Annotated in this window: 59 protein-coding genes, 1 tRNA gene and 1 pseudogene (1 of these 61 cut by a window edge); 42 read left to right on the top strand and 19 right to left on the bottom strand. The window is 65.0% G+C overall.

Translation table 11 applies throughout. The features are described from left to right. The 9 genes from ETX26_RS08325 to ETX26_RS08285 all read left to right on the top strand — a co-directional run. Positions 1-770: the end of a YdbH domain-containing protein gene (locus tag ETX26_RS08325; protein ID WP_129524258.1), read on the top strand. The gene continues 2,455 nt to the left of window position 1, outside the view; only the last 770 of its 3,225 coding nucleotides appear in the window; its start codon lies beyond the left edge, outside the window; its stop codon occupies positions 768-770. Positions 771-817: 47 nt separating this feature from the next. Next, positions 818-1,027: a YnbE family lipoprotein gene (locus tag ETX26_RS08320; protein WP_129524257.1), complete on the top strand. Its 210-nt coding sequence runs from the start codon at positions 818-820 to the stop codon at positions 1,025-1,027. Positions 1,028-1,053: 26 nt separating this feature from the next. Next, a complete protein-coding gene (locus tag ETX26_RS08315) occupies positions 1,054-1,452 on the top strand; it encodes a YdbL family protein (RefSeq protein ID WP_191984709.1) in 399 nt (132 codons plus the stop codon). Between the two features lie 141 nt (positions 1,453-1,593). Continuing rightward, the gene (locus tag ETX26_RS08310) at positions 1,594-1,929 is read left to right on the top strand and encodes an AtpZ/AtpI family protein (RefSeq protein WP_119511480.1); all 336 of its coding nucleotides are present in this window, start codon (positions 1,594-1,596) and stop codon (positions 1,927-1,929) included. A gap of 71 nt (positions 1,930-2,000) precedes the next feature. Beyond that, positions 2,001-2,759: a F0F1 ATP synthase subunit A gene (locus ETX26_RS08305; protein ID WP_129525298.1), complete on the top strand. Its 759-nt coding sequence runs from the start codon at positions 2,001-2,003 to the stop codon at positions 2,757-2,759. Positions 2,760-2,806: 47 nt separating this feature from the next. Further along, positions 2,807-3,034, top strand: coding sequence for a F0F1 ATP synthase subunit C (locus ETX26_RS08300; protein ID WP_047805836.1), 228 nt, complete (start codon positions 2,807-2,809; stop codon positions 3,032-3,034). A 91-nt stretch (positions 3,035-3,125) separates the two neighbouring features. After that, entirely contained in the window at positions 3,126-3,620 is a 495-nt protein-coding gene (locus tag ETX26_RS08295) for a F0F1 ATP synthase subunit B family protein (protein WP_129524256.1), read from the top strand. After that, on the top strand, positions 3,613-4,176 hold the full coding sequence (locus ETX26_RS08290; protein WP_129524255.1) for a F0F1 ATP synthase subunit B family protein: 564 nt from the start codon (positions 3,613-3,615) through the stop codon (positions 4,174-4,176). Before ETX26_RS08295 ends, ETX26_RS08290 begins: the two co-directional genes overlap by 8 nt. A gap of 67 nt (positions 4,177-4,243) precedes the next feature. Continuing rightward, the gene (locus ETX26_RS08285) at positions 4,244-4,852 is read left to right on the top strand and encodes a flavodoxin family protein (protein ID WP_129524254.1); all 609 of its coding nucleotides are present in this window, start codon (positions 4,244-4,246) and stop codon (positions 4,850-4,852) included. 40 nt (positions 4,853-4,892) lie between these two features. On the opposite strand, the gene gloB is transcribed toward ETX26_RS08285, so the two are convergent. The 5 genes from gloB to aroA form a co-directional block, all read right to left on the bottom strand. Further along, positions 4,893-5,648, bottom strand: a complete 756-nt coding sequence (gene gloB, locus ETX26_RS08280; protein WP_129524253.1) for a hydroxyacylglutathione hydrolase — start codon at positions 5,646-5,648, stop codon at positions 4,893-4,895. A 110-nt stretch (positions 5,649-5,758) separates the two neighbouring features. After that, on the bottom strand, positions 5,759-7,459 hold the full coding sequence (gene rpsA / locus ETX26_RS08275; RefSeq protein WP_129524252.1) for a 30S ribosomal protein S1: 1,701 nt from the start codon (positions 7,457-7,459) through the stop codon (positions 5,759-5,761). Positions 7,460-8,240: 781 nt separating this feature from the next. Beyond that, positions 8,241-8,867, bottom strand: a complete 627-nt coding sequence (locus tag ETX26_RS08270) for a (d)CMP kinase (RefSeq protein ID WP_129524251.1) — start codon at positions 8,865-8,867, stop codon at positions 8,241-8,243. A 301-nt stretch (positions 8,868-9,168) separates the two neighbouring features. Beyond that, the gene (locus ETX26_RS08265) at positions 9,169-9,444 is read right to left on the bottom strand and encodes a CBU_0592 family membrane protein (protein ID WP_129524250.1); all 276 of its coding nucleotides are present in this window, start codon (positions 9,442-9,444) and stop codon (positions 9,169-9,171) included. Between the two features lie 142 nt (positions 9,445-9,586). After that, positions 9,587-10,918 carry a 3-phosphoshikimate 1-carboxyvinyltransferase gene (gene aroA / locus ETX26_RS08260; RefSeq protein ID WP_225425663.1) on the bottom strand — a complete coding sequence of 444 codons (1,332 nt, stop codon included), beginning with the start codon at positions 10,916-10,918 and terminating at the stop codon, positions 9,587-9,589. 177 nt (positions 10,919-11,095) lie between these two features. Between aroA and ETX26_RS08255 the strand changes: the two genes are divergently transcribed. The 5 genes from ETX26_RS08255 (at position 11,096) to rimM (ending at position 14,673) form a co-directional block, all read left to right on the top strand. Continuing rightward, complete coding sequence (locus ETX26_RS08255) at positions 11,096-11,422, top strand: TIGR02300 family protein (RefSeq protein WP_129524248.1); 327 nt, start codon at positions 11,096-11,098, stop codon at positions 11,420-11,422. Positions 11,423-11,719: 297 nt separating this feature from the next. Next, positions 11,720-11,795: transfer RNA gene (locus ETX26_RS08250), tRNA-Ala, on the top strand. Between the two features lie 321 nt (positions 11,796-12,116). After that, entirely contained in the window at positions 12,117-13,544 is a 1,428-nt protein-coding gene (gene ffh, locus ETX26_RS08245) for a signal recognition particle protein (protein WP_129524247.1), read from the top strand. A gap of 38 nt (positions 13,545-13,582) precedes the next feature. Beyond that, a complete protein-coding gene (rpsP, locus tag ETX26_RS08240; protein ID WP_129524246.1) occupies positions 13,583-14,089 on the top strand; it encodes a 30S ribosomal protein S16 in 507 nt (168 codons plus the stop codon). Positions 14,090-14,148: 59 nt separating this feature from the next. Further along, on the top strand, positions 14,149-14,673 hold the full coding sequence (rimM, locus tag ETX26_RS08235; RefSeq protein WP_225425661.1) for a ribosome maturation factor RimM: 525 nt from the start codon (positions 14,149-14,151) through the stop codon (positions 14,671-14,673). Positions 14,674-14,679: 6 nt separating this feature from the next. Here rimM and ETX26_RS14285 read toward each other — a convergent pair whose 3' ends face one another. After that, on the bottom strand, positions 14,680-14,838 hold the full coding sequence (locus ETX26_RS14285; RefSeq protein WP_165271734.1) for a hypothetical protein: 159 nt from the start codon (positions 14,836-14,838) through the stop codon (positions 14,680-14,682). Positions 14,839-14,941: 103 nt separating this feature from the next. Between ETX26_RS14285 and ETX26_RS08230 the strand changes: the two genes are divergently transcribed. The 3 genes from ETX26_RS08230 (at position 14,942) to ETX26_RS08220 (ending at position 16,590) form a co-directional block, all read left to right on the top strand. Further along, complete coding sequence (locus ETX26_RS08230; RefSeq protein ID WP_129524244.1) at positions 14,942-15,859, top strand: LysR substrate-binding domain-containing protein; 918 nt, start codon at positions 14,942-14,944, stop codon at positions 15,857-15,859. Between the two features lie 78 nt (positions 15,860-15,937). Further along, entirely contained in the window at positions 15,938-16,207 is a 270-nt protein-coding gene (locus ETX26_RS08225) for an AbrB/MazE/SpoVT family DNA-binding domain-containing protein (RefSeq protein WP_129524243.1), read from the top strand. Beyond that, the gene (locus ETX26_RS08220) at positions 16,204-16,590 is read left to right on the top strand and encodes a type II toxin-antitoxin system VapC family toxin (RefSeq protein WP_129524242.1); all 387 of its coding nucleotides are present in this window, start codon (positions 16,204-16,206) and stop codon (positions 16,588-16,590) included. Before ETX26_RS08225 ends, ETX26_RS08220 begins: the two co-directional genes overlap by 4 nt. Before the next feature lie 17 nt (positions 16,591-16,607). Here the strand turns inward: ETX26_RS08220 and ETX26_RS08215 are convergent, their stop codons facing one another. After that, a complete protein-coding gene (locus ETX26_RS08215; RefSeq protein WP_225425659.1) occupies positions 16,608-17,516 on the bottom strand; it encodes an NAD(P)/FAD-dependent oxidoreductase in 909 nt (302 codons plus the stop codon). 40 nt (positions 17,517-17,556) lie between these two features. Here ETX26_RS08215 and trmD point away from each other — a divergent pair, with 40 nt between their 5' ends. From trmD to ETX26_RS08160, 11 genes are all read left to right on the top strand, one after another. Then, the gene (trmD, locus tag ETX26_RS08210; RefSeq protein ID WP_129524240.1) at positions 17,557-18,381 is read left to right on the top strand and encodes a tRNA (guanosine(37)-N1)-methyltransferase TrmD; all 825 of its coding nucleotides are present in this window, start codon (positions 17,557-17,559) and stop codon (positions 18,379-18,381) included. 11 nt (positions 18,382-18,392) lie between these two features. Then, on the top strand, positions 18,393-18,767 hold the full coding sequence (rplS, locus tag ETX26_RS08205; protein WP_129524239.1) for a 50S ribosomal protein L19: 375 nt from the start codon (positions 18,393-18,395) through the stop codon (positions 18,765-18,767). A gap of 147 nt (positions 18,768-18,914) precedes the next feature. Then, positions 18,915-19,940, top strand: coding sequence for an aspartate-semialdehyde dehydrogenase (locus tag ETX26_RS08200; protein ID WP_129524238.1), 1,026 nt, complete (start codon positions 18,915-18,917; stop codon positions 19,938-19,940). 31 nt (positions 19,941-19,971) lie between these two features. After that, positions 19,972-20,622, top strand: a complete 651-nt coding sequence (locus tag ETX26_RS08195) for a 2-hydroxychromene-2-carboxylate isomerase (RefSeq protein WP_129525297.1) — start codon at positions 19,972-19,974, stop codon at positions 20,620-20,622. Continuing rightward, complete coding sequence (locus ETX26_RS08190; protein ID WP_129524237.1) at positions 20,619-21,389, top strand: DUF4336 domain-containing protein; 771 nt, start codon at positions 20,619-20,621, stop codon at positions 21,387-21,389. The genes ETX26_RS08195 and ETX26_RS08190 overlap by 4 nt, the downstream gene beginning before the upstream one ends. A gap of 57 nt (positions 21,390-21,446) precedes the next feature. Next, positions 21,447-22,235, top strand: a complete 789-nt coding sequence (locus tag ETX26_RS08185) for an alpha/beta fold hydrolase (protein ID WP_129524236.1) — start codon at positions 21,447-21,449, stop codon at positions 22,233-22,235. A gap of 73 nt (positions 22,236-22,308) precedes the next feature. Continuing rightward, on the top strand, positions 22,309-24,159 hold the full coding sequence (locus tag ETX26_RS08180) for a M2 family metallopeptidase (RefSeq protein ID WP_129524235.1): 1,851 nt from the start codon (positions 22,309-22,311) through the stop codon (positions 24,157-24,159). A 250-nt stretch (positions 24,160-24,409) separates the two neighbouring features. Further along, on the top strand, positions 24,410-25,411 hold the full coding sequence (locus ETX26_RS08175; protein ID WP_129524234.1) for a beta-propeller fold lactonase family protein: 1,002 nt from the start codon (positions 24,410-24,412) through the stop codon (positions 25,409-25,411). Further along, positions 25,408-25,872: an ATP-dependent zinc protease family protein gene (locus ETX26_RS08170; protein ID WP_225425657.1), complete on the top strand. Its 465-nt coding sequence runs from the start codon at positions 25,408-25,410 to the stop codon at positions 25,870-25,872. Before ETX26_RS08175 ends, ETX26_RS08170 begins: the two co-directional genes overlap by 4 nt. Further along, positions 25,869-26,774: a 30S ribosomal protein S6--L-glutamate ligase gene (gene rimK, locus ETX26_RS08165; protein WP_129524233.1), complete on the top strand. Its 906-nt coding sequence runs from the start codon at positions 25,869-25,871 to the stop codon at positions 26,772-26,774. The genes ETX26_RS08170 and rimK overlap by 4 nt, the downstream gene beginning before the upstream one ends. 84 nt (positions 26,775-26,858) lie before the next feature. Further along, a complete protein-coding gene (locus ETX26_RS08160; protein ID WP_129524232.1) occupies positions 26,859-27,350 on the top strand; it encodes a YbjN domain-containing protein in 492 nt (163 codons plus the stop codon). 55 nt (positions 27,351-27,405) lie between these two features. Here ETX26_RS08160 and ETX26_RS08155 read toward each other — a convergent pair whose 3' ends face one another. The 5 genes from ETX26_RS08155 to rpsF form a co-directional block, all read right to left on the bottom strand. Beyond that, on the bottom strand, positions 27,406-27,930 hold the full coding sequence (locus ETX26_RS08155) for a GNAT family N-acetyltransferase (protein WP_129524231.1): 525 nt from the start codon (positions 27,928-27,930) through the stop codon (positions 27,406-27,408). After that, complete coding sequence (locus ETX26_RS08150; RefSeq protein ID WP_129524230.1) at positions 27,927-29,366, bottom strand: AMP nucleosidase; 1,440 nt, start codon at positions 29,364-29,366, stop codon at positions 27,927-27,929. Before ETX26_RS08150 ends, ETX26_RS08155 begins: the two co-directional genes overlap by 4 nt. Positions 29,367-29,555: 189 nt before the next feature. After that, positions 29,556-30,185, bottom strand: a complete 630-nt coding sequence (gene rplI, locus ETX26_RS08145) for a 50S ribosomal protein L9 (protein WP_129524229.1) — start codon at positions 30,183-30,185, stop codon at positions 29,556-29,558. A gap of 13 nt (positions 30,186-30,198) precedes the next feature. Next, positions 30,199-30,423: a 30S ribosomal protein S18 gene (gene rpsR, locus ETX26_RS08140; RefSeq protein ID WP_119511450.1), complete on the bottom strand. Its 225-nt coding sequence runs from the start codon at positions 30,421-30,423 to the stop codon at positions 30,199-30,201. Next, positions 30,423-30,788: a 30S ribosomal protein S6 gene (rpsF, locus tag ETX26_RS08135; RefSeq protein ID WP_129524228.1), complete on the bottom strand. Its 366-nt coding sequence runs from the start codon at positions 30,786-30,788 to the stop codon at positions 30,423-30,425. Before rpsF ends, rpsR begins: the two co-directional genes overlap by 1 nt. Before the next feature lie 203 nt (positions 30,789-30,991). Here rpsF and ETX26_RS08130 point away from each other — a divergent pair, with 203 nt between their 5' ends. Next, entirely contained in the window at positions 30,992-31,936 is a 945-nt protein-coding gene (locus ETX26_RS08130; RefSeq protein WP_129524227.1) for a DUF808 domain-containing protein, read from the top strand. 13 nt (positions 31,937-31,949) lie between these two features. Here ETX26_RS08130 and ETX26_RS08125 read toward each other — a convergent pair whose 3' ends face one another. Further along, on the bottom strand, positions 31,950-33,377 hold the full coding sequence (locus tag ETX26_RS08125) for a glutamate ligase domain-containing protein (RefSeq protein ID WP_129524226.1): 1,428 nt from the start codon (positions 33,375-33,377) through the stop codon (positions 31,950-31,952). A gap of 54 nt (positions 33,378-33,431) precedes the next feature. On the opposite strand from ETX26_RS08125, the gene ETX26_RS08120 reads away from it, so the two are divergent. From ETX26_RS08120 to dnaN, 4 genes are all read left to right on the top strand, one after another. Continuing rightward, a complete protein-coding gene (locus ETX26_RS08120; protein WP_129524225.1) occupies positions 33,432-34,277 on the top strand; it encodes an LD-carboxypeptidase in 846 nt (281 codons plus the stop codon). A 24-nt stretch (positions 34,278-34,301) separates the two neighbouring features. Further along, positions 34,302-35,240, top strand: a complete 939-nt coding sequence (fabD, locus tag ETX26_RS08115; RefSeq protein WP_129524224.1) for an ACP S-malonyltransferase — start codon at positions 34,302-34,304, stop codon at positions 35,238-35,240. After that, positions 35,240-35,992: a 3-oxoacyl-ACP reductase FabG gene (gene fabG / locus ETX26_RS08110; protein ID WP_129524223.1), complete on the top strand. Its 753-nt coding sequence runs from the start codon at positions 35,240-35,242 to the stop codon at positions 35,990-35,992. Before fabD ends, fabG begins: the two co-directional genes overlap by 1 nt. 265 nt (positions 35,993-36,257) lie before the next feature. Continuing rightward, positions 36,258-37,385, top strand: a complete 1,128-nt coding sequence (gene dnaN, locus ETX26_RS08105) for a DNA polymerase III subunit beta (protein ID WP_129524222.1) — start codon at positions 36,258-36,260, stop codon at positions 37,383-37,385. 407 nt (positions 37,386-37,792) lie between these two features. On the opposite strand, the gene ETX26_RS08100 is transcribed toward dnaN, so the two are convergent. The 6 genes from ETX26_RS08100 to ETX26_RS08075 all read right to left on the bottom strand — a co-directional run bounded on the left by ETX26_RS08100 (position 37,793) and on the right by ETX26_RS08075 (position 45,906). Further along, positions 37,793-38,185 carry a DUF4304 domain-containing protein gene (locus tag ETX26_RS08100; RefSeq protein WP_129524221.1) on the bottom strand — a complete coding sequence of 131 codons (393 nt, stop codon included), beginning with the start codon at positions 38,183-38,185 and terminating at the stop codon, positions 37,793-37,795. 514 nt (positions 38,186-38,699) lie between these two features. Next, positions 38,700-39,800, bottom strand: coding sequence for an RHS repeat-associated core domain-containing protein (locus tag ETX26_RS08095; RefSeq protein WP_191984708.1), 1,101 nt, complete (start codon positions 39,798-39,800; stop codon positions 38,700-38,702). Between the two features lie 163 nt (positions 39,801-39,963). Further along, the gene (locus ETX26_RS08090; RefSeq protein ID WP_165271732.1) at positions 39,964-40,452 is read right to left on the bottom strand and encodes an Imm26 family immunity protein; all 489 of its coding nucleotides are present in this window, start codon (positions 40,450-40,452) and stop codon (positions 39,964-39,966) included. After that, the gene (locus ETX26_RS08085; RefSeq protein ID WP_129524219.1) at positions 40,446-44,801 is read right to left on the bottom strand and encodes an RHS repeat-associated core domain-containing protein; all 4,356 of its coding nucleotides are present in this window, start codon (positions 44,799-44,801) and stop codon (positions 40,446-40,448) included. Before ETX26_RS08085 ends, ETX26_RS08090 begins: the two co-directional genes overlap by 7 nt. Positions 44,802-44,886: 85 nt before the next feature. Continuing rightward, positions 44,887-45,189 (bottom strand): Ig-like domain-containing protein, encoded by a 303-nt coding sequence (locus ETX26_RS14605; protein WP_450091343.1) that lies wholly within the window; start codon positions 45,187-45,189, stop codon positions 44,887-44,889. 357 nt (positions 45,190-45,546) lie between these two features. Next, positions 45,547-45,906 carry a TrbC/VirB2 family protein gene (locus tag ETX26_RS08075; RefSeq protein WP_129524218.1) on the bottom strand — a complete coding sequence of 120 codons (360 nt, stop codon included), beginning with the start codon at positions 45,904-45,906 and terminating at the stop codon, positions 45,547-45,549. Between the two features lie 193 nt (positions 45,907-46,099). On the opposite strand from ETX26_RS08075, the gene ETX26_RS08070 reads away from it, so the two are divergent. From ETX26_RS08070 to ETX26_RS08030, 9 genes and pseudogenes are all read left to right on the top strand, one after another. Beyond that, positions 46,100-46,387: a type IV secretion system protein VirB3 gene (locus ETX26_RS08070; protein WP_225425655.1), complete on the top strand. Its 288-nt coding sequence runs from the start codon at positions 46,100-46,102 to the stop codon at positions 46,385-46,387. Continuing rightward, complete coding sequence (locus ETX26_RS08065) at positions 46,366-48,741, top strand: VirB4 family type IV secretion/conjugal transfer ATPase (protein WP_129524217.1); 2,376 nt, start codon at positions 46,366-46,368, stop codon at positions 48,739-48,741. The genes ETX26_RS08070 and ETX26_RS08065 overlap by 22 nt, the downstream gene beginning before the upstream one ends. A gap of 3 nt (positions 48,742-48,744) precedes the next feature. Then, complete coding sequence (locus ETX26_RS08060; RefSeq protein ID WP_129524216.1) at positions 48,745-49,947, top strand: type IV secretion system protein; 1,203 nt, start codon at positions 48,745-48,747, stop codon at positions 49,945-49,947. Further along, on the top strand, positions 49,944-50,690 hold the full coding sequence (locus tag ETX26_RS08055; protein ID WP_225425647.1) for a virB8 family protein: 747 nt from the start codon (positions 49,944-49,946) through the stop codon (positions 50,688-50,690). Before ETX26_RS08060 ends, ETX26_RS08055 begins: the two co-directional genes overlap by 4 nt. Then, positions 50,687-51,400 carry a TrbG/VirB9 family P-type conjugative transfer protein gene (locus ETX26_RS08050; protein WP_129524214.1) on the top strand — a complete coding sequence of 238 codons (714 nt, stop codon included), beginning with the start codon at positions 50,687-50,689 and terminating at the stop codon, positions 51,398-51,400. The genes ETX26_RS08055 and ETX26_RS08050 overlap by 4 nt, the downstream gene beginning before the upstream one ends. After that, positions 51,390-52,451 carry a TrbI/VirB10 family protein gene (locus ETX26_RS08045; RefSeq protein ID WP_225425646.1) on the top strand — a complete coding sequence of 354 codons (1,062 nt, stop codon included), beginning with the start codon at positions 51,390-51,392 and terminating at the stop codon, positions 52,449-52,451. Before ETX26_RS08050 ends, ETX26_RS08045 begins: the two co-directional genes overlap by 11 nt. Before the next feature lie 3 nt (positions 52,452-52,454). After that, on the top strand, positions 52,455-53,423 hold the full coding sequence (virB11, locus tag ETX26_RS08040) for a P-type DNA transfer ATPase VirB11 (RefSeq protein ID WP_129524213.1): 969 nt from the start codon (positions 52,455-52,457) through the stop codon (positions 53,421-53,423). A gap of 62 nt (positions 53,424-53,485) precedes the next feature. Then, on the top strand, positions 53,486-53,740 hold the full coding sequence (locus ETX26_RS08035) for a hypothetical protein (RefSeq protein WP_129524212.1): 255 nt from the start codon (positions 53,486-53,488) through the stop codon (positions 53,738-53,740). 85 nt (positions 53,741-53,825) lie between these two features. Then, positions 53,826-55,876: pseudogene (locus tag ETX26_RS08030) on the top strand (hypothetical protein); the annotation flags it as partial.

Genomic DNA, 55,876 nt, shown 5'->3' with positions numbered 1-55,876 from the left:
CGGTCAATCCTGGCATCGAGGTGCTGGACGGCGAGGTCGAGTTCGCCTTGCGCGAGGGACAGTTCCTCTCGGTCGTCGGCGGCACCTGGCCCTTCATGGGCGGCACGCTGACCTTGCGCCCGGTCGACCTCAACCTCGGCGCGAGCGAGCAGCGGTCCTACATTTTCGAGATCACGGGGCTGGATGCGGCGACCTTCATCCAGCAGCTCGAGCTCGGCAATATCAGCGCCACCGGCACGTTCGATGGCGAAGTGCCGATCGTGTTCGACAAGCAGGGCAACGGCAGGATCGAAGGCGGCCGCCTGATCTCGCGTCCACCGGGCGGGAACCTGTCATATGTCGGCGAACTGACCTACGAAGACCTGTCGCCGATCGCCAACTTCGCCTTCGACGCGCTGCGCTCGCTCGACTATCGCCGGATGACGATCGACATGAACGGCAACCTGTCGGGCGAGATCATCACCGAAGTGCGCTTCGAAGGGGTGAGCCAGGGCGAGGGCGCGAGCGAGAACTTCGTCACCCGCCAGATTGCCGGGCTGCCGCTCGAGTTCCGAGTCAATATCCGCGCGGCTTTCGCGCAGCTCCTCACCAACCTGCGCTCGCTCTACGATCCCGCCTTCGTGCGCGATCCGCGCGAGCTGGGCCTGCTCTCCGACGACGGCACGCGCCTGCAGCCGCAGGTGCGCCCGCCGCCGGAAGCGATCAGGCCCGAAGACCTGATCCCAGACGAACCGCCCGTTCAGACCCACGAAAGCGAGACCATGCCATGACGTCAGCCGAATTGACTGCGCGCCGCCCGGCTGCGAGAACCCTGCCCATGCAGGGGGATGCGACAGGGCCGAAGCGGGCGATCCGTTCGCTGCCGCTGGTGGTGGCGGGTTTGGTGACGCTGGCTGGGTGCATTTCCGTGGAAGCGCCCGACAAGCCGATCGTCATCGAACTCAACATCAACATCCGGCAGGAAGTGATCTACCGGCTCGCGGAAGACGCGGGCAATACGATCGAGGAAAACGCGGAAATCTTCTGATGGGAAGCGTTGTGAAGGGATCTGGCATGAACAGGGATTTGGTTCGCAAGATGGCGCTCGCCGCCGCCGGCTTCGCGCTTGCCGCGGGCGGACTGGCAGGAACGGCTCATGCGCAGCGCGACCCGGCCTACGAGGCCGCGCGCGAAAGCGGCAAGGTGGGTGAGAAGATGGACGGCTATCTGGGCATCGTCGGCGCTTCGACGCCCGAGCTGCAGCGCATGGTCAACGACATCAACATCAAGCGGCGCGCGGTCTACGCGCAGAAGGCGCAAGCGGCCAACGCGACGCTCGAGGAATACGCGCTGACCGCCGGCTGCATCGCGATCGCGCGGACCAAGCCGGGCGAAAAGTATCAGGCACCGGACGGTTCGTGGCAGACGCGCACCAGCGCGCCGCCGCAGCGCGACAGCCGCTGCCCGGCCTAGGTGCGAACCTCGGGCGGCGAAAACTTCTTCCGCAATGCAGCGACCCGCCGATTGACTCGGTCATAGGTGCCGCCTAAGGGGGCGGCGCCCTCGGCGGGCAGTAGTTGCCCGTGCCTCGCCTTCCCGTTCAAGGAGCATGGCATGAGCGACGACAAGCCCGCACGAGAACCTATCGCCGAGGATGCGCGGATCGATGCGCTCGAAGAGCGGCTCAAAGCCGCACGCGAGCGCGAAGATCAGCGCAACCGGCCGCAGGCGACCGGGGCCGATGCGAACTATCGCAGCGGCAACCGGGTGCTCGCGGATCTGCTCGGCGGTATTCTCGGCGGTCTCGTGCTCGGCTGGTTGGTCGATACCTTCGCCGGCACGTCGCCCTGGGGTCTGTTGGTCGGCCTGTTCCTCGGAATAGCGGTGGCCTTCAGGAACATTTTCAGGATGGCGAACACGCGCTCCGACGACTCCTCTCCCGAGGGGTAGCCGCGAGCGCGGATGTTCATGAGGTAGGGACTTAGACAGCCGTGGCAGCCGAACCGGCCAAGGTCGACCCGATGTACCAGTTCACGATCGAGCCGCTGTTCGGCTCGGAGAACTGGGAAATTGCGGGCTTCAACATCGCCTTCACCAACAGCGCGATGTGGATGCTGATCACCACTGTGGTGCTGGGCATCTTCGTGTGGGGCGGGATGAAGCGCGAGCTCGTCCCCGGCCGCTGGCAGATGGCGGTCGAGACCTTCACCGGCTTCGTCGAGAACATGCTGGAAGCGAACATCGGCGAGGCGGGGCGCAAGTACGTGCCTTACGTGTTCTCGCTGTTCATGTTCATCCTCTTCGCCAATCTTCTCGGTCTGCTGCCGCTCGGCATCGTCGGGCTTCACCCGTTCACCTTCACCAGTCACTTCACCGTGACCGGCATTCTCGCCGCGATCAGCTTCTCCATCGTGCTGATCGTCGGTTTCTGGAAGCACGGCTTCCACTTCTTCAGCCTGTTCGTGCCGCACGGCACGCCGCTGCCGATGATCCCGGCAATCTTCCTGATCGAACTGGTCAGCTTCGCCGTGCGGCCCTTCAGCCTTGCGCTGCGGCTGTTCGTCGCCATGATGGCCGGCCACGTGCTGCTCGAAGTGCTGTCGAGCTTCGTGATCGACGGCACCAACGCCGGCGCGCACTTCGGCCTGCTGGTCGGCCTTCCCAGCTTCCTGCTGATGATCGGCATCTGCGCGCTGGAGATCCTGGTCGCGGGCATCCAGGCATATGTTTTCGCTCTTCTGACGTCGCTCTACATCAACGACGCGGAAAACCTCCACTGAGCTTTACCAACCCGAATTAACGAATTCGATCCAAAGGAGTTTTTGACATGGACGTAGAAGCTGCAAAGCTGGTTGGCGCTGGTCTCGCCGCGATCGGTGCGGGCATGGCCGCGATCGGCGTGGGCAACGTGTTCGGCTCGTTCCTCGAGAGCGCGCTGCGCAACCCGGGCGCTGCCGACGGCCAGCAGGGCCGCCTGTTCATCGGCTTCGCCGCTGCCGAGCTTCTCGGCCTGCTGGCGTTCGTCGTGGCGATGATCCTGATCTTCGTCGCCTGATCGACCGACTATCCGTCGTCGGCCGGGTTTCGCCCGGCCGGCACGCTTTCTTCCGCCTGACTTCGGCGCCTGACTTCCGGGACGTGCTTCGATGCCCCAGATAGCCCAGCTCGCAGAAACCTTCTCCAGCCAGATATTCTGGCTGCTGGTGTTCTTCGGGATCGTGTTCTTCGTCGTCGGCCGGGGCATGGTCCCCAAGGTGATGGGGACCGTGGCCCAGCGCGACAGCCAGATCGGCAGCGATCTCGCCGCCGCCGAAGCCGCGCGTGCGCAGGCGGATGAGGAAGAGGAAGCCTGGCGCAAGCGCGAGAATGAAAATCGCGCCGCCGCCCAGGCGCTCGTTGCCAAGGCGAAGGCCGATGCCGCCGCGAGCAGCGAGAAGAAGCTCGCGGCCGCGCAGAAGCGGCTCGACAAGAAGCTGGCCGATGCGGAAGCTGCGGTTGCCGCCGCGCGTACGTCGGCGCTGGCCGAGATCGAAGGCGTGGCGGCCGAAGCCGCGCAGGACATCGTCCAGCGGCTGGCCGGCGTCAGCGTCACCGCCGCCAGTGCGAAGAAGGCCGTCAAGGAGGCCATGAGCAATGGCTAACACACCTGAAGTCTTCGCCACCGACGCCGCCCAGACCGAGACAGTGGTCGAACACGGTTCGGTGGAGCACGTCGAGCCCGAGCTGTTCGGCCTTGCCCCGTTCCAGGTCGTCGCCGTGGCGATGACGGTGCTGATTCTGATCGCGATCTGGAAGAAGGTCCCCGGCATGATCGTCGGCGGGCTCGACAACAAGATCGCGGCGATCAAGCGTCAGCTAGACGAAGCCAAGACGCTGCGCGCCGAAGCCGAGGCGCTGCGCGACGAATATCGCCGCAAGGTCGCCGGGGCCGAGAAGGACGCGGAAGCCATGCTCGCCAACGCCCAGCGCGAGGCGGACGCGATTCTCGCCAAGGCGGAAGAGGACAGCAAGGCGATGGTCGAGCGCCGCAAGCGCATGGCCGAGGACAAGATCGCCGCTGCCGAGCGCGAGGCGGTCGAGAGCGTGCGTGCCCATGCGGCGAGCGCCGCGGCCGCCGCCGCGGGCAAGCTGATCGCCGAGAAGCATGACGCCGATGCCGACCGCAAGCTGGCGGACGACCTGATCGCAGGTATCTGAGCGCTTTCCACCGCTGTGGAACGATAGAGAGGGGCCGTGCGCTTTCTCCTGTAAACAGGAGAAGCGCATGGTCCTTTCCGCAATAGCGATAAACTGCACGCTCAAGTCTTCGGGTGACGAGGCAAGCTCCACCGATGCGATGATCGGCGTTCTCGCGCAAAAGTTCGCCGAGCGCGGTGTTGCGCTTTCCGAGACGCTGCGCATCGCCGACTACAATGTCCTGCCCGGCGTCACATCGGATGAAGGTGAGGGCGACGACTGGCCCGAACTGCGGGCGAAGATCCTCGCGCACGATATCCTCGTCTTCGGCGGGCCGATCTGGCTTGGCCAGATAAGCTCGCTCGCCAAGCGGGTGCTGGAGCGGATGGATGCCTTCCTTAGTGAGACCGACGACAAGGGGCGGATGCCGAGCTACTCCAAAGTGGCCGTTGCCGCGATCGTCGGCAACGAGGACGGGGCGCACTGGTCGACCTCGCAACTGTTCCAGAGCCTCAACGATCTCGGCTGGACGATCCCCGCCGCCGCTGCCTGCTACTGGGTGGGCGAGGCGATGGGCTCGACCGACTTCAAGGATCTCGATCAGACGCCCGAGAAAGTGACGCAGACCGCCGGGATGGTCGCGGCGAATGCCGTGCATCTCGCCGGGCTGCTGAAGGAGAAACCGTACCCGGGGTGATCGGATATCTCCCCCTTCACTGAAGAGGAGGGGGCTTCTGTCAGAAGCTGTCCTTCGCTGCCCTGAGCGCCGCGAATGTTTCGTGCGGGGCGGTGCCGCCCCAGCGGCCGCGCAGGGCTTCGGTGTTGGCGCGCAGGAAGGGATTGGTCGCGAGCTCGCGCGACAACGGCATGGGAACGGTCGGCTCGCCCCGGGCGCGGCGTTCGTCGATCTCCCGGGCGTAGAGCTGGAGCTCGGCGTTGTCCGGGTCTGCGTGGAGCGCGAAGCGGGCGTTGGCCTGAGTGTACTCGTGCGCGCAGTAGAGCGTGGTCTCGCGGGGCAGGGCCTTGATCCGCTCGAGGCTGGCCCAGAACTGTTCGGGCGTCCCCTCGAACATCCGGCCGCAGCCGAGCGCGAAGACGCTGTCGCCGACGAAGGCCGTGCCGGCTTCCGGCAAGTGGTAGGCGACGTGCCCCTCGGTATGCCCGCCGACGTCGATCACCTGCGCTTCGAATCCACCGAGCGTCACCGTGTCGCCGTCGCCCACGATCCGGTCGACGGGTGCGATCTTCTCGACTTCTTGCGGGCCGGTCACGGTCGCGCCGGTGGCCTCGACGATCGCCTTGTTCCCGCCGGCGTGATCGGGGTGCCAGTGGGTGTTCCAGATCTGGGTGATGCGCCAGCCCTTTGCCTCTGCCTGGCGCAGGTATTCGGCGCCGTCGGGCGTGTCGATCGCGGCGGTCTCCCCGCTCTCCGGGTCGTGGAGCAGGTAGCCGTAGTTGTCACCGAGGCAGGGGAACTGATGGACTTCGAGCATGGCGCTCATCCTACGCGCCGGGGCTGATATAGGAAAGGCCCGCCTGCCGGGTGGGCAAGCGGGCCTTCCTTGTCTCCTCCAGCTTCCGCTGGGTGACGGCGCCGGTGGCGTCAGTCCTTCTTCTTCAGCGCTTCGCCGAGGATGTCGCCGAGCGAGGCGCCCGAGTCGGACGAACCGAACTGCGCAACGGCTTCCTTCTCTTCGGCGATCTGGCGCGCCTTGATCGAGAAGTTCGGCTTCTTCGAACGGTCGAAGCCGATGACCATCGCGTCGACCTTCTGGCCGACCTGGAAGCGGTCGGGGCGCTGCTCGTCGCGGTCGCGGCCGAGGTCGGAGCGCTTGATGAAGCCGGTCGCGCCGTCTTCGCCGACCTGCACCTCGAGCCCCCCGTCGCGCACTTCGAGCACGCTGACGGTGACGATCTCGTTCTTGCGCAGCGCGCCCGAAGCGCCCGCCTCGCTCGGCGCGCCCTTCTCGAGCTGCTTCATGCCGAGGCTGATGCGCTCCTTGTCGACGTCGACATCGAGCACGATGGCCTCGACCTCTTCACCCTTGCGGTGCAGCGCCAGCGCGTCCTCGCCCGAGATGCCCCAGGCGATGTCGGACATGTGGACCATGCCGTCCACGTCGCCGTCGAGGCCCACGAACAGGCCGAACTCGGTGGCGTTCTTGACTTCGCCGGTGACCTTCGAACCGATCGGGTGCTTCTCGGCGAACTCTTCCCACGGGTTGCGCTGGGCCTGCTTGAGGCCGAGCGAGATGCGGCGCTTCTCGCTGTCCACCTCGAGCACCATGACTTCGACTTCCTGCGAGGTCGAGACGATCTTGCCCGGGTGCACGTTCTTCTTGGTCCAGCTCATCTCGGAGACGTGGACCAGGCCTTCGATGCCCGGCTCCAGCTCCACGAAGGCGCCGTATTCGGTGATGTTGGTGACGGTGCCCGTCAGCTTCGCGCCGACCGGATACTTCGCACCGACGCCGTCCCACGGATCGCTCTCGAGCTGCTTCATGCCGAGGCTGATGCGCTGGGTTTCCTCGTTGATGCGGATGATCTGCACGGTGACGGTGTCGCCGATGTTGATCACCTCGCTCGGGTGGTTGACGCGCTTGTAGCTCATGTCGGTGACATGGAGCAGGCCGTCGATACCGCCGAGGTCGACGAAGGCGCCGTAATCGGTGATGTTCTTGACGACACCCTCGATCACCTGGCCTTCGGAGAGCTTGTCGATCAGCTCGCTGCGCTGTTCGGCGCGGGTTTCCTCGAGCACCGCGCGGCGGCTGACGACGATGTTGCCGCGGCGGCGATCCATCTTCAGGATCTGGAACGGCTGCGGCATGTCCATCAGCGGGGTCACGTCGCGGACCGGGCGGATGTCGACCTGCGAACCGGGCAGGAAGGCCACGGCGCCGTCGAGGTCGACGGTGAAGCCGCCCTTGACGCGGCCGAAGATGCGGCCCTCGACGCGCTTGCCTTCGCCGAACTCGCTTTCCAGCTTGTCCCACGCGGCTTCGCGGCGGGCGCGGTCGCGGCTGAGCATGGCTTCGCCGTCGGCGTTCTCGACACGGTCGACGAAGACTTCGACTTCGCTGCCGACCTGCAGGCCGTGCTCGTCGTCGACGCGCATGAATTCCTTGAGGTTGACGCGGCCTTCGCTCTTCAGGCCGACGTCGATCACGGCCATGCCGTTCTCGATCGCGGTGACGGTGCCCTTGACGACGCGGCCTTCGAAGCCTTCTTCGCCGGCGCCGCCGAGCTGTTCGTTGAGCAGCGCCTCGAAATCGGCGCGCGTGGGGTTGGCGGAAGTTGCCATGAGTTGCTGTTTCCTAGTTCACGTTTTTTCCGGCCAAGCGGTTGGGTCCGCTGGTCTTCTGGCCAGACTCTCCGCCGGGCCGGATGCCGTGGCGGAGGTTCTCCGAACGCGCGGGGGAGGGAGGGGCGGGAAATGCAGGCCGGGGCGGACGAACCGCCCGAATGCGACCGGCAATGCCAAAGGAAGCCTGCCTCCGACCGGACCCATGCGTCCGTCGAACGGGCGCGCGCCTAGGCGAAAGCGGGCGCAAAAGCAAGCGAAACCGCGCGGCGGCGTTGACGCTCCGCGGGGTTTTAACGCGGTGTCACCTTGCGCCCTCCACCCTCGGTGGAGAGGCCTTTTCGCGCGTGCCGGTGTGTGGACTTCGCGAGAGGGAAAGCCACACCCACTTGAGGGTGTCACCTTGCGCGGCGGGCGGGGCTGGAGGAGGCGAGTCGCGGTGCGCATGAGGAGGTGGTGGCACAGCGAAGGGCATGTAGGAAAATGGTTTCTTGCGAGGTGAGGTCGCGCGTTCACGGAGGCACGGAGGTTCGGTTTCGCGCCGAGTTCGTAGGGAACGCGGCGATAGTGCGCTTGCAGGGCGGATAACTCCCCCGCTTCGCCTGCCCTTGCGAGTCCCCGCCCTTCGGCTGGCTGGCAAGCCAGCCGCTCAGGGTAAACTGCCCAAAGGGCAGGCGGGGACCTCAGGCCGGCGGGTGGAGCGCCGGCGGCCCGAGACCCCCGCCTGCGCGGGGGATCGGAGAGGGGACGACGGCTGGCGCGCGCGCTCCGTACCGACCGGCTACCTTCTCCCCAGTGCCTCCTCGACCGCCCCGATCGCGGCCGCGATCGCTTCGTCCCGGCTCAGCGTGGAGGTATCCAGTACCCATGCGTCCGGTGCGGCGCGCAGGGGGGCGTCCTTGCGCTGGGTGTCGCGGGCGTCGCGGCGGCGGAGGTCTTCGGCGATGGCGGCCTGCGAGGCGGGGATGCCGCGCTCCCGCATCTCCCGCCAGCGGCGATGCGCGCGGGCCTCGACGCTGGCGGTGACGAACAACTTCACCTGCGCCTCGGGTGCGATCACGGTGCCGATGTCGCGCCCGTCGAGCACCGCGCCGCCGGGCCGGGTGGCGAACGTCCGCTGGCGCTCGAACAGGGCCTGGCGCACCGTGGGATGGATCGAGACGCGGCTGGCGAGCCCGCCGGTCTCCTCGCTGCGCAAGTGCGGATCGGCCAGCAGAGCTTCGGGAAAGCTCGTCGCCGCGAGGGCATCGACCGGGTCGTCCGGATTGCCGCCGTCGAGGAACACCTGCCTCCCGACCGCGCGGTAGAGCAGACCGGTGTCGAGATGCGGCAGCCGGTAGCGCTCGGCCAGCGCGCGGGCGATCGTGCCCTTGCCGCTGGCGGTGGGGCCGTCGACGGCGATGATCATGCGGTGGGCCTTTCGGCGGGTGTTGTCTCACGCGGAGACGCGGAGGCGCGGAGAAGGAAGCCTTTGCTTCCCCCACATGTCATCCCTGCGAACGCGGGGATCCCGGGCCCACCGGCCGATGATGGATTCCCGCGTTCGCGGGAATGACAAGCGAGAGGGTGGGGTGCTGCGACCTTATCGTCATCCCAGCGAAAGCTGGGACCGCTCTCTGCGAGGTCATACGGTGCGGACAGCGATCCCAGCTTTCGCTGGGATGACGGACACTTTTCGGTCCCTCCGCGTCTCCGCGTCTCCGCGTGAATCAACGCCCCGCTCCTTCGCGAGCCTTTGCGCGGCGTTCCCGCGCGGCCTTGACCAGGCCGTAGATCGCGATCGCGGCCCAGAAGCCTTCGAGCACCAGGCTCGGCCAGTTGGTGTGGACCAGCAGCGACACCGTCAGCAGCGCGGCGCCGAGGAGGTTGGTGCCGTGGAGGACGAACGGGTTGGGCGCCGGGTTCCAGGTCAGATAGGCATAGGCGGCAATGATGCAGAACATGCCGGCGAAGCCGACCATCGCCGCTGTGTCGAGGCCGGTCATGGCGCGATCTCCGCACACCCGCACCCGCACCCGTCACCCTGAACTTGTTTCAGGGTCCATTGCGCCATCCGCACCGCCTTCGCGTGCTGCGTGATGGATGCTGAAACGAGTTCAGCATGACGGGAGAGGATCAGGGCGCGGGTCATGCCCGGCACCCGTCCAGCAGGCTCTCGAAATCGGGGAAGCTCGTGCCGATCGGACGGGTGTCGTCGATGTCCACCCCGGCGCGGCTGGTGAGGCCGGCGACGGCCATGCTCATTGCGATGCGGTGGTCGAGGTGGGTGACGATCGCCACGTCGCCGCCGGTGCCGGGCAGGGGATCGCCGCCTGTGCCGTCGACGATCAGGCCGTCCTCGGTCTCTTCGACTCGCGCGCCGGCGGCGGTGAGCGCGGCGGCCATTGCGGCGATGCGGTCGCTTTCCTTGACGCGCAGTTCCTCCAGCCCGCGGGTCACCGTGCGGCCCTGCGCGAGCGCGGCGGCGACGAACAGGACGGGGAACTCGTCGATCATGTTCGGCGCCACGGCCGGGTCGACCTCGATCCCGGTGAGGGCTGCGTGGCGCACGCGCAGGTCTGCGACCGGCTCGCCGCCGACTTCGCGCGCGTCCAGTTCCTCGATGCTCGCGCCCATCTGGCGCAGCACCTCGACCAGTCCGGCCCGTGTGGGGTTGAGGCCGACGTTCTCGATCACGAGATCGCTGCCTTCGACGAGGCTCGCGGCGACGAGGAAGAACGCGGCAGACGAGGGATCGCCCGGAACCTCGATCGTCTGCGGCCGCAACTCGGCCTCGCCATGGATGAGGATGATCCGCTCTCCGCCCAGTTCCTCGACCTCCAGCTCGGCGCCGAAGCCGCGCAGCATCCGCTCGGAATGGTCGCGCGTCGGCACCGGCTCGATCACCGTGGTCACGCCCGGCGTGTTGAGCCCGGCGAGCAGCACCGCGCTCTTCACCTGCGCGCTGGCGACGGGCAGGCGGTATTCGATCGGCACCGCCGGGCAGAGCCCCTCCATCATCAGCGGCAGCGTGCCGCCGGGGGAAGGGGTGAAGCTGGCGCCCATCCGGCTAAGCGGCTCGATCACGCGGCCCATCGGGCGCTTCGACAGGCTGGCGTCGCCGGTAAAGGCCGCGGTGATCCCGTGGCTGGCGATCAGGCCCATGAGGAGGCGGGTGGAGGTGCCCGAATTGCCCATGTCGAGCGCCTGGCCGGGCTGGAGCAGCCCGCCGACGCCGACGCCGTGGATCGACCAGGTGCCGTTCGCTTCGCGTTCGATCGTTGCGCCCATCGCGCGCATCGCCGCGGCGGTGGCGAGCACGTCCTCGCCTTCCAGCAATCCGCTCGCCCGCGTCTCGCCCACGGCCAGCGCGCCGAGCATCAGCGCGCGGTGGCTGATCGACTTGTCGCCGGGCACGCGAATCCGCCCGCGCAGGGGGCCGGACGGCAGGAAGCGGCGGGGGCGGGGTGTGTCGTTCAAGGAAAGGGGTCCTTCACCGGGAGGGGGCGGATCGGCCGCGGCTTTTGACAGCGGCATTGCCCTATGGCAAGGCGCGCGCCGCCTGCGGTGCGCTCTTGATTCCGGGGGCGAGCACACCCATCACGTTCTCACGAGTTTTCAACCCTGCCGGGGCGGCGGGGAATGTAAGGATTGACAATGGCCAAGCCAGAATGGGGCACCAAGCGTTCCTGCCCCAAATGCGGTGAACGCTTCTACGACCTCGGCAAGGACGAGCCCGTCGCCTGCATCGAATGCGGCGAGGAATGGTATCCCGAGCCGGTGCTGAAGTCGAAGCAGCCGATTCCGTTCGAGGAAGAAGAGAAGAAGGACAAGGAGCCCGACAGCGACCTTGCCGACGACGATCTGGAGGACATCGACGTCGATGACGACGACGATTCGCCCGACAACGAGGTGGATCTCGGCGGCGACGACGATCTCGGCGTGGCCAAGGGCAAGGGCGACGACGAGGAAGAAGATACCTGAGGGCTTTTCGAGCGTCGTAACTTTAATGACGGGGAGGGGATGAGAATTCACCCACCCCGACCCGTTCGTGCTGAGCTTGTCGAAGCACCGCTCTTTCTTCGGGCGGAGCGCGGGAAGTGAAGTGCGGCCTTTCGACAGGCTCAGGGCGAACGGATAGGTAAGTCCGGCCTGGAGTTCATGAGGCAAGATACCTAAATCCGCTCTTGCAATGCGGGGCCGCCCTGAATAAAGGGCGGCCCTCCCGCTTACCGACGGGGTCTGGTGCATCTCCCGGGATGCGCCGCAAATGGATGACACGGGGCCTTAGCTCAGCTGGGAGAGCGCCTGCATGGCATGCAGGAGGTCAGCGGTTCGATCCCGCTAGGCTCCACCATCCCCGGATATGCCGATATCCGGCCATTGACGGGCTGCAAACGGCAGCTTTCTGCGCTTCCGGTGCTCACGACCTTGAAGGTCGCTGCGCTCCGGTTCTCGAAAGCCACCGTTTTCGCCTCGCCACTGACCGGATCTCGACATACCCGGATTGAGTTTGGGTTTCATAGGGGTTCGCCCCACGCTGGCCGACGAGGTTTCGTCCGCCGGCGTTTTTCGCGTTTCGGGAGCTTCCCAGAAAAAGTGGGCGCCACTTTTTCGGTTCGGGAAGCGACCAGATAAGCATGGTCCGTGTGGCCGGCGCATGAGTTTGGAGTAGGCGATGTTCGACAATCTGTCCGATCGGCTCGGCAATGTGTTCGATCGCCTGCGCGGGCGCGGGGCGCTGAGCGAGCAGGACGTGCGCGAGGCGATGCGCGAAGTGCGCGTCGCGCTGCTCGAGGCGGACGTCGCGCTGCCGGTCGTGCGCCGGTTCATCGACGCGGTGACCGAGAAGGCGATCGGCGCCGAGGTCCTGAAGTCGGTCACGCCGGGCCAGCAGGTCGTCAAGATCGTCAACGACGAGCTGGTCGAGATGCTGGGCGGGGAAGCGGTCGAGGGCCTGAACCTCGACGCCAAGCCGCCGGTGGTGATCATGATGGTCGGCCTGCAGGGTTCGGGCAAGACGACGACCACCGCCAAGCTCGGCAAGTTCCTGAAGGAGCGCCACGGCAAGAAGGCGCTGATGGCCTCGCTCGACGTCAACCGCCCGGCCGCGCAGGAGCAGCTCGCGGTGCTGGGCGAGCAGGTCAGCGTCGCGACCCTGCCGATCGTGCAGGGCCAGCAGCCGGTCGACATCGCGCGGCGGGCTATGGAAGCCGCGCGGCTCCAGTCGGCCGACGTGCTGCTGCTCGACACTGCCGGCCGCCTGCACGTCGACGAAGCGCTGATGGCGGAGATGAAGGCGGTCGCCGGCATCTCCTCGCCCAACGAAGTGCTGCTGGTGGTCGATTCGCTGACCGGGCAGGACGCGGTCAACGTCGCCAAGAGCTTCACCGAGGAAGTGCCGCTGACCGGCGTGGTGCTCACCCGGATGGACGGCGATGCGCGCGGCGGCGCGGCGCTGTCGATGCGGCACGTCACCGGCAAGCCGATCAAGTTCGCCGGCACGGGCGAGAAGCTCGATGCGCTGGAGGCCTTCGATCCCAAGCGCGTCGCCGGCCGCATTCTCGGCATGGGCGACGTCGTCAGCCTGGTCGAAAAGGCCGCGGCGACGATCAAGGAAGAAGACGCCGAAGCGCTCGCCAAGCGCATGGCGAAGGGCCAGTTCGACCTCAACGACTTGCGCACGCAGCTCCGCCAGATGCAGAGCATGGGCGGGCTGGGCATGCTCGCCGGGATGCTGCCGGGCATGAAGAAGGCCAAGGCGGCGCTGTCGCAGTCGGGCGTGGACGACAAGGTGCTGGTCCACATGGACGCGATCATCGGCTCGATGACGCCCAAGGAACGCGCCAATCCCGCGCTGCTCAACGCCAAGCGCAAGAAGCGCGTCGCTGCTGGTTCGGGCCTGCAGGTGCAGGACGTGAACAAGCTGCTCAAGATGCACCAGGAAATGAGCCGCGCAATGAAGCAGATCAAGAAGATGGGCGGCCTCAAGGGCCTTGGCGCGCTGTTCGGCGGCGGAGGCATGGGGGCCGCGATGCCGGGTCTCGGCGGGCCCGGCGCGGGCGGCATGCCGGGACTGCCCGGTCTGCCCGGTTCGAAGAAGTGATTTCAGTTCAGAAGATTAAGTTGGAAAGGTAATCTACGATGGCAATTGCACTCCGTCTCTCGCGCGGTGGCGCGAAGAAGCGCCCCTACTACCGCATCGTGGCGGCCGACAGCCGCAAGCCGCGCGACGGCAAGTATCTCGAGCAGATCGGCACCTACAACCCGCTGCTCGCCAAGGATGACGAGAAGCGCGTCCAGCTGAACGAGGACCGCGCCCGCTACTGGCTCGGCGTCGGCGCGCAGCCGAGCGACCGCGTCGCCCGCTTCCTCGACGCCGCCGGCATCCGCGAGCGTGCCGCGCGCAACAACCCGAGCAAGGCCGAGCCGGGCGAGAAGGCCAAGGAACGCGCCGAGGAGAAGGCCGCCAAGGCCGCCGAGGCCGAGGAAGCCAAGAAGGCCGCCGAGGAAGCGACCGCCGAAGCTCCCGCGCCGACCACCGACGAGCCGGCCGAGGGCAGCGAAGCCCCGGCGACCGGCGACGAGGCCGCGGTCGAGTCGACCACGGACGAGCCGGCCGAGGGCGGCGAAGACAAGGCCGAGGGCTGATGAAAACTCCCTCTCCCCTGGAGGGGAGAGGGTCGGGGAGAGGGGGACGCGCGCCACGGGTGCAGTCCGCCACTCCCCCTCTCCCAACCCTCTCCCCTCCAGGGGAGAGGGCTATCACGCTTGCGGCCGTCATCGGCGCGCATGGCGTGACGGGCGAAGTCCGTCTCAAGCTCTTCGGCGAGGGGCTGGAGAACCTGAAGGCGCACAAGGCCTTCAACGGCGGCGCGCTGACGCTGTCGAAAGTGCGCGGCGACAACAAGGGCGGCGCGATCGCCCGCTTCGCCGAGGTGACCGACCGCGCCGCGGCCGAGAAGCTGCGCGGCACCACGCTCACCGTGCCGCGCGCCGCACTTCCTCCGCTGGAGGAGGGCGAATACTACCACGCCGACCTGATCGGCCTTCCCGCCGTGACCGACGCGGGTGCACCGGTCGGCACAGTGGTCGCGGTCGCGAACTACGGCGCCACCGACCTGGTCGAGATCGAGAAGCCCGACGGAAAACGCTTCCTGGTGCCGATGATCGAGGCCGCCGTGCCCGAGTGGAACGGCGAGCGGCTGGTCGTGAGCCGCGACTTCGCCGAGTAACCGGCGTCAGCCGCACCCTTTCGGTTCGGGTTTCCCGAAAAGCCAGCCTTTTGACGCGCGGCGCGTGGACCGTTTTGCTGTGGATGCCCGCAGGCGCTGCGTGACGTCGTGCGAGGCGCGCTCGTGATCGCTGTTCCAGAGGCGCATAAGGAATTCGTCCTGCATTGGTCTGCCCTTTCCTTCGATGCCCGGAAAGTGGCTTGGGAGAGCGGCAAAGACCAACAAAAGGGCTGGCGCGAGCCATAAGCAGTACTTATGAAGATGGGCGATGGAGAACCTGCCGCCCCTTTCCGCCATCCGCGCGTTCGAGGCCGCCGGCCGGCTCGAGCATTTCTCCCGCGCCGGCGAGGAGCTGGGCATGACCCAGGCCGCGGTCAGCTATCAGATCCGCCAGCTCGAGCAGCGGATCGGCCAGCAGCTCTTCATCCGCGAGAAGGGCGGCGTGCGCCTGTCCGATGCCGGGCGGCGCCTGCTGCCCGCGGTGAGCGGCGCCTTCGCCGAACTGCGCCAGGCCTTCGCCGGCCTGAATGAGGAAACCGCCGGCGTGCTGGCGATCAGCGCCCCGGTTTCCTTCGGCGCGACCTGGCTCTCGTCTCGCATCGGCAGCTTTCAGCTGCGCTTTCCGGACCTGGCGGTGCGGCTGTCGCTCAGCAACGGCCTCGTCGACTTCACACGGGATAATTTCGATCTCGCGATTCGTATCGGGCCTGGAAAGTGGGACGGCCTGCGGAGCGAGTTCATGTTTCGCGCCCATGTCACGCCGATGTGTTCGTCCGAGTTCCTCGACCGGCACAACATCCGCCAGCCGAAGGACCTGTTGCAGGTCGAACGACTGGGTCCCAACGACCCCTGGTGGGCCGGCTGGTTCGCCGCCGCCGGCGTGGGCGAGGCACCCGCCCCGCGGCGGGGGATCATGTTCGACAGCCAGTCGCAGGAAGCCAACGCAGTGCAGGCCGGCTTCGGCGTCGCCCTGATGACGCCGCTGCTGTGGCGCGCCGAACTCGAAAGCGGCCGGCTGGTCCGGCCCTTCGATACGCTCTACCAGCCGGGAGGCGCGAACTGGCTCGTCCACCCCGCCGGACGTGTCGGCGTGCGCAAGGTCGAGCGCTTCCGCGAATGGATCCGCGAGGAGCTGGCGCGCGACCTGGACCTGTTGCCCGAGCCGTTGCTGACTCCGCCCGACTAGCAGGCTGCCGCCGCAACGGGTTCCGATTGATTTGCCATCCGCTGACAGTATATACATGATGTATATACGGAGGCCGCCATGGGCAAGGAATACACGGCCAAGAGCTTCAAGTCGGGCAATTCGGTGGCGATCCGAATTCCGGCAGCGCTCGGAGTCGAACCCGACCGCGAATGGATCGTGACCGTCGAGGATGGCGAGCTGCATTTCCGCCGCAAGCCCGAAGCTCGGGAGCGTATCGATGTCAGCGGGTTTGCGGGCAAGGCGCCCGGTATCATGCTGGCACCGCGTGAGGATTTCGAGGAGAGGCCGAGCACGATTGCTGCGCGCAAGGGTGATCGCGGGGCGTGATCCGCTACCTGATCGATGCGAACGCTGCGGTCTATGCAATGGACCCGGAGCGGCATGCGGCCGTCACCGACCGGATTGCCAGGTGCCAACCGGGTGAGATCGCCATGTCGACCATCACCTTTGCAGAAGTGGTCTACGGAACGAAGGCGGGCAAGCCACCGCCCGAGCACGTCCTCGAAGCATTTATCACGGAAATCCCGCTGGTACCGTTCGACGAGGCAGCGGCGCGCGCCTATGCGGGGTTGCCGTTCAAGCGGGCGCGTTTCGATCGGCTTCTCGCCGCACACGCGCTGAGCATCGGGGCGACGGTCGTGACCAACAACGAGGCCGATTTCGCCGACGTTCCTGGCCTCAAGCTCGAGAACTGGAGCATGCCACTTTAGAGCCCTAGGTTCGTCCGCTACCGCCTGATCGGCCGCTCTTTCGCGAGGTGGTTGCGGATCGTGGTGGCGGCGACGCCGGCCTGGCCCATGGCGTGGCTGATCTGGTCGAGGCCGATCACCACGTCGCCCGCGGCGAAGAGGCCGGGGACGGTGGTCTCCAGATGGTCGTCGACCACGATGCAGCCGTCCTCGCGCGTCTCCGCCCCGGCGAGCTGCGCGAGTTCGGAGCGCACGGTCGTGCCGAGCGCGGGATAGACGCTGTCGAAGGCCAGGCGCACGTCGGCGGTGTCGAACGCCAGCCGCTCGCCCTCGATCTCGAAGCCGCCGCAGGGGCCTGCGGCGCGGGCGATCCCCGCTTCCTCGAGCTGCGCGGAACATTCGCGGTCGAGATCGTGGTCGCCGTGGGGGCTGACGAGCGTCAGGTCCGCGGTAAAGCCGCGCAGGAACAGCGCCTCGGCGGTCCCGTGCTTGCCGGTGCCGATCACGGCGACCCGGCGGTCGGTCACTTCGTAGCCGTCGCAAACCGGGCAATAGCGCAGCAGGCCGCGCGCGAGCGCTTCGTCGTGAACGTCGTCGGCCAGGGCATCCGGGCGGCGGTTGACGACGCCCGTGGCGAGCAGGACGGCGCGCGCGGTGAAGGCGCCGCTGTCGGTGCCGACGGTGAAGTGCTCGCCGGCTTTCGCGAGATGCTCGACCCGTTTCTCCTCCCGCACGGCGCCGTACTTGCGCGCCTGCTCGCGCATCCGGCGCAGCAGCTCCCTGCCTTCGATTCCGTCGGGAAAGCCCGCGTGATTGTGCGTGCACGGTATCCACGCCGCGCGGCTGGTGCCGGAGTCGAACAGCCGGATCGAGAGATGATAGCGCGCGAGATAGATCGCGGCGGTCAGGCCGGCGGGCCCGGCGCCGATGATGATGCAGTCGTCCACTGGCTTGCTATCGCCCTCCCGGTTGCGCATGGGCGAGGATATGACCTTCGCCGCCACCATCCTAACGCTCTACCCTGAGATGTTTCCCGGACCGCTCGGCGTTTCGCTGGCCGGGCGGGCGCTGGAGCGGGGGGACTGGGCCTGCGAAACGGTGCAGATCCGCGACTTCGCGACCGACAAGCATCGGACGGTGGATGACACGCCGGCCGGGGGCGGGGCGGGCATGGTGCTCAAGCCGGACGTACTGGCGAGGGCGTTGGATTCGGTGCTGGCGAAGCCCTCTCCCCTTCAGGGGAGAGGGTTGGGAGAGGGGGACGCGGCACAGGTAGCGGGCGACCCCCTCCCCCCGACCCCCTCCCCTGAAGGGGACGGGGAGAGGCCCATCCTCGCCATGACGCCGCGCGGCGAGCCGATCACGCAAGCCCGCATTCGCGAGCTGGCTGCGGGCCCGGGCGTGGTGATCCTGTGCGGCCGGTTCGAGGGGTTCGACGAGCGCCTGTTCGAGGCGCGGCCGCAGATCGAGCAGGTCAGTCTCGGCGACGTGGTCCTCTCCGGCGGAGAGCCCGCCGCGCTGGCCATTCTCGACGCTTGCATTCGCCTGCTTCCCGGCGTAATGGGCGCGCCTTCGAGCGGAGCCGAGGAATCCTTCGAAGAAGGGCTTCTCGAATATCCGCAATATACCCGACCTCAGGAATGGGAAGGGCGCACGATCCCTGAAGTGCTGCGATCGGGGGATCATGCGAAGATCGCGGCGTGGCGCAAGCAACGCAGCGAGGAAGATACACGGTCACGCAGGCCGGACCTTTGGGAGCGCTACAGTGGCGCTCGGGACCAGTCTGCCTCTGGCGCGCGGCGAAAAAGGTAAGGACGCAGGTCATGAACCTGATTCAGCAGCTCGAGGCCGAAGCCATCGAGAACCTCGGGAAGGACGTTCCCGAATTCCGCGCCGGCGACACCGTGCGCGTCGGCGTGAAAGTCGTCGAAGGCACGCGCGAGCGTGTGCAGAATTTCGAAGGCGTGGTGATCGCCCGTTCGAACCGCGGCATGGGTTCGAACTTCACCGTGCGCAAGATGAGCTTCGGCGAAGGCGTGGAGCGCGTGTTCCCGCTCTACTCACCCACCGTCGACAGCATTACCGTGGTTCGCCGCGGCGTCGTGCGCCGGGCGAAACTCTACTACCTGCGCGGCCGCACCGGTAAATCGGCCCGCATCGCCGAGCGCCGCGAGAACCGCCCGACCGAAAAGGCCTGATCGGCCGCCAGTCGGGAAAGAGACAAGCAAGGGGCGCTCCGGCACATGTCGGGGCGCCCCTTTTGCTTTGTCCGGTACAAAATCATATGCGGTTGCGGCGGCGCCGAGGGGCGCTAGGCACGCGACCGAACAAGCAAGGAGTTGCAGATGGGTTATCGCGTAGCAATCGTCGGAGCGACCGGGAACGTCGGGCGCGAGATGATGCAGATTCTGGCAGAACGCGAGTTCCCGTGCGATGAAATCGCGGCGGTCGCGAGCGGCCGCTCGACCGGCACCGATGTCGAATTCGGCGACACCGGCAAGATGCTCAAGTGCAAGAACATCGAGCATTTCGACTTCGCCGGGTGGGACATCGCGCTGTTCGCCGCCGGTAGCGGCCCGGCCAAGGAATATGCGCCCAAGGCGGCGGCGGCCGGCTGCGTGGTGATCGACAACTCCTCGCTCTACCGCATGGAGCCGGACGTCCCGCTAGTTGTGCCGGAGGTGAACCCCGATGCGATCGACGGCTATAAGAAGCGCAACATCATCGCCAACCCGAACTGCTCGACCGCGCAGCTCGTCGTCGCGCTCAAGCCGCTGCATGATGCCGCGACGATCAAGCGTGTGGTGGTGAGCACCTACCAGTCGGTCTCGGGCGCCGGAAAGGCGGGGATGGACGAGCTGTTCGAGCAGAGCCGCGCGATCTTCGTCGGCGATCCGGTCGAGCCGAAGAAGTTCACCAAGCAGATCGCGTTCAACGTGATCCCGCACATCGACGTCTTCCTCGACGATGGCTCGACCAAGGAAGAGTGGAAGATGGTGGTCGAGACCAAGAAGATCCTCGACCCGAAGATCAAGCTCAACGCGACTTGCGTGCGGGTGCCGGTCTTCGTCGGCCACTCGGAAGCGGTCAACATCGAGTTCGAGAACGAGCTGTCGGCCGAAGCGGCGCAGGACATCCTGCGCGAGGCGCCGGGCGTGATGCTCGTCGACAAGCGCGAGGACGGCGGATACGTCACCCCGGTCGAGAGCGCGGGCGACGGCGCCACTTACGTCAGCCGCGTGCGCGAGGATCCGACGGTCGAGAACGGCCTGACGCTGTGGTGCGTCTCCGACAACCTGCGCAAGGGCGCGGCGCTCAACGCGGTGCAGATCGCGGAACTGCTGGGGCGCCGGCACCTGAAGAAGGGGTGACGCGGGGCAGGGCATGCGGCACAAGGTCCGCATGACCCTCGCCGCCGATCTCTACTTCAGCTTTCGCAGCCCCTACAGCTATCTGGCGGTGGGGCGGTATCGCGAGCTGGCGGAGGCGCACGACCTCGAGATTGCGCTCCGGCCGGTCTATCCGCTGGCGATCCGCCAGCCGGACTTCTTCGAACGCAACCATCCAAACTGGCTGCGCTACACGTTCCTCGACATGATGCGGGTGGCGCAGTTTCACGGCACTCCCTTCGGCACGCCGCGGCCCGATCCGATCGTGCAGGACCTCGCCACGCGCACGATCGCACCCGAGCAGCCTTACATCCGCCGGATCACCCGGCTCGGGCAGGCGGCGGCGCGGCGGGGCAAGGGCCTCGCCTTCGCGCACGAGGCCGGCATGCTGATCTGGGGCGGGGCCGAGAACTGGCACGAGGGCGAGCACCTGGCGGATGCGGCGCAGCGCGTCGGGCTGGACCTCGCGCAGCTCGATGCCGAGGTGGCGGCGCAGCCGGACGAGCTCGATGCCGAGATCGCGGCGAACCAGGCGGCGCTGGAGAATGCCGGCCACTGGGGCGTGCCGACGCTGGTGTTCGATGGGGAGCCGTTTTTCGGCCAGGACCGGATCGAGATGGCGAAGTGGCGGATGGAGCAGAAGGGGCTCGAGCCGCGGGCATGAGCGCCTTCGTCCCGTACGAACCGCTGAATACGCCCAAGCCGTTTGCGGAGGACGTGTGGATTGTCGACGGGCCGGAAATCCGCATGGACTATGGGCCCGCCAGCCTGCCTTTCCCGACGCGGATGACGGTCGTGCGGCTTTCCTCCGGCGAGCTGTGGGTTCACTCGCCCATTGCCCCCGACCCGGCGCTGTTCGAGCAGGTGGAGGCGCTGGGACGGGTGCGCTACCTCGTCGCGCCCAATTCGCTGCACTACTGGTACATGGCCGATTGGCTCGAGCGGTATCCGGAGGCGACCAGCCATGCCGTGCCGGGGCTGGAGAAGGCGAAGCGCCGCTTCCGGATCGACCAGGTCCTCACGGCCGGCGAGCGCATGGAGTGGGAGGGCGAGATCGCCTGGGTCCTCGTGCCGGGCACGGCGGTGACCGAGGCGGTATTCTTCGTGCGGCGCGGGAGGGTCGCAGTGCTGACCGACCTGATCGAGAACTTCGAGCCTGCGCGGGTACGCAGCCGTCTGCTGCGCTGGCTCATCGGGCTGGCCAAGGCAAACGGTTCGACGCCGCTCGACATGCGCGCCACATACCTGCCTCGTCGCCGTGAGGTGGCCCGTGCGGTCCGCGAGATCCTCGACTGGCCCGCCGACAAGGTGGTGATGGCTCACGGCCTCCCCTACGGGAAGAATGGAGCGGCGGAACTGCAGCGCGGGCTGGGTTGGACGGTGCGCCGGGATCGCACGATCAGGCGCTGGAAACCTGGCAGTCGGCCATAGACCGGCAGTTCTCGCGCTTCGCTTGCGCATGACGTCCGCGGTTGTAAACATCCGCGCATGGTAAGCACGACAGTCGGCGATGGCCGGACCGAGGCCAGCAGCGAGCGAATCACGTCGTTCGACGGTGTGGAACTGGCGGTGCACCGCATGGGCGAGGGCAGGCCCGTGCTGATGCTGCATGGATTGTTCTCGAGCGCTGAGATGAACTGGATCCGCTTCGGGCACGCGCGGAAGCTGGCCGATGCGGGGTTCGAGGCGATCATGCCCGACCTGCGGGCGCATGGGGACAGCGCCAAGCCGCACGAGCCGGAGGCTTATCCGCAGGGCGTATTGGCGAAGGACGCGGGAGCCCTCGTCGCAGCGCTGGGGCTGGAGGACTACGATCTCGTCGGTTTTTCGCTCGGCGCGCGGACATCGGCGCGCGCGGTGATCGAGGGATTGCGGCCGCGCAGGCTGGTGCTGAGCGGGATGGGCCTCCAGGGGCTGGCGGGGTGGAGCGGGCGTTCGGCCTTCTTCATCGACGCGATCGACCGTTTCGAGGAGGTCGAACGCGGCGATCCGGCGTTCATGGCGGTCAGCTTCATGAAGACCATGAAGATCGACCGCGTGGCGGCGCGGCTGCTGCTCCAGGCGGTCGACGACACCGACCCGGAGGAACTGGCGAAGATCACCATGCCGACCCTGGTCCTGTGCGGCGACAAGGACGACGACAACGGCTCGGCGACCGAGCTCGCGGAGGCGCTGCCCGATGCGCGCCATGTGGAGATACCCGGCACGCACATGAGCTCGGTGACCGAAGGCGCGCTGGGCGATGCGCTGGTGGAGTTTCTCGGCGCAACCGCTTGATTCGCGTCCGGCAGCGGTCCAGAAACCGGTATCTGCCGAAACCGGTTTTCGCATGAGAGGACTCGCCAGAACCATGAAGTTCGCACCCGTCGCGCTCGCCGCGCTCGCCATTTCGCTCGCCGTCCCGGCTCATGCGCAGGAGCCGGCCGCGCCCGCCGGCGAGCGGGCCGCGCAGCAGTATCCGATGACCCCCGAAGGCGCCGCCGCCTGGGTCGAGATGGTCGAGAAGGACCTGTTCGACTACTCGGTCGATGCGAGCAGGGTCTATTGGGTCAACTCGACCTATATCACCGACGACACCGACGCGCTCGCGGCGCAGGCCGGCGCGGAAGGGACCGAGAAGTCGGTCAAGTACGCGCTCGAGGCGGCGCAGTATGCGCAAGTCGAGGGGCTCGCCCCCGATGTCGCGCGCAAGCTGGACATTCTGCGCAACGGCATCGTCCTGCCCGCGCCGACCACGCCGGGCGCCGCGACCGAGCTCAACGAGATCGCGACCAGCCTGCAGAGCCAGTACGGCAAGGGCCGCGGCACGCTGAACGGGCAGGAGATCTCGGGCTCCGACATCGAGGCCGAGATGGGCAACCTCGAGCACACGCCCGAGGAATATGCCGAGATGTGGGCGAGCTGGCACGACAACGTCGGCGCGCCGATGAAAGAAGAATATGTCCGCATGGTCGAGATCGCCAACGCGGGCGCGACCGAGCTCGGGTTCGACGACGTGGGGGCGATGTGGCGCTCCGGCTACGACATGGACCCCGAGGAATTCACCGCCATGACCGAGCGGCTGTGGCAGGAGACCCGGCCTCTCTACGAGGCGCTGCACACTTACGTGCGCACGCAGCTCAACGAGAAGTACGGCGACGCGGTACAGCCGACGACCGGGCCGATCCGCGCCGACCTGCTCGGCAACATGTGGGCGCAGGAATGGGGCAACATCTACCCGATCGTCGCGCCCGAGGGTTCGGGCGATCTCGGCTACGACATCGGCGAGCTGCTGGAGGCGCAGGGCAAGCAGCCGCTCGACATGGTGAAGATCGGCGAGGGCTTCTATTCCTCGCTCGGGTTCGAGCCGCTGCCGGAGACGTTCTGGGAGCGGAGCCTGTTCACCAAGCCGGCCGACCGCGAAGTGGTGTGTCACGCAAGCGCCTGGAACGTCGACAACGTCGACGACATCCGCATCAAGATGTGCATCAAGGTGAATGCGGACGACTTCGTCACCATCCACCACGAGCTCGGCCACAACTACTACCAGCGCGCCTACAACGAGCAGCCGTACCTCTATCTCAACGGCGCGAACGACGGGTTCCACGAGGCGATCGGCGATTTCGTCGCACTCTCGATCACGCCCGAATACCTGGTCCAGATCGGCCTGCTCGACCGTTCCCAAGTGCCGGGCGAGGAGAAGGACATCGGCCTGCTGCTGCGGCAGGCGATGGACAAGGTCGCGTTCCTGCCCTTCGGCCTGCTGGTCGACAAGTGGCGCTGGGGCGTGTTCGACGGCTCGATCAGCCCGGCCGAATACAACACCGCCTGGACCGAGCTGCGGCGTGAGTACCAGGGCATCACCCCGCCGGTCGAGCGGCCGGCCGACGCCTTCGATCCGGGCGCGAAGTACCACATCCCGGGCAACACGCCCTACATGCGCTACTTCCTCGCGCGGATCCTGCAGTTCCAGTTCTACAAGGCCGCCTGCGACCAGGCAGGCTGGGAAGGTCCGCTCCACCGCTGCAGCTTCTACGGCAACAAGGAAGTCGGCGCGAAGCTGGCCGAGATGCTGGAGATGGGCGCGAGCGAGCCGTGGCCCGACGCGCTCGAGGCGTTCACCGGCACCCGCGAGATGAGCGCCAAGCCGATGCTGGAGTACTTCGCACCGCTGAAGGCGTGGCTCGACGAGCAGAACAAGGGCAAGCCGACGGGCTGGTGAACAGGTGCGAGTCCCCGCGAAGGCGGGGACCTCATGCCACTGGCGCTATCTTCCTGATCCCCAGCGCAGGCTGGGGTCTCAAGCCGCTGGCGCTTCGCTGGTGGAGGGAGGCCCCAGCCTGCGCTGGGGATCAGGAGGGAGGCATCGGTGTAGCGCCAGCGGCCTGAGGTCCCCGCCTTCGCGGGGACTCGGAGAAGAAGAAAAGGTCGGCTATCCTCTTCTCATTACAGAGGGCTGCTCGGAGGACGTCATGCGGGTTTTATCGCTTCTATGCCTGGCCGCGGCGGCCTGTGCGCCGGTTGCCGGGGAACCTGTCGCGGGGCCGGCGTCCGGCGGCGAGGCCGCGCTGTTCGTGGCCAACAAGTTCGGCAACTCGCTCTCGAAGATCGACCTTGCGAGCGGAGAGGAGGTCGCGCGGGTCGATAGCTGCGCCGATCCGCACGAGCTCGCCACCTCGCCCGACGGCACGCACGTCGCGCTCGCCTGCTATGGCGGCACGAGCGTCGACCTCTTCCGCGCCAGCGACCTCTCGCGCGTCAAGCGGATCGAACTGGGCGAGAACGCGCGGCCGCACGGGATCGTCTGGCACGCGAACGGCGATCTCTATACGACGGCCGAGGGACGCCGCTCGATCTTCTGGATCCGCGATCCGCTGAGCGAGAATGCCGAGACCTTCGAGTTCTCGACCGGACAGGAAGGCACGCACATGCTCGCGGTCGCGCCGGATGCGCGGCACGCGTGGACGGTGGACATGGGCTCGAAGACGGTCACGCTGGTCGATCTACTGACCCGCCGCGCGCCGCGCTCGGTGGAGGTCGGAATCGAGCCGGAAGGGATCGATCTCGCGCCCAATGGCCGGACGCTGTGGGTCTCCGCGCGCGGTTCGGACAAGGCTTTCGCGCTCGACCCGCAGACGCTGGAGGTGCGGCACGAGGTCGCGACCGGCGACTTCCCGCTGCGCCTCGCGATCCGCCCGCAGGGGGACGTCGCGGTAACCTCCAACCTGGCCGACGGTTCGCTGACGGTGATCGATCTCGCCACGGCGCGCGCGGTGCGCACGATCCCCGTCTCCGGACGCGAGGAGGCCGAGGCGCGCCAGCAGGTCACGATCGTCTGGTCCGACGACGGTGAGCGCATCTACGTCGCCGAGACCGGCAGCGACACGATCGCCGAAGTCGATTTCGCCAGCGGCACGGTGCTGCGGCGGCTGGCCACCGGCGACGGGGGCGACGGGCTGGCGATCGTCGGTTGAGCGCGACGAAGGAGCCGCTGCCGGTGGTCGGGTGGCGCGAGCTCGTCGCGCTGCCCGAACTGGGCCTGACCGCCGTTCCGGCCAAGATCGACACCGGCGCGCGCACGTCCTCGCTCCATGCGACCGTGCTCGACCGGTTCGAGCGCGACGGCGCCGACTACGTCCGCTTCGCAGTCGATTTCGGGCGCCACCACGTGCGCCAGGTGTGCGAGGCGATCCACGTCGACCGGCGCGGAATCACCAGCTCCAACGGCGAGACGCAAATGCGCTTGATCGTGAAGACGCCGATGCGTATCGGCGCCGTCGAATTCCGTGCCGAGATCAGTCTTGCCGACCGATCGGACATGCAATTTCCCCTGCTGATAGGCCGCACGGCACTCCGCCGCCGGTTCGTCGTTGATTCGGGCAGCTCGTGGCTCCAGTCGCCGGGCCGCATGCCGAGGAAAGGTCGCGCGCCATGAAGATCGCCATGCTTGCCCGCAACGCGAACCTCTACTCGCATCGGCGCCTTGTAGAGGCGGCCGAGGCGCGGGGGCATGTACTGGACGTGCTCAACACGCTGCGCTGCAACGTCCAGATCGCTTCGCACCGGCCGACGGTGACCTACAACGGGGAGACGCTGAGCGGCTACGACGCGGTGATCCCGCGCATCGGCGCCTCGATCACGCATTACGGCCTGGCAATCCTGCGCCAGTTCGAGATGAGGGGGGTCTGGCCGCTCAACGAAAGCGTCGCGATCGGCCGCAGCCGGGACAAGCTGCGCTCGATGCAGATCCTCGCCAAGCACGGCCTCGGCCTGCCGCTGACGGCCTTCGCGCACGACCCCAAGCAGACCGAGGAGATCATCAAGGCGGTCAAGGGCCCGCCGGTGGTGATCAAGCTGCTGGAGGGGACCCAGGGCATCGGCGTCGTGCTCGCGGAGACCGAGGCGAGCGCCAAGTCGGTGATCGAGGCCTTCCGCGGCGCCAATGTCAATATCCTGGTGCAGGAGTTCATAAAGGAGGCCGGCGGCACCGACATTCGCGCGCTGGTGATCGGCGGCAAGGTCGTCGCCGCGATGAAGCGCACCGGCGCGCCCGACGACTTCCGCAGCAATCTCCACCGCGGCGGCAGCGCGGAACTGGTCCGGATCACGCCCGAGGAACGCTCGACCGCAGTGCGCGCGGCCAAGCGCATGGGGCTGAACGTCTGCGGCGTGGACATGCTGCGGAGCAATCACGGGCCGGTGATCATGGAAGTCAATTCCTCTCCCGGCCTGGAAGGCATCGAAGCCGCGAGCGGCAAGGACATCGCGGGAATGATCATCGACTTCATCGCCGCCAACGCCAAGGCGGGGAAGACGAAGACGAAGGGGAAGGGGTGAGGGCGCGAGCGGCGGCCTTTGGCGTTGCCTGAGCATGCAAATCCCGCCAACCTGCGGATCCGACTTCAGGGGGAAACGACAGCCATGAAAAGATTACTAGCCGCAAGCGCGCTCGCCCTTGTCACGCCGCCGCTTGGCGCCCAGACCGGCGAGGCAATGGTGACGGCCAAGAACCCGCAGGGGATCTTAGATGCGCTCGAGGGGGCCGGCTACGATGCCGAGCTGACGCAGGACGGCGCGGGGGATCCGATGATCATGACGGAACTCTCCGGATGGTCGAGCCGGATCTACTTCTACGGCTGCCACGAGACCTCCCACGACGGCTGCGACGCGCTGCAGTTCTCGGCCGGATTCGACCGCAAGCAGCCGTGGACCGCCGAGGAGGCAATCGCGCTGGCGCGGAAGTACCGCTTTAGCAGCATCTATCTCGACGACGAAGGCGACCCTTACATCGAGTGGGACGTGATCACCGGCGACGGCATCCCTGCACCGGTGTTCCTTGCGAGCGTACTCAGTTTCAGCGACGCGATAGACGTGGCGCGGAGCGAGGCTTTCGCGGACGAGACGGCGGAATAGCTGGAGCATTCGGTTCTGCCCGCTCCGAGCGGCGGAAGGGCTTCGCGTGTCGGCGCTATAGCGCCCGGAACATCACCAGAGCGTCGACGTAGCCGAGCTTCGGATGATCGAACGCCCGCGGCAGGCGGCCGGCGATGTTGAAACCGAGCGATTGCCACAGCCGCACGGCGCGTTCGTTCGTGCTGACGACGAAGTTGAACTGCATGGCCCGGTAGCCTCGCGACCGCGCATGATCTAGCGAATGAAGGCACATCAGCCGCGCGATCCCGCGGCCGGCCGCATGGGCCGCAGTCACGTAACCGCAGTTGCAGACATGGCCGCCGCCGCCGGCCTGGTTCGGGCGCATGTAATAGGTGCCGAGGATACGGCCGTCTTCCTCCGCGACGAAGGTCTCCGTGTCCTTCCGGATCCAGTAGGCGAGCGCCGCCTCCTCGCTCATGTCGCGGTCGAAGGCGTAGGTCTCGCCTGCGCGGATCACGGGCTCGAGCACGCTCCAGATGGCGGCGCGATCCTCCGCGCGGGCAGGGCGTATTTCGACGGAGCGGCCGGCTCCGTCCCCGCCTGCGGCGGCGCTCGTCACCGGAACGGCGGCTCGTTGAAGGCGCGCAGCTTGCGCGAATGGAGGCGATTGCCCTCTTGGCGCAGCAGGCGGCAGGTCGTGACGCCGATCTGCATGTGCGCGGCGATGGCTTCCTCGTAGAACTTGTTCGCCTGCCCCGGCAGCTTGATCTCGCCGTGCAGCGGCTTGTCCGAGACGCATAGCAGCGTGCCGTAGGGAACGCGAAAGCGGTAGCCCTGCGCGGCGATGGTGGCGCTTTCCATGTCGATCCCGACCGCCCGGCTGAGCGAGAGGCGGCGGGCGGACTGGGTATAGCGCAGCTCCCAGTTGCGATCGTCGGTCGTGACCACCGTGCCCGTGCGCATCCGGCGCTTGAGATCGGCGCCGTGGGTGCCGCTGACTTCCTCGGCTGCCTTGGCAAGCGCCTGCTGCACCTCGGCGATCGCGGGCAGCGGGATCTCGGGCGGCAGCACGGGATCAAGCACGTGATCGTCGCGCAGGTAGGCGTGGGCGAGTACGTAGTCGCCGATCTTCTGGCTCGGGCGGAGGCCGCCGCAGTGGCCGATCATCAGCCACGCTTCCGGCCGCAGGACGGCGAGGTGGTCGCAGATCGTCTTGGCGTTCGAGGGACCGACGCCGATGTTGACCAGAGTGATCCCGCCGCGGTCCTTCCCCATCAGGTGGTAGGCCGGCATCTGGTGGCGGCGCCAAGCGGTGTCGGACAGCTCGGCGCGCGCGTTCTTGCGCGGGGTTTCGAGGTAGAGACCGCCGGCACCGGCAAGAGCGGTGCACTCGTCGTTGCCGAGCTGCTCGCCCGCCCAGTCGACGAACTCGTCGACGTAGCGGTGGTAGTTGGTGAAGAGGATGAAGCGCTGGAAATGCGCCGGGTCGGTGCCGGTGTAATGCGCGAGCCGTGCGAGGCTGAAGTCGGTCCTGAGGCCGTCGAACAGCGATAGCGGGATCGGATCGCCCGTGGCGCCGAGTTCGATCCCGTCGGCGAGCTCGTCGCCGATGTCGGCAAGCTCGGTCGAGGGGAAATGGCGTGCGAGCTCGTTGGGGCTGATCCCGGCCAGCTCGGCGCCGGCCTCGCCGTCGAGCACATAGGGGAAGGGGATCTCCTGGCGCGAGGGCACGACCTCGAGATCGACGTCGTAATCGCTGGTGATCAGGCGCAACTGTTCGACCAGGTAGTCGGCGAAAAGCCGCGGGCGGGTGACGGTGGTGGTGTAGGTGCCCGGCGCATTGAGCCGTCCGTACGCGCGGCTGCGGTCTTCCGGCCGGGTGCCGCCGCGAAAGCGCAGGCGCAGTTCCGGGTAGGCGTAGCTGCCGTCGCTCCGCTTCTCGGGCTTGGGCAGCGTGCCCTCGCGGCCAAATGCGATGATGTCTGCGCGCAGGCGCTCGACCGACTCGTCGTAGAGCCGGGCAAGGTCGTCGATGATTTTCTCGGATGATTCCATCGATGGCCATTAGCGCGGGTTGGACGACAATTCCAAGTCCTGCGAATGGCGACGTCGAAGGGTGCAGGAGATCCTCGCCATCCCGGCTTTTACTGGGATGGCGGGGGTGTCCCGCAAGCGCCTCCGTATCGGGCAAAAAAAAGGCGCGACCCTCGCAGGCCGCGCCCTTTTTTGTCCTGTCGGCGCGGATCAGCCGTTGGCTTCGTCCGCAGCCTCTTCCTCGGCCGGCCCTTCCAGCATGTCGGCGGGAATTTCGCCGGGCTCCAGCGTCGGATCGATGGCGTTGGCCTGGGCCATTTCCTCGATCTCGGCCTGCTCGTCGGCGAAGATCTGGGCGAGCACGTCGACACCCTGGCGCTGCAGTTCGGCCTCGTCTTCCGAGCGGGCGACGTTCGCCTTCACGGTGACGTGGACTTCCGGGTGCAGCGCGATCGTGACGTCGTGCATGCCGATCGACTTGATCGGATGGCCCATCACGACCTGGCGCTTGTCGATCTCGTGCCCCTTCTCGGCCAGACCTGCGACGACGTCGCGTACGTTCACCGAGCCGTAGAGCTGACCGGCATTCGACGATGCCCGGATCAGCACGATCTCGGTGCCGTCGACCTTCTCGCCCTGCTTTTCGGCCTCGCCGCGCCGTTCCGCGTTTTCCTTTTCAAGGCGTTCGCGGTTGGCTTCGAAGACCTGCTTGTTGGCCTCGTTGGCGCGCAGCGCCTTCTTCTGCGGGAGCAGGAAGTTGCGGGCGTAGCCGTCCTTCACGGAAACGACGTCGCCGATGTTGCCCAGGTTCCCGATGCGTTCGAGGAGGATGATGTCCATGTCTCTTCTCCTCTTACTTCACGATGTAGGGCAGCAGGCCGATGTGGCGTGCGCGCTTGATCGCCTTGGCGAGCTCACGCTGCTTCTTGGCGCTGACGGCGGTGATGCGGCTGGGGACGATCTTGCCCCGCTCGGACATGAAGCCCTGGAGCAGGCGCACGTCCTTGTAATCGATCTTCGGCGCGTTCTTGCCCGCGAAGGGGCAGGACTTGCGGCGGCGGAAAAACGGACGGGCCATCAGTCGCGCTCCTCACGGTCAGAGCGACGCTTCCGGTCGCGTTCGTTCTTGCGCATCATCACGCTCGGTCCGCTCTCGTGCTCGTCGACGCGGATCGTCATGTAGCGGATGACGTCTTCATTGATGCGGGTCTGGCGCTCGAGCTCTTCCACCACGGCGCCGGGGCCTTCGATGTTGAGCAGCACGAAGTGCGCCTTGCGGTTGCGGTCGATCTTGTAGGCAAGGGACTTGAGGCCCCAGGTCTCGGTCTTGGTGACCTTGCCGTCGTTCTTCTCGACGATTTCGGTGGCGGTTGCCGCCAGCGCGTCGACCTGGCTCTGGCTCAGATCCTGACGCGCGAGAAAGACATGCTCGTAAAGAGCCATGCTTCGCTTCCTTCACTCTGTAGTGCCGATCGCTGGCTGATCCGCGGGATTGCGGGGCCCCTCCGGCTTTCTTCCATTCCCCTGCCCGGAAGCGGGGAAGGCGCGCACATAGCGGCATCGGTGGAGAATGCAAGAGCAAGCCCGGTTTGCGCAGCCGGAACCCAAGCGGCGGGCCGGCGTAACCTTGCGAAACAGGAGATTCCATGCCCGGCGGACTTGCGGCCCTGCTCGACGACGTTTCCATCATTGCGCGAGCGGCGGCTGCCTCCATAGACGACGTCAGCGTCGCCGCGGGCCGCGCCGGGGGCAAGGCTGCGGGCGTGGTGATCGACGACGCGGCGGTGACGCCGAACTACGTCACCGGCTTCACGCCCGACCGCGAACTTCCGATCATCGCCAAGATCACGCGCGGCAGCCTGAAGAACAAGCTGCTGATCCTGCTGCCGGCCGCCCTGCTGCTCAGCGTATTCCTGCCTTGGGCGATCACGCCGATTCTGATGCTGGGCGGGTGCTATCTGTCCTACGAAGGCGCCGAGAAAGTCATGGAATGGCTCGGCGGGGAAGAGCATGGCGAGACGATCGACGACCCGATCAAGGACATGGCCGCCTTCGAGAAGCGGCGCGTGTCGGGCGCGATACGAACCGACCTGATACTCTCGGCCGAGATCATGGCGATCACGCTTGCCTCGGTCGCCGCCGAGACGCTGCTCGTGCGCGCCGCGGTGCTGGCGCTGGTCGGCGTCTTGGTCACCTTCGGCATCTACGGCACGGTCGCCCTGATCGTGAAGATGGACGACATCGGGCTTCGTCTGGCGCAGCGGAGCAACCCGCGGACGCACGCGTTCGGCTGCTGGCTGGTCAACGCGATGCCTGGCGTGCTCACCCTGCTTTCCATCGTCGGGACGGTAGCAATGCTGTGGGTTGGCGGCGGCATAGTGCTCCATGGGCTGGCAGAGCTGGGGCTGGGCACGATCGAGCACCTGGCAGAGGGCGTACGCCATGCGGTCGAGGCGGCGACCGGTGTCCTGGGGGGCGTGTTCGGCTGGATCACCTACGCTGCGCTGTCGGCGCTGTTCGGAATGGCGCTGGGGGCCGTGATCGCCTTCGTGCTGCACAAAGTACTGCGGGTCGGCGCGAAAGATCACTAGCGCCGCTGGCGTTCTAGCCCAGCCGCTCCAGCAATTCGCTCGCGAAGGTCGTCAGCGTGTCGTCGCGTGCGCCCATGATCACGATGCGGTCGTTGGGCTGGGCGAGGCAGACGATGCGGTCGCCGCAGGCCTTGCGCGTGGGGATGTATTCGGCATGGCCGCCGGCCGCCTCGATCAGTCGCACGATCCGTTCGCTGCCTTCGCTGCGGTCGACGGTCCCGCCGAAATAGACCGGATCGCACAGGATCGTGCAGTCCTCGGGCCCAAGCTCGCGCGCGAACGTTTCGGCCAGTTCGGCGCCCATCTGCCGCAGCGGACCGTAGCCGTGGGGCTGGAAGAAGGCGATCACGCGCCCCTCGTGCGCCTTCAGCGTGCGCAGCGTTGCCGCGCATTTCTCGGGGTTGTGGCCGAAGTCGTCGATCACCGCGATGCCGGCGGCGCTGACGCCGACGAGATCGAACCGCCGCGCGAGCCCCTTGAAGTCCGCAAGTGCTGCAACCGAAGCCGCGACCGGCACGCCCGCGGCGGCCGCCGCGGCAATGGCTGCCAGCGCGTTCGACAAGTTGTGCTTGCCCGGCATGGCCAGCGTGAGCGCGTGCTCGCTGCCGTCGTGCCGGTCGACGATCATCGCCGCCTGCCGCAGCGGCCCTTCGGCGACCGAGCCGGGCACCACGCCGATCTGCGCCTTCTCCCGATCGATGCCGAAAGTGATGACCTCGTTCGCACGGGGAAGCAGGGCAAGCGCTTCGGCATCGTCGGCGTTGACCACCGCGATGCGGCTGCGCGCGAGGAAGTCGCCGAACAGCTGGCGCAGTTCGCCCATTTCCTTGTGGTCGAGGCTGACGTTGAGCAGCACACCGACCGCGGGCCGGTAAAGCGCGATCGACCCGTCGCTCTCGTCCACCTCGCTGACGTAGATGCTGCGCCCGCCGACGAGCGCGCTGGCGTTCGGGCGTTCGGCGGAGACGAAGTTCTTCATCACCGCGCCGTTCATCACCGTCGGATCGCGGCCAGCGGCGTGCATGATCCAGCCGAGCATGCCGGTCACGGTCGACTTGCCGCTCGTGCCCGCCACCGCGAGGCCGGCGCCGCTGGTGTTGAACAGGATCGAGTTGAGCTCGGCCCGCGACATCCTGAGGCAGCCCAGTTCCTTCGCGCGTTGGACCTCGGGCACCGTCTCCTCGACTGCAGCGGACGCGACGAGGATCTGCTCGCCCGAGACGATCCCGCTGCCGTCCTGCGGGTGGAGCGCGAAACCCTGGGCCTCGAGCGCGGCGAACTTTTCCGGCGTGTGGCCCTGATCGCGGCTGCGGTCGCTGCCCGCGACTTGGGCGCCGCGCCCTCGCACGATCTGCGCGAGCGGCAACATGCCCGAACCGCCGATCCCGCAGAAGAAGAACGGACGGGCGAAAAGTTCGTCGGCTGTGGGGATATCGTCCATTGCGCGCTGCGTATTCAGTTGTGCAGGCGGACACAAGCTCGCTAGGCCGTGTGCATGACACGCATCGCCATTTGCGCCCCGGGAAAGCCGCTCGAGCGCGAGCATGCCGACGCGGTGCTCGCGATCGCCGACGAGTTCGAAGCGGTGGAGCTTCGATTCCACGAGCAATGCTTCGCCCGTCACGGACACTTTGCCGGCGACGATGAGGCGCGGCTCGCCGCGCTGCTCGACTGCGCGAACGATCCCGCGGTGGATGCCGTGTGGTTCGCGCACGGGGGCTATGGCTCGAACCGGATCGCGGCCGAGGCGGTTTCGCAGATGGGGGCCGCTGCGCAGGGCAAGCCGTTCCTCGGCTACTCCGACACCGGCTACCTGCTGGCGGCGCTCTATCGTGCGGGGGTGGGGCGCCCCGTCCACGGGCCGATGGTTGCCGACGTGCGCCGGGAGGGCGGCGGTGCGGCGGTGCGGCGTGCGCTGGACTGGTTATCCGGCGGCGGCGAGGGGCTCGAAGGGGCGCTCGACGGGCGTCCCACCGCTGCGCTCAACCTGATGACGCTGGCGATGCTCTGCGGAACCGACCTGATGCCCGATCTCGCTGGCCACGTGGTGATGGTGGAGGAGGTGTCGGAACATCTTTACGCCGTGGACCGGCTGTTCTTCCATATCAGCCAGCACTTGCGCGGGATCGCGGGTCTGCGCCTGGGGCGGATTTCGGAGGTTCCGGAAAACGACCGGCCTTTCGGGGCGAGCGCGGAGGAGATCGCGCAGTACTGGTGCGCCACGGCAGATATCCCCTACCTCGGCCTCGCCGATATCGGGCATGACGCCGACAACAAGATCGTGCCGTTCGGCCTTAAGATCGTGCCGTTCGGCCTTGCGGGCCGCGCCGCACGCTCATAATCGGCTCCGCCGAAGGAGACTGACATGCGTGCATTCGTTTTTCCCGGACAGGGGAGCCAGAAAGTCGGCATGGGCGCCGAGCTCGCCGACGCCAGCGCCGCCGCGCGCGAGGTGTTCGAGGAGGTTGACGAGGCACTGTCGCAGGGCCTGTCGAAGATCATGCGTGAAGGGCCGGAGGATGCGCTGACACTGACCGAGAACGCGCAGCCCGCGATCATGGCCAATGCCATCGCGACCCTGCGGGTGCTGGAGCGCGAGTTCGGCGTCGCGCTGGCGGACAAGGGCGATTGCGTCGCTGGTCATTCCCTCGGCGAATATACCGCGCTCTGCGCCGTTGGGGCGTTCTCGCTCGCCGATACCGCGCGGCTGCTCAAGTTGCGCGGGCAGGCGATGCAGGCGGCTGTGCCGGTGGGCGAGGGCGCGATGTGCGCGCTGCTCGGCGCCGACCTTGAGAAGGCGCAGGCGCTGGCCGACGCCGCCGCCGAGGGCGAGGTGTGCCAGGTCGCCAACGACAACGATCCGGGGCAGGTCGTGCTCTCTGGCCACAAGGGCGCAATCGAGCGCGCGGTCGGCATGGTGAAGGAGTTCGAGATCAAGCGCGGCGTGCTGTTGCCGGTCTCCGCGCCGTTCCACTGCGACCTGATGCAGCCCGCCGCGGACGCCATGGCGGAGGCGCTTGCGAAGACCCCACTCGGCGCGTTCACTCTGCCGCTCTACACCAACGTCACCGCTGAGCAGGTGACGGACCCGGCCGAAGAGCAACGCTTGCTGGTCGAACAGGTCACCGGCCGGGTCCGCTGGCGCGAAAGCGTGCTCGCCATGCGCCGCGCGGGCGTCGAGCATTTCGTCGAACTGGGCGGCAAGGTGCTTGCCCCCATGATCGGCCGCATCGACAAGGAAGCCGGGACCACCAGCGCCATCACTATGGCCGACATCGAAGCGCTCGCGAAGGAGATCGGATAATGTTTTCGCTTGAAGGAAAGACCGCCCTCGTTACCGGTGCCAGCGGCGGGATCGGGTCGGCGATCGCGTATGCGCTCGCGCGGCAGGGCGCGCGGTTGGCGCTCAGCGGTTCGAACAGCGCAAAGCTGCGCAGCTTTCGTGAGCAGATCAACGAGGAGGTCGGCGGCGATCATGTCGAGATCACCTGCGACCTGTCCAACACGACCCAGGTGGAAGAGCTGATTCCGGCGACGGTCGACACGCTTGGCAAGATAGACATTCTGGTCAACAACGCCGGGGTGACGCGCGACAATCTCGCCATGCGGATGAAGGACGAGGAGTGGGAAGCGGTCATGCGGATCAATCTCGAAGCCGCCTTCCGCCTGATGCGCGCCGCTGCGCGGCCGATGATGAAGGCGAGGCAGGGCCGTATCGTCAGCATCACCAGCGTCGTCGGTGCGACCGGCAATCCGGGCCAGATGAACTACGCGGCAGCGAAGGCCGGGCTCGTCGGCATGTCGAAGAGCCTCGCGCAGGAGCTTGCGAGCCGCGGGATCACCGTCAACTGCGTCGCCCCCGGCTTCATCCGCACGGCGATGACCGACCAGCTTCCCGACGCCCAGAAGGACGCGCTCAACGCCCGCATTCCGATGGGACGCATGGGCGAGGGCGAGGACATCGGCGCGGCGGTCGCCTATCTCGCTTCGGACGAGGCGGCTTACATCACGGGGCAGACGCTGCACGTGAACGGCGGCATGGCGATGATGTCCTGAGCCATCCAAATTTCGTCATCCGAGCGAACGCCGGGATCGGGTGCGGGGCCGTCGGAGCTTGTGAAAAGCGATCCCAGCTTTCGCTGGGATGACGGACGGGGCGAATGGCGCAATCACGGATTTATCCCCAAGGAATCGGCGTGCGCGGCCATTCGTTCTTGCCCCGTCACGCCTCGTCACTAAGGATAATCGCCACTTTCCGGCGCTCGCGGGCGATTCCGGCCCCGAACCTTTCGGCGGGCGCGCATGGGGGAATTGATACGCGATGAAGGCCACTATCGAACGTGCCACGCTCCTGAGGTGCCTCAGCCACGTCCAGTCCGTGGTGGAGCGGCGCAACACCATCCCGATCCTCTCGAACGTGCTGATCGAAGCGGGGGAGAGCGGCTCGCTGAAGGTCATGGCGACCGACCTCGACCTGCAGGTGGTGGAAAACATGGCCGCGGCCTCGGTCGATGCGCCGGGCGCGATCACGGTTTCGGCGCACCTGCTGTTCGACATCGCGCGCAAACTGCCCGACGGGAGCCAGGTGAGCCTGGAGACCGCCGACAACCGCATGACGGTCAAGGCCGGGCGCAGCCGCTTCCAGCTTCCGACCCTGCCGCGCGACGACTTCCCCGTGATCGTCGAGGGCGACCTGCCGACGAGTTTCGAGATTCCGGCCAAGACCCTGGCCGAGCTGATCGACCGCACCCGCTTCGCGATCTCGACCGAGGAGACGCGGTACTATCTCAATGGCATCTTCCTGCACGTCTCGGACGAGGACAAGCCGGTGCTCAAGGCGGCCGCGACCGACGGGCACCGCCTCGCGCGCTTCACCATTGCGCAGCCCGAAGGCGCAGCGGGAATGCCCGACGTTATCGTGCCGCGCAAAGCCGTGGCGGAGCTGCGCAAGCTGCTTGAGGAAGCGCTCGACGGCAACGTTCAGGTCGACCTGTCGGCGAGCAAGATCCGCTTCACGCTTGGCGGCGAGGGCGGGGTGGTGCTGACCAGCAAACTGATCGACGGCACGTTCCCGGATTACAGCCGCGTGATCCCGACCGGCAACGACAAGCTGCTCAAGCTCGATCCGAAGAGCTTCTACGAAGGCGTCGACCGCGTCGCGACGATCGCCACCGAGAAGACCCGCGCGGTGAAGATGGGGCTGGAGAACGACAAGGTCACGCTCTCGGTCACCAGCCCCGACAACGGCACCGCGGCGGAGGAAGTGCCGGCGGACTACGCTGCCGAGGGGTTCGAGATCGGCTTCAACGCCAATTACCTCAAGGACATCCTCAGCCAGATCGACAGCGACACGGTGGAGCTACACCTGGCAGACGCTGGCGCGCCTACGCTGATCCGGCAGGATGCGAACAGCCCGGCGCTCTACGTGCTGATGCCGATGCGGGTGTAGGGGCTTCCGTCATCCCAGCTTTCGCTGGGCTACCGACGTTATGAGCTGTTACAGGTCTTGATTTAGAGCACCTGCACGCAAGTCGTTCACGCCGACGAGCCTGATTTTTGAGCTTTGGTTCCGATGATCTGCCGATCTGTAAACCTGACCTGCATCCCGAATCGATCCCACGCCGCGCTCTTAGCCCGGTCTGTCGGACTGGTCATCGGAACGGGTTTTTTCACGCTCTTTGTCTAGAGTGGGCAAGTCAATTCAACGCGTTCAATTTCGGATGCCTTTTGGGCCCAGGCGCCAGTCAGTTTCATGGACTGGAACATATCTTTGCAGCGGTTGCTTTCTCCCTTTTGGTAGAACAACAGCGCAAGATAGATGATGCCGGGAGGATAACGCCTGCTCGCCGGATCGTTCTAAAGGGTTTCGATCATGTGATCTATGCTATGATTGAGCTGAAGAAATGGTATCGCCACATCCTGAATGGCGCTCAAAACCTCCTCAATGCCAGTGCTGCCCGCGAGATTCCACCACACATCTCTGCCGTACAGCAATTTGCCTAAGCGCACACGAACTGTACATAAGGATTCCTCCACCATGTCTGCACCGCTTATTCCCCAACAAGCGCGAGTGACAAATTCATCCGAGACTCCAATATTGATTGTAAACATGTCTTTCGACTTGCTGATTTGCAAATCAATCACATCTACAAAACCAGGATATTCTCTGTTCCAAAGCGACTTATTTCTGTAGAACTGGTGTTTCTCCAGAACATCGTCGATTTTCGAGATTAGTTCCGTTTTTTCCATCACCAAAGCTTCCACCAAGGTTTAGGCGGAGGGGGAGGCGGTTCATAAGTTATGGTCCGCGCCGGTCGGCCAAGTTCGGCAGTACGATCGACCGTTTGGCGAGCGCCAGCGGTTTGCCCACTGCCTCCGCTTTCGCGTCACTAGCGAGGTTTATTGCGTTGAATCTTCTGCAACGCCTTCTCAAGGATCGATGTGTCGGATGGTGAATGCCTCACTCCAGGCTTATCGAACCTATCGAGCCATCGTTCATCTGCGCCAGACCGTATGAATGCTTTTCCATCCTCATTGAGATCGCTATAAAATAAAATTAAATTGTCTGAATATGATGCGTCGATGCTTTTTTTAAGAAGGTCGTTCTCTAGAAGAAAACTTAGAAAATTCTGATATATAGAACGAACTTGAAGGTACCAATTATGATCTGTGATCCATTCCATTTTGTCATAAGGACTTTGGATTTTCACCTCTCGTGACAACAGCGTAGGCATATCGATAATCTTGTAGTCATTTTGTGTCATCAGTTGCACCTCCGAATTGCACTGACCGCAGACACTGCACACAATTTTCCAGTTTCGCGATCTTTAACGTGTGTGCCGCCCGCGTCCCTGATGCGTTGCTCCTTCGCCAACTGCCTTACCTTTGGCGCAGTAGGACTCGTGGTTTCAACGGTCTGAGCCCTGTCGCCTCGAATCACCGCGTGGTCCACCCGGCGAGCCTCCCCAGTTTTTGGATCGCGGACAATTCGGCCGCTACTGTCCCTTAGGGTGCTTTGGCTTTGAACGCGTGCGCCGGGGTTTTCTCGTTGCAGAGCAGCCGCAACTTCCCTTTCTCTCCGCGCTCCATTTGCGGCGTTTTGAGCCATCCGCTCTACTCGCGCTGCACGCGCTGCGACCGCAGCGGCGCCAACATCAGGTGTAGGGCCATTGAGGGCGTCAAATATTACTGCAATTGCTGTTGCAACTGTAATTCCGTTTTCGAAGTTTTCTGCATGGGCAACTTGGGCACAATTTGCATTTCCCCCACACATCGTCGCTATCGACATTGTTCCGGGGGCGCTTTGCTTTCCACTAAAATCAACCCTGTTAACCGGATCATTCCCGACGTAGGTATAGAGGTTGACCTGATCCTCGTATCCGATGGGATCGGTCTGGAGGAACCTGCCAAGGGTGGGCGAGTAGATGCGGGCCTTGTAGTAATACATGCCCAGCTCATCGAGCGAGGCTTGGCCGGTGTACTGGAACGCCCCCTGGTTCGAGGCGGACGGGATGCCATACTCGTCGTAGGTGTTGGTGGCGAGTGAGGTGCCCTGATAGTTGGTCACCGCCACGATCGAGCCGCGCGCGTCACTGTGAAGGTAGCGGCGTCCGGAAGCGGCAACCGTGCTGCCCTCGTACCAGATCAGCGGATCGTCCGCTCCGGCATCGGGCCCATGCACATAGCGCCGCAGCAAGGCATGCGTGCCGCTGAACTCCGCGATCCGCGCATCGCCATCGTAGAGATAGCGGATGGTGCCGGAAGGGCCGCCGACCGAGTAAAGCCGGCCGAGCGGGTCGTAGCGCAGTTCCGCCTTGAGCGCGCCAGTGTAGCCGGCGGTACTCGTCGGGCAGGTGCTCCCCACTTCGCGATGCGAGCGAGGCGGGCCATACGCGCCCCAGTGGCCGAAGCGAGGCGGTCTGCCTGTCTATTTAGCATTGTGTCTCCGGAATTCCTGGTCCGAAGCAGGTGGATGTCTCCGATGTCCCCGGAATTTCAAGATGACCCCACGAGCCCATTCCCTACCGTCAAAATCTTGGCCGCAATTGCTCCACCCATTCGTTGGGCTGCCCCGCAAAATGATCGCGGAGCCGATCTTCGACATGCTCCGCATCCCAAACTGCCGCCGCCTCTAACCCCTTACATTCTTCTGCGGTTGCTGGGCGCTCATAATCGGGCGCTAGCTCAGGAACCTCTTGGTATATAAAGAGTTCTCCCGTGACAATGTCCTGCTTGCAAAAACTCGGAACTTTCTCAAGGTCGGGTGTGAGGTCAATCCTGCCTATAATATGCCAGCGACCACTGGTAACAGAAGAGTTCATTACATTTATTTTAAATGCTATCGGAAGTTGCACTACATTTTCCGTATTTGGATTATCAGATGCATCAAAGATCTTGTCGTAGAATGCGAACAAGGGCTCTTTTAGTACCCTCGCATACGACTTCTTTCCTTGCCCTAGAGCAATTTCTACAATCTGGCCCGGTATACGACGTCGCCTAGCCGGTGGTTTCAGCACGGGCCAAACTCCGCTGTTGCCTTTGCCCGACAAGCCGCACCTTGTGGGTTCCTATCGGAAATTCCATTGATCTGATTTCCTGACGTTCCCCCTTGCGAACGAGCGCCCCCGTTTCGCTCAATGAGTTGCTGTTCTCTTCCTCGTATCGCTTGAGGATCGCGAGAGGTCCGGTCCAACCGTGCAGGACCATAGCCCTGCCGATTAAGTGCCTGATGTCCCCCATCACGGCGAGCCACATTCTGCGCTGGCGTTCCTGTGCCGCTTGTTCGACCGCTATACACTTCACGCGTCCGTGAATTTGTCTTTATATACGTCTGAAAAGTCCTCTCAGATCTTGCCGTAGCAGGAGCAACTCGTGCTGCGGCAGCTTCAGCCCGCAAAGCGTTCACCATGCGAGTTGGCGCTGTGGCTACGCTTGCCCCTCCACTTATCGTAGGCGGTAATCCGGTAGTTCCGTTTACTATATGGCCCGGCAAGTCACGCAGATCGTCTGGAATGCGTCGGATCTGAGTCCGAATGTTTGATGCCTCGTCACTAGCCCAATCCACAATGGCATCCCAAACACCCTCCTCTCCGCTCGGATCGACCCCATTAATCGGATCGTTTCCGACGTAGGCATAGAGGTTGACCTGGTCCTCGTAGCCGATGGGGTCGGTCTGGAGGAACCGGCCGAGGGCGGGCGAGTAGATGCGGGCCTTGTAGTAGTACATGCCCAGCTCATCGAGCCAGGCTTGGCCGGTGTAGCGGAAGCGCCCCTTCGTCGCGATGTCGTTGCTGGTGCCGCTGGCGCTGTCCGGGATGCCGTATTCGCTGTAGCTGTTGGTAGCGGTCGAGACGCCTTGATAATTGGTTACCGAGACGATCGACCCGCGCGCGTCGCTGTGGAGATAGCGGCGTCCGGAAGCGGCAAGCAAACTCCCCTCATACCAGATCAGCGGATCGTCGATCCCGGCAGCAGGGCCATGCACATAGCGGCGCAGCGAGGCGTGGGTACCGCTGAACTCCGCAACCAGCGCGTCGCCGTCGTAGAGGAATCGCGTCGGTCCCTGCGCAACACCGCTCTGGTAATTCTCGACCTCGTAGAGGCGGCCCAAAGGATCGTACTTGAGCCTCGCCTTGATCTGCCCCGTGTAGGCTGCAGGGCAAGATGTGCCGACGCGCGCGCGCATCTCCACAAGCCGGTTCTCTACGTCGTAGAGATAAGCGTACAGATTATCCGCCGTGAGATTGCCGTTGGCATCGTGGCAAAACGTAACGCCGTTGACCGTCGCGTACTGATTAAGCCCGTTCGCGGAATAAGAGAGCGACACATTCTCATGCCTGTCCCAGGTGTAGGTGTCGCTGCTGCGGGCCTCGATAAGGATCTGCGAGGCCTGATTGCGAGTAAAGCTCCATGTGGCGTCCCCACCGGTGCCGTGGATGTCGATCCCGACCGAGTCCAGGCGTGCCACCGGATCGTAAGTCCATGAGGTTTTGTTCGCCGATGCCGCAGCGTAGGTCCATGCTCGTAGCGTGGGCAGCCCGTGCGGGCCGTAGGTGATACTGCCCAGCGCAGTATTGCCTTGGCGGACGGTGGTCGGACGATTGCGTGCATCGTAGTCCGTCCGGAAAAACTGCCCGTCAAAATGGGTGATCTTCGTTCGGTTCCCGCTGGCATCGTGCTCGTAAGTCAGGGTCTTGTCGAGGCCGTCGAGATTGGACCGGTTCGACAAGAGGCGGCCGAAGCCATCGTAAGTCGTGGTGAGGCCAACCCCGCTCGCGCTATCAAATCGCGCTCTGGTCTGCAGGTTGCGCAGGTCGTAGCTGTAGAACACATCGCGTTCATGGACCGCCGCCAGATCCGCCCGGTTGGGGATCGTCTTGCGCGTCATCCGGTTCAGCGCGTCGTACTGGTACGATATCAGCGACCCGTCGCGCTTCCTCAGCGTCTGACGATTTCCGTTCGCGTCGTAGGTGTAGGCTTCGTAGTCACCCTCGTTCAGCGCACCAGCACTCGACAACGCCGTGGCAGGGGTTGTGCCGTTGTACGCAGGCGGCCGTGTCTTCGACGGGAATACCCAGCGGTTTTGCCGGTCGTGGCCATCATAGCGCAGTTCGGCCCTATTGCCGTTCGCATCGATCACATACTTTCGTTTGCCGTTGAGCGTGTAGCTATACGTGGCGTCCGCGATCTCGATCGACGTGCCCACGGCCTTGCGCACCTGCAGCAGCTGATCGGCAGCATCATAGATGTTCTTCGTGATCCGATCCGGACCATTACTGCCCAGCGTGCCTGCGGTGCACGCGTTGCTCGGTAGTGATGAGAGATTCATTCGCACCGTGGTACAAATCAGGCGATTGCGACTGTCGTAGGACCTATCGGTGACGCTGTAATTCGTACCGCCCGACGACACTCTCGTGCGCGTCGGATTGCGTCGGGCATCATAGCTGGTATCGACCTGCGAAAGGACGGTCAGCGTCGTGCTCGTCTCGTAGGGAACGGTGCCGGTCTCGACCTTGACGACCTTGTCGTCTGAGTTTCGATATGTCGTACGCATTGCCGGCCTCAGGCCATCTGCGCCCTTGGGGCCAATTTCCCAAGTACGGCGGCCATGGACATCGTAGCGATAATATTTTGTATCATCGGTTCCGGCCAATGGGCCGTCTTCCGATAGCACCCGGCCGGCATCGTCATAGGCATAAGTCGTCTCTAGCGTCGTGTTGGTCGCCAGATCAATCCGCCGTATCGCAGATGGAAGCGCTGTCTTTCCCCAATAATCGTACTCGGTCCGCCATTCCTGGTTGGTACCGCATGTCGTCCCTAGCCCACACACGCGCACGACCGCTTTACGGTAAGGAGCAACGGTAGTGTACGTAATGAAAGTCTTGCGGCGCACCCCATCCTGATCGGCAGGATCGGTCTGTTCTTTCAGAAGGCCGTGGCTGGTATAGGCATAATCCGTTTGATAACCTTTTCCATCTTTGGACCAGACAGGCCGGTAGCACAGGACGTCCGCGATTACATTGTTGCAACCGGAAGTGTTGAAATGCGCCTGTTCGACGATGTTCACCAATCCAGAACCAGGCTTCGCCTTTGTCGTCTTTTCATCTAGGTTCCCAAAATTATCGTAAGAAACCTGGACTGCATTTTCTTCCGGCGATTCGATCACCCTCAATCGATGCGCACTATCGAAATGAAGATCCGTAGTGCGTCCAAGCGAATCCGTCGCAGTGGTCACGATATTATAGGCGGTTCCGCCTAATCTTGATGTCTGGGAAACAACGTATTGCTTCGAATACCCGTTTGGCCCTGTAACCTGGACACCGTCGTACCTGTAGCCCCACATCGTTACATCGTAAACGAGGTTCGTGTACGAGTAATTCCACTGCACACCGTCCTTGATTACCGCGCCGACGACCCCTTCCGTAGGATGCCTGACGTATTCGATTGCCTTTTCGCTTTCCCCGGGAAGGGTCAACGAGCCCCCGGCTTCTTGGGTTACTCCGCCGATCGAGTTCATGCAGCCGGTGCACTTGTAAACCCGCCCGCCGAGATCAGTAATCGTTTGGCCGTCGGCGTTATACGTAAGACGCGCAAGGGGGGCCGTGGGTGCCGTATCTTTGTAGATAGTCGCAGTCTTTGGTCTGAACCAGCCTTCATCTCCCGCCGTATTGCTCTGATATGTTATCTTAAGGCTGTAGCCGATATTGGTCGATACCGTGCTCGGTCGGTAGAAAGTGCGACTCTGGCTCCCGGCGGGATAATAGTAGCTGTCGTAGCTGAAGGAAATCTCCTCCCCGTCAGGGTAGGACACCGAGGATGCATAATATATTCGGGTGGTGTTGGGCCAGCTTGGCTCGATCTGTACCAAGTCGAAATCGTAGAAAGCCCCTGTTCCGCCTTGCGTGAAGTAGCGGGAATTTTGGCCGATAGTTGATCCAGTGCCAGTGACGCTGACACATGCATCGTCCACACATTCGAAGGATTCGGCTCCACCGGCGCCAGTATGCACTGATATACCCGCTGAGGAGTAGCCGCTGCCCGAACCGGAGACGGTCGATTGCGCATATGGCGCGACATCCTGCACCCGCTGAAACCGAAGGCGAGGTGCAGCCGGAACCGACAGCACGGGGAGATCAATGGTAGCCTTTCCGCTGCCGAGATCGACGCCATTGTCGTCGAGGGCAACTTTGAGAGGCGAGATGACCTGAGGTGGATCGACCACTTGCGCTAGTGCAGACAAAGGCAGACAAGTCACTGTGACCGCCAAGAACAGGGCTGCGCCGCGCTCTCCCGTCATTCTGCGCAAGAACAATGCATTTTCAGAGGTCCGTTCCCTGCTGCCCTTCCAAGCATTGAAGCTGAACATGAATTCCCCCCGGTTCGTGCCGCCCGAACTTCCTGTGACTACGTAGAACCTCGCCCTTGCCGTGAACGAAAGTTGCCCGTCGGCATCATGGATCAGGCCCGGAGCACAAAGCCGCAGTTCCGGTCACCGTCACCGTCAGCTGACCAGTCGACGTTGCCCCCACGCTGTCGGCAACGGTATAGGTAAACACGGACTGCCCGGGCCAATCTCCCGCATCGACAAAAGCGGTCGAGCCGCCACTCCCGACACTTGCAGTGGCCGTTCCCGACGTCCTCGTTATCGACTGCACCACCAGCGGTGTGTTACCTTCCGGATCGGTGTCGTTGGCGACCAGATTCTTGAATACTGCGGTCTTACAAGGCAAGCTTACCGCGTCTGCTCCAGTCACGGGGGGCTGGTTCGAAGAGCCATCGCCTGTGTTCACACAAGTCGCGACACTGCCGTCAGACGTTCCCCTGTAGGTCGTTCTGTTCCCCGCGCTGTCGTAGCAAATCGACCGCGTCTTGTTATCATGTGAGCCGCCTGATGTGCTGACGGCCACGAGCCGACCTAACGCGTCGTAGGTATAGGTATCTATGGAGTTCTGTGCGGACGCGCTCTCCGCAACCAGCCCAAGTGCGGTTCCGGCCAGCAAACAGGCTTCGCGGATAGATAATGGAAGTCCCAAATTGCGCCCCCTCAGGCAGTCATTGTTTGCCTGATCGACAATGATGTCAATATCCGAAACCCGACTCCTCCTGGTAACTCAATCAGGCCTCAATGAAGCACCCGCATATGGATCGTAATCTGCAGGCAGAAGATCTCCGCGTGGATCTGCAGGTTCCGCGACCATGATCGATTCCTGCGGTGGTATCGGCTGCCGCCAGACACCGGTGAACGTTATCGCCACAAGCGGCGCGCCAAGCAGTAGGAAGCAACCAATGGCGACTTGAAGCCCCCGTCTGACTGGGAACCGCCCTGACAGCATCATCAGCCCGACCAAGGCAATCGCCAGCGTGCAAAGAATGGTCGCCACACTGCCAAGCAGGGTGCCCGTAAGCCACCCGACCGCCTCGGAGAGCGGACTGGCGGTCGTGCTTTCGAATATCGTCACCTGCCCGGCCATGAAGCGCCCCCTCGCTCACGTCAGCTAATTCTCTGATCAAGTCTCGCAGATCACCGCAACGAATCAACACTGCTGGCGTCGACCGAGCGAGCCGATCGGACGACGTCCGCAAATTCAGTCCAACGCCCCTTTGCAAGGCTGCCGAAATTTGTATGACTCCGCTATTCGGGGCTCAGTTGGGGGATCGCACACATTGGCCGAAGATCTGCGCCAGGATATCCTGTTCACAGGGCTTACCCGGCCGCAGATGTTCGCGGGCGTGACTTATAGCTATTTTGTGATCAATGCGGTCATCGCGGTCGAACTGTTCCTGATCTTCAAAAGCTGGCGGGTGCTGCTGGCCGCACTTGTGATCCACGGCGTGGGCATGATCCTGTGCCTTCATGAGCCCCGGTTCGTTGATCTCTGGCTCATGCGCGCGCGCAATTGCCCGCGGGTGAAGAACCACACGCTGTGGCGATGCAACTCCTACCGCCCCTGACCCGCGATCCGAAGGTGGTCGCGCGCGAAGCGCCGGCGGGCGCGCATCTGCCGTACGCGCGGCACATCGACGACGCGACGATCGAGACCCGCGACGGTTTGCTGATGCAGACGATCCGCCTCGGCGGCCTGCTGTTTGAGACGGCCGGCAGCGATGAACTCAACTACCGGGCGGGCCTTCGCGACGCGATGCTGCGATCGCTCGGCTCGTCGCGCTATGCGGTCTACCATCACCTGGTTCGGCGTGCGGCGGCGATCACCACGGGCACGACGCCACCCGACTCCTTCAGCCGCTGGCTCGATGCGCGGTGGAAGGCGCGCTTCGAGGAGCGGCAGCTCTACGTCAACGAGCTGTTTCTGACGATCGTCCGCCGACCGCTGCAAGGACGTGTTGGCAGCGCCGATCGTCTGAAGGCATGGTTTTCGCGCTCGAGCGGGCGCAACGCGGAGCGGCTCGCAGCCGAAAAGCACGCGCTCGACAACGCGCGCCAGGCGCTGATGGCAGCGCTCGGACACTACGATCCGCATCTGCTCACGAGTTACGAGACGCCCGAGGGCGATCGCTCCGAACCGCTCGAGTTTCTGTCGTGGCTGTTCAATCACGACATGCGCCCGGTTGCCGTGCCGCATGGCGACCTCGGCCACCATGTACCGGCTCGGCGGATCAGCTTCGGCCAGCACGCGGTCGAACTTGCCCCTGCCGGACACTTGCCGCGCAGCTTTACGGCGATGATCTCGATCAAGGACTGGCCGGGGCGGACCATGCCGGGGATGTTCGACGAACTCTCTCGCCTGCCGTTCGCGTTCGACCTGACCCAGAGCTTCGCGCTGGTGGAGCGGCGCGAGGCCCTGTCACGGATGAACCTCGTCCTCAGGCGCATGCAGTCGGCCGAGGACGAGGCATTGTCGCTGCGCGACGAACTCGTTAACGCCAAGGACGAGGTCGCCGCCGGCCGCGCGGGGTTCGGCGAGCATCACACGACGATCGCCGTTCATGCCGAGAGCTTGAAGACGCTCGACGCCAATGTCGCCGAGGTGATCGCGCTGATGGCCGATCTCGGGATCAACGCCGTGCGTGAGGATATCGCGCTCGAGCCCGCCTTCTGGGCGCAGTTCCCGGGCAACTTCCGCTATATTGCCCGGCGGGGCCTGGTCTCGACGACGAACTTCGCCAGCCTCGCCAGCCTGCACAATTTCCCGGTGGGCAAGCAGCGCGGAAATCACTGGGGCGATGCGGTGACGCTGTTCGAGACGACTGCGGCCGGCCCCTACTTCTTCAACTTCCACCATCACGACCTGGGCAACTTCACCGTCATCGGCCCCTCCGGCTCGGGCAAGACGGTGGTGCTCAATTTCCTGCTGTCGCAGGCGCGCAAGTTCGCGCCCAGGATCATCTTCTTCGACAAGGACCGGGGCGCCGAGCTGTTTATCCGGGCGATCGGGGGAACGTATGATCGGCTCCGGCCCGATGCGGCATCTGGTCTCAATCCGCTGCAGCTTCCCGACACGCCGGCGAACCGCGACTTCCTGGGCGAGTGGCTTGCACTGCTGGCCGGCGGCGCTTCGGTAGAGGAGCAGGAGGCGATCCGCGAAGCGATCGAGACGAACTATCTTCAGGCGTCCGAGCGGCGGCGGCTGCGGCATCTGGTCGAACTCTTCCGCGGCGGCGACCGTCCCCGTCCCGGCGATCTCTATTCGCGCATGCGCCCGTGGTGGGGCGATGGCGAACGCGCCTGGCTGTTCGACAATGAGCGCGATACGACCGACCTCTCGCAGGAGACGGTTGGCTTCGACATGACCGCCATCCTCGACGATCCTGTCGCGCGCACGCCTGCCATGCTCTACTTCTTCCATCGGGTCGAGGAGCGTCTGGACGGAAGTCCCGCGATCATCGTGGTCGACGAGGGCTGGAAGGCGCTCGACGACGATGTCTTCGTTCGCCGGATCAAGGACTGGGAGAAGACGATCCGCAAGCGCAACGGGATCGTCGGCTTCGCCACCCAAAGCGCACAGGACGCGCTCGAAAGCCGGATCGCCAGCGCAATCGTCGAACAGGCCGCGACGCAGATCTTCATGATCAACCCAAAGGCGCGCGCCGAAGACTACATGGGCGGTTTCGGGCTGACCCAGCACGAGTTCGACCTGGTCCGCACGCTGCCCGATTCCTCGCATTGCTTCCTGATCCGCCACGGCAAGGAAAGCGTGGTCGCGCGGCTCGACCTGTCGGGCGAGAACGATCTGCTGACGATCCTGTCGGGTCGCGAGAGCACCGTGCGGCTGTTCGATCGCCTGCTGCCGACGACCGGCGACAATCCCGACGACTGGATTCCTGCCCTGCTCGGGGAGGCAGCCTGAGCCATGGCCTGTACTGCCATCGTCACCGGCGACCGGTTCCTCTCTCGGACCCTCGAGCATATAGACTGCCAGGCGCAGCTCCTCGGCAGCTTCGGCTATCAGGCGCTGGGGCAGCCGGGTTCGCTTGCTACGACGGTCGTGACCGGGCTGCTCACGCTGTTCATCGCCATCATCGGCCTGCGCTTCCTGTTCGGCCCCGGACCCGGAGCACGCGATCTCGTCTACGATGCGCTTAAGGTCGGCATAGTCCTGACGCTTGCCTTTTCCTGGCCGGCGTTCCGCACGGTGATCCACGATGTCGCGATCGCAGGCCCGGCAGAGATCGCCAGCGGCATCGCAACGCCCGGTATCGGCGACACTTCGGCAGGCTTTGTCGAGCGTTTGCAACGGGTCGATAGTGCGATCATGCACCTGACCGAGGTCGGCACGGGTCGTACCTCCGGACAACTGCTCGGCGACGGCGCGGCGGGCACCACGTTCGCAGGCACTGCACTGCAGGATGAAGCCGCATTCGGTTGGTCGCGGCTGCTCTACCTGGCAGGGACAATCGGCTCGGTGGGCCTCTTGCGACTTATTGCGGGCCTGCTGCTTGCGCTCGCCCCGCTTGCTGCCGGCCTGCTGCTGTTCGAGGCCACACGGGGCCTGTTCGCCGGATGGCTGCGGGGCCTCGTTTTGTCGGTGCTGGGCGCGGTCGGCGTGAGCGTGGTTCTTGCGGTCGAGCTTGCCATCCTCGAACCCTGGCTTGCCGATGCGGTGCGGGTGCGCGGGCTCGGCTACGGCGTGCCTTCCGCGCCGATCGAGCTGTTCGCGATCACACTCGCCTTCGCGCTGATCCAGGCCGGAGCGATCTGGCTGCTGGCAAAAGTGGCGTTTACCCGCGGTTGGCCTTCGCTCCATGTGCCGGAAGTGCGGTTGCCGGACGGTTTTGCCGCACTGCGGTCGGCATCGGCAACCACCGGCGCGCCTGCCTATCTCGAAAGCCGCGCACAGCGCACGGCGGACAGCGTCGAGCGCCTCATCGACCGCGAGCAGCGCATGGTGCACGAGCGGATGAGCTACCGGACATTGACCGCTGGCGGAATGTCTGCCGCCCCAAGCGGGCCGGCCGCAGCATCTGCGGTTTCAGGTGAGAGACTAGGCAGCTCGTATCGCCGGACCGCGCACCGCGGTTCGATGGCGGCGCGCCGCCGGGAGGGACAATCGTGAACGCGCCGGGCCAATTCCACCGCGAGGAAATCGAGATCGCCGACAGCTGGTCGACCAGCGTCACCGACACGCTGGAACGCTCGCGCCGGACCGCCTGGATCGTGGCCGCGGTTGCCTGCGCAATCGCGCTTCTGCTGGCGATCGCGCTGGTCATCCTTCTGCCGTTGAAGACAGTCGAACCCTACACGCTGCTGGTCGATCGCCAGACCGGCAATGTCGAGGCGCTCGCGCCCCTCGACGAGCAGATGGTCGCACCCGATTCCGCACTCACGCGCTCGTTCCTCGTCCAGTACGTGACCGCGCGCGAGAGCTTCGATGCCGACAGTGTGCAGAACGACTACCGCAAGGTCGCGCTGTGGAGCGCGCCCGAGGCGCGCCAGCGCTATATTGCGCAGATGCAGGCGTCGAACCCCGCGAGTCCACTCAGTTATATGCCGCGCGGCGGAACAGTTGCGGCTGAAATACGCAGTGTCTCCTCGCTCTCGGCCGACAGCTCGCTGGTCCGTTTCACCACGATCCGCAACGATCCCGGCGCGCAGCCGCAGCCGCCCGAATACTGGGCGGCCGTGATCAACTACGGTTTCTCGCCGGCGGAGATGAGCGAGGCCGACCGGCTGCTCAACCCGCTGGGATTCCAGGTGACGCGCTACAGGCGCGATGCCGAGACGCTGCCCGAGGTGATCGAGGCGAGGCGTGCGCCGAACGAAACCGTTCGCGATGTGGATGGCACGCCGAGGCCATGAAAGCACCCACCTTTCTCATCTCTCTGGCCGCGCTCGCCGCGCCGCTGCAAGCACAGGTCATGCCGCAGCCCGGCGCCGAGAACCCGCGTCTCCAGACGCTGCACTGGACTCCCGATGGCGAGTATCTGCTGACAGCGCTGCCGATGACCGGTCTCATGGTCCTTTTCGAGCCGGGCGAACAAGTCCAGCGCGTCACGCTCGATGCGACAAGGGCGTTCGAGGTGAAGGTCTCGGCCGAGCGCGACGGGCTGTTCGTCATCCCGCAAGTGCAGGACGCCGCCGGCACCATGCTGGTCGCGACCGACCAGCGCAACTACCGCATGCGCCTGCAGACGGGCACCGGTCTCATGGCCGCCTATCTGGTACGGTTCCTCTATGGATTTGAGCAGGAGCCGGCCTTCGATCCGTCGCCGGAGCCGGCGATCGAGCCGACGGGCGAGATCTGGACCTACCGCATCAAGGGCGACCGCGAGGTGCGTCCGCAAGCGATTTCCGATGACGGTGTGCGCACGCGGATCGTGTTCGGACCGGATCAGGCGCTGCCCGCGGTGTTTGCGGTCGGACCCTCGGGCGAGGAGCAGGTGGTGAACGGCTACATGCGCGGCGACGTCTACGAGATCGATCGCGTGTGGCAGGAGCTTGTGTTCCGAATCGACAAGGAGAAGGCGACCGCCGAGCGCGCTGCGGAGCCGGAGGCCCATGATGGCTGATCCCGCGCCCGCCGGTCAGGCCACTCTCGAAGACGGTCCGGGCGAAGATATCCGTCCCGTGGTTGCGCGGAGTACTCCCAGCAATCTCGGCCTCTGGCTCTTCTTTGCCGCCCTGCTGATCGGCGGCGTCTGGCTGTTCTCGGTCATGAGCGCCAATCGCGCCGATATCGAGCGTGCGACCATCACCGCCAACTTGCCCGACTTCGCTTCGCGTATCGCATCCCCGCCGCCGCTCGCGCTTCCGCGCGCGTTCCTCGATACTCCTCCAGCCGAGCCCGAACGGCCTATCGTCGCTCCGGCCCTGAGCCCGGCACCGATGCCGCGAGCGGTACCTGCTCCAGCACCCGCGCAGGTTCGTATCGTCGAGATTCCCGCCGAGCCGGCCGAGCCTTACACGCCGCCGTCGCGACCTGCGGTCGTGTTCGACGAGGCGAGTACGCCGTTGCCGCCAGCGCCATCCGCCGGCGAGAGGCCCGGTACCGATGCGCGGGTAAGAGCCGGACGCCTCGCCAATCCTTCGCTCACCGTGCCGCAGGGCACGGTCGTTCCTGCTGTGCTCGAGACTGCGCTCGATTCCACGAGGCCCGGAGGCGTGCGCGCGCTGGTACAGCGCGATGTCCACGGCTTCGACGGCTCGCGCGTCCTCATACCGCGGGGAAGCAGGCTCTACGGCGAGTATGACGCAAGTCTTCAGGCCGGTCAGAACCGGGCGCTCGTACGCTGGACGCGTCTGCTGCGCCCCGACGGCGTTACCATCGCGCTCGATTCCCCGGCATCCGATCCGCTCGGGCGGGCAGGAATCCGCGGGAAGGTCGACGGCAAGTTCTTCCAGCGCTTCGGCGGCGCGATCCTCCAGTCGGTGCTCGACATCGGCGTTGGCGTTGCCACGCGCGAGGCGACGGACGGCGTGGTCGTCGCACTTCCCGGCACCACGCAGAATATCGACGTCACCCAGGGCGATCAGGTGCAGCGGACTCTCAAGGTAAAGCACGGCGCGAGCGTCTCGGTGTTCGTCGCGCGCGATCTCGATTTCTCATCCGTCGATTCTTAGAGCATGGAAGCTGGCTACTACCTCGACAGCTTCCTTGCGCCGCTGGCGCCGTGGCTCACGCGCGAAGACGTCACGGATATCTGGATCAATCGGCCGGGCGAGGTCTGGATCGAGACGCTGGGCGGCGCGATCGAGCGGGTGGAGGAACCCGCGCTCGACGAGCGGCTCCTGGCGCGGCTTGCACGGCAGGTCGCAGCGCACTCCTCGCAGGGGATCAGCCGTGCGCAGCCGCTGCTAGCGGCCAGTCTGCCGGATGGCTCACGCGTCCAGGTGGTCGCGCCACCTGCGACCCGGGCGGGGCACGTGTTTGCGATCCGCCGGCATGTCTCGGCCGACCTGTCGCTTGCGGATTGGGAAGAGGAAGACGCGTTCGCCGAGCTCGAAGGCGGCGCGGCGGATATCGACCGGGAGCATAGCTGGCGCACCTTGAGCGGAGCCGAAGCCGCAGGCTTTCTGCGCACCGCCGTGCGCGAGCGACGCAACATCGTCGTCTCGGGCGGCACCAGCACGGGCAAGACGACGTTCCTCAATGCGCTGCTCGCGGAGATTCCGCGCGAGGAACGGCTGATCCTGATCGAGGATACCGAGGAACTGAAGGTCCGGCACGAGAATGCCGTCGGCCTCATCGCGGCGCGCGGACAGCTCTCCGAGGCCGAGGTCGGCGCGGAGGATCTCCTCATAGCAGCGCTGCGCATGCGGCCGGACCGGATCATTCTGGGCGAGCTTCGCGGCGGCGAGGCGTTCACCTTCCTGCGGGCGGTTAATACCGGGCACCTCGGCTCGATGACCACGATCCATGCCGACACGCCTGCACGGGCGGTCGAGCAACTTGCGCTGCTCGTTCTACAGGCCGGCTCGCGCCTGGCACGTGACGATGTGCGGCATTATGTGCGCGAAAGTGTCGATGTGTTTGTGCAGCTTGAGCGGCGAGCTGCGCGGAGACAGGTCGCGGAGGTGCTGACGAAAGCGTGATGCGGTGCGGCATCAAGTTTTGACAGTAATGTTAAATCGCCTCTTCACACCCTCTCCCTTCCATGCAAAACTCCCTGAGTCGCAAGCAAAGGGGGGATGAAGCGATGCGGGGGATCAGTGCGCTAGCAGGGGCCGTTCTGGCCATGCTGCCGATCGCGGCACAGGCGGCCGAAACTGTCACCTACACCTACGACGCCAAGGGTCGGCTCGTGAAGGTCGAGCGATCTGGCAGTGTGAATAGCGGTGTCGATACAGAGTACCAACACGACAAGGCTGACAACAGAAAGCGCGTAAAGACGACCGGCGCTTCAACCTGACCTGCCCGGCACCATCAGATTTCATGGGGATCAGCGATGGTTGGATAGAGGGGGCACCATGAGCGGGGGGCATAGGTTCAGAGCGGTGCAGCGCGCAGCTCTTTACGCAACGACAGTTCTGTGCGGGACAGCTGCAGCGCCGGTACTGGCGCAGACCGCCGACGCACCTGAACAGTATCGCAACAACGACGAACATGGCGTCGACCTGACGACCGGCACCTACAACCCGGTGATAGTGGAAGGGAGCATCGGCAATGCCGAGGAGGGCATAAGCCTTGTCCGCTATCATGGGCAGGCAGGGTGGAAGGACAACTGGAGCGGCGATCTTCGGATAACCGGAAACCCCGGATCACAGGTTGCGACGATCACGTTCGGCAACATCTCCGAGAAATTCACCCAGTCGGGCAGCAGTTGGGTCAATACCAAGGCCAACGGTGCGACGCTCGTGAAGCAGGTCACGAGCAGCCCGTTCGTGCCAGATCAGACTCTATACATCTTCACGGCCAGGGACGGGAGTGAGATCACATACACAACTGTGAAATCCCTGCTGACAAGTCAGACGAATACGGAGCCCACGTCGATGACCATCGCGATGGCATCGATCTACTGCAACAGCTCCAACGCAGCCGATTGCGCCCTGCCGACATCAATTGAGGCGCCTGACGGATCGAGCTACGCCCTGACCTGGGACACACCTCATCAGTGCGAGACCACATTCGAACCGCCCACCTACGAGCAGGTTACCACCTGCAATGTCGTCTATCGTCTCCTCGATGTGCGTAGCCGCACGTCGTACGGCATGAAGGTGAAGTACCAGTCGAACAGCTGGCCGCAAGGAAGCCCGGCGCCGGCCCCTGACTGGACGAAACGGAGCGGGGCGAAGTTCTTCGATCTGAGCGAGGTCTATTGCGATCCGACTGCGCTCAATTGCGATTCCGTCACTGCTGCCTCTTCCGTGAGCTATTCTTATTCGGGCGGTCAGACTACCATAACCGATGACAAGGGAGGTCAGTGGGTCCTCACAACCAGTGGGGGCCGGGTTACCGGTATCCGCAGGCCCGGGGCATCGAGCGACACGACGTCTATCAGCTACGGCACAAACGGGCGTGTCTCATCGATAACCGTAGACGGTGAGACGAAGACCTATGACTGGACCACGGGAACCACGACGGTGGTGGAGACCAGTACATCAGGCGGTGAAAGTTCTACGGTTACCTCGACCCCTGCGGCCCAACAGCCCGTCTCAATCGAGAACGGGACGAACGACACGATCAGCTTCACCTACGATGCCAATGGGCGCAAGATTCGCGAGACGCGCCCTGAGGGAGACTATGCGCACTGGACTCGCGACGCGCGCGGGAACGTGACCGAGACGCGCCATGTGGCAAAACCCAACTCGGGGCTGGCCGATATCGTCGCCACCGCGAGCTTCCCGGCCACCTGCACCAATCCCGCCACGTGCAACAAGCCAGATTATACGATCGATGCGCGCGGAAATCGCACCGACTACACCTATGCAACGCACGGTGGTGTAACGCGTGTGCGCTACCCTGCGCCATCGGGCAGCGGAACGCGGCCCGAGATAAATTACGTATATTCAGCGCGTTTTCCGCATATACGGAACGCATCCGGAAACCTCGTCCCTGCAAGCCAGGCTCAATACAAGGTCACCCAGATCACGGCCTGCGCGACGGCGGCCACGTGTTCGGGCACGGCGAACGAGACCAAGGTGACCCTCGCCTACGACACACCGAACCTCCTGCTGACCCAGATGACGGTCGCCAGCGGCAACGGCGCGGTAAGTGCGACGACCACGTATGCCTACGATGATGCCGATAATCTGATAACGGTGGATGGCCCGTTGTCGGGCACCGGCGACACCACGCATTACTTTTACGATGCCTACAACCGCCGCCGCGGCGTCATTGGGCCGGATCCCGATGGTGCCGGCAGCCGGCAGCGCCGGGCCGAACGCTACACTTTCGATATCGAAAGCCGCGTGACCAAGGTCGAAACCGGCCATGCGAACGCGGCGACGGAAGCTGCGCTCAATGCCATGGCGGTGACGGGCGTGATCGAGATCGCCTATGACACAAACGGGAACGTTGCCTCACGCAAACTCAAATCCGGCAGCAC

Source organism: Pelagerythrobacter rhizovicinus (genome assembly GCF_004135625.1).
Taxonomy (GTDB): Bacteria; Pseudomonadota; Alphaproteobacteria; order Sphingomonadales; family Sphingomonadaceae; genus Pelagerythrobacter; species Pelagerythrobacter rhizovicinus.
Note: the sequence above shows the minus strand (reverse complement) of the source record. Positions and strands in the feature narration are given on the sequence as shown.

Coding starts and splice junctions, on each gene's coding strand:
- ffh (WP_129524247.1), top strand. CDS start 12,117: ATGTTCGACAATCTGTCCGATCGGCTCGGCAATGTGTTCGATCGCCTG.
- rpsF (WP_129524228.1), bottom strand. CDS start 30,788: ATGGCTCTTTACGAGCATGTCTTTCTCGCGCGTCAGGATCTGAGCCAG.
- ETX26_RS08255 (WP_129524248.1), top strand. CDS start 11,096: ATGGCCAAGCCAGAATGGGGCACCAAGCGTTCCTGCCCCAAATGCGGT.
- rpsR (WP_119511450.1), bottom strand. CDS start 30,423: ATGGCCCGTCCGTTTTTCCGCCGCCGCAAGTCCTGCCCCTTCGCGGGC.
- ETX26_RS08045 (WP_225425646.1), top strand. CDS start 51,390: ATGATGGCTGATCCCGCGCCCGCCGGTCAGGCCACTCTCGAAGACGGT.
- ETX26_RS08300 (WP_047805836.1), top strand. CDS start 2,807: ATGGACGTAGAAGCTGCAAAGCTGGTTGGCGCTGGTCTCGCCGCGATC.
- ETX26_RS08290 (WP_129524255.1), top strand. CDS start 3,613: ATGGCTAACACACCTGAAGTCTTCGCCACCGACGCCGCCCAGACCGAG.
- ETX26_RS08120 (WP_129524225.1), top strand. CDS start 33,432: ATGACACGCATCGCCATTTGCGCCCCGGGAAAGCCGCTCGAGCGCGAG.
- rpsA (WP_129524252.1), bottom strand. CDS start 7,459: ATGGCAACTTCCGCCAACCCCACGCGCGCCGATTTCGAGGCGCTGCTC.
- ETX26_RS08270 (WP_129524251.1), bottom strand. CDS start 8,867: ATGATCATCGCCGTCGACGGCCCCACCGCCAGCGGCAAGGGCACGATC.
- ETX26_RS08295 (WP_129524256.1), top strand. CDS start 3,126: ATGCCCCAGATAGCCCAGCTCGCAGAAACCTTCTCCAGCCAGATATTC.
- gloB (WP_129524253.1), bottom strand. CDS start 5,648: ATGCTCGAAGTCCATCAGTTCCCCTGCCTCGGTGACAACTACGGCTAC.
- ETX26_RS08305 (WP_129525298.1), top strand. CDS start 2,001: ATGTACCAGTTCACGATCGAGCCGCTGTTCGGCTCGGAGAACTGGGAA.
- ETX26_RS08315 (WP_191984709.1), top strand. CDS start 1,054: ATGAACAGGGATTTGGTTCGCAAGATGGCGCTCGCCGCCGCCGGCTTC.
- ETX26_RS08050 (WP_129524214.1), top strand. CDS start 50,687: ATGAAAGCACCCACCTTTCTCATCTCTCTGGCCGCGCTCGCCGCGCCG.
- ETX26_RS08085 (WP_129524219.1), bottom strand. CDS start 44,801: ATGTTCAGCTTCAATGCTTGGAAGGGCAGCAGGGAACGGACCTCTGAA.
- fabD (WP_129524224.1), top strand. CDS start 34,302: ATGCGTGCATTCGTTTTTCCCGGACAGGGGAGCCAGAAAGTCGGCATG.
- rimK (WP_129524233.1), top strand. CDS start 25,869: ATGAAGATCGCCATGCTTGCCCGCAACGCGAACCTCTACTCGCATCGG.
- ETX26_RS08125 (WP_129524226.1), bottom strand. CDS start 33,377: ATGGACGATATCCCCACAGCCGACGAACTTTTCGCCCGTCCGTTCTTC.
- ETX26_RS08060 (WP_129524216.1), top strand. CDS start 48,745: ATGGCCTGTACTGCCATCGTCACCGGCGACCGGTTCCTCTCTCGGACC.
- dnaN (WP_129524222.1), top strand. CDS start 36,258: ATGAAGGCCACTATCGAACGTGCCACGCTCCTGAGGTGCCTCAGCCAC.
- ETX26_RS08130 (WP_129524227.1), top strand. CDS start 30,992: ATGCCCGGCGGACTTGCGGCCCTGCTCGACGACGTTTCCATCATTGCG.
- ETX26_RS08175 (WP_129524234.1), top strand. CDS start 24,410: ATGCGGGTTTTATCGCTTCTATGCCTGGCCGCGGCGGCCTGTGCGCCG.
- ETX26_RS08195 (WP_129525297.1), top strand. CDS start 19,972: ATGACCCTCGCCGCCGATCTCTACTTCAGCTTTCGCAGCCCCTACAGC.
- ETX26_RS08035 (WP_129524212.1), top strand. CDS start 53,486: ATGCAAAACTCCCTGAGTCGCAAGCAAAGGGGGGATGAAGCGATGCGG.
- rpsP (WP_129524246.1), top strand. CDS start 13,583: ATGGCAATTGCACTCCGTCTCTCGCGCGGTGGCGCGAAGAAGCGCCCC.
- trmD (WP_129524240.1), top strand. CDS start 17,557: ATGACCTTCGCCGCCACCATCCTAACGCTCTACCCTGAGATGTTTCCC.
- ETX26_RS08265 (WP_129524250.1), bottom strand. CDS start 9,444: ATGACCGGCCTCGACACAGCGGCGATGGTCGGCTTCGCCGGCATGTTC.
- ETX26_RS08065 (WP_129524217.1), top strand. CDS start 46,366: ATGCAACTCCTACCGCCCCTGACCCGCGATCCGAAGGTGGTCGCGCGC.
- ETX26_RS08150 (WP_129524230.1), bottom strand. CDS start 29,366: ATGGAATCATCCGAGAAAATCATCGACGACCTTGCCCGGCTCTACGAC.
- virB11 (WP_129524213.1), top strand. CDS start 52,455: ATGGAAGCTGGCTACTACCTCGACAGCTTCCTTGCGCCGCTGGCGCCG.
- ETX26_RS08310 (WP_119511480.1), top strand. CDS start 1,594: ATGAGCGACGACAAGCCCGCACGAGAACCTATCGCCGAGGATGCGCGG.
- ETX26_RS08190 (WP_129524237.1), top strand. CDS start 20,619: ATGAGCGCCTTCGTCCCGTACGAACCGCTGAATACGCCCAAGCCGTTT.
- ETX26_RS08100 (WP_129524221.1), bottom strand. CDS start 38,185: ATGGAAAAAACGGAACTAATCTCGAAAATCGACGATGTTCTGGAGAAA.
- ETX26_RS08185 (WP_129524236.1), top strand. CDS start 21,447: ATGGTAAGCACGACAGTCGGCGATGGCCGGACCGAGGCCAGCAGCGAG.
- ETX26_RS08320 (WP_129524257.1), top strand. CDS start 818: ATGCAGGGGGATGCGACAGGGCCGAAGCGGGCGATCCGTTCGCTGCCG.
- ETX26_RS08180 (WP_129524235.1), top strand. CDS start 22,309: ATGAAGTTCGCACCCGTCGCGCTCGCCGCGCTCGCCATTTCGCTCGCC.
- ETX26_RS08200 (WP_129524238.1), top strand. CDS start 18,915: ATGGGTTATCGCGTAGCAATCGTCGGAGCGACCGGGAACGTCGGGCGC.
- ETX26_RS08160 (WP_129524232.1), top strand. CDS start 26,859: ATGAAAAGATTACTAGCCGCAAGCGCGCTCGCCCTTGTCACGCCGCCG.
- ETX26_RS08225 (WP_129524243.1), top strand. CDS start 15,938: ATGGGCAAGGAATACACGGCCAAGAGCTTCAAGTCGGGCAATTCGGTG.
- fabG (WP_129524223.1), top strand. CDS start 35,240: ATGTTTTCGCTTGAAGGAAAGACCGCCCTCGTTACCGGTGCCAGCGGC.
- ETX26_RS08230 (WP_129524244.1), top strand. CDS start 14,942: ATGGAGAACCTGCCGCCCCTTTCCGCCATCCGCGCGTTCGAGGCCGCC.
- rplS (WP_129524239.1), top strand. CDS start 18,393: ATGAACCTGATTCAGCAGCTCGAGGCCGAAGCCATCGAGAACCTCGGG.
- ETX26_RS08285 (WP_129524254.1), top strand. CDS start 4,244: ATGGTCCTTTCCGCAATAGCGATAAACTGCACGCTCAAGTCTTCGGGT.
- ETX26_RS14285 (WP_165271734.1), bottom strand. CDS start 14,838: ATGCAGGACGAATTCCTTATGCGCCTCTGGAACAGCGATCACGAGCGC.
- ETX26_RS08075 (WP_129524218.1), bottom strand. CDS start 45,906: ATGGCCGGGCAGGTGACGATATTCGAAAGCACGACCGCCAGTCCGCTC.
- rplI (WP_129524229.1), bottom strand. CDS start 30,185: ATGGACATCATCCTCCTCGAACGCATCGGGAACCTGGGCAACATCGGC.